Here is a 47,810-nt window from a genome sequence, read left to right as displayed (position 1 = left end):
GAGGGGTGGAGTTGACCGGTACTAATAGGCCGAGGGCTTGTCCTCAGTTGCTCGCGTCCACTGTGTTGTTCTGAAACAACGACCCCAACCGATGATGGTTGGTGCGGTTGACAGTTTCATAGTGTTTCGGTGGTCATAGCGTGAGGGAAACGCCCGGTTACATTCCGAACCCGGAAGCTAAGCCTCACAGCGCCGATGGTACTGCAGGGGGGACCCTGTGGGAGAGTAGGACGCCGCCGAACAATTATTCCAGAAAGACCCCCTCCCATTCGGGAGGGGGTCTTTCTGCGTTTTCAGGGCTTGAGTTTGAATCCGAGGTGCGAAGCCTCGAAGCCGAGCCGTTCGTAGAAGCGATGCGCGTCCGTGCGCGTGGCGTCGGAGGTGAGCTGGACGAGGTCGGCGCCGAGTTCGCGGGAGCGTTCGACGGCCCACCGGATCAGTTCGCTCCCGAGTCCGCTGCCGCGTTCGTCGGCGTGGATGCGGACGGCCTCGATGATCGCGCGGGTGGCGCCCTTGCGGGAGAGGCCCGGGACGATCGTGAGCTGGAGGGTGCCGACGGTGCGGCCGGCGCGGTCGGCGACGACCAGGTGCTGGTGGGGGTCGCCGTCGATGCGGGCGAAGGCGGTGCGGTACGGGCCGAGGTCGTCGGGGCTCTCGCGGGTGGCGCCCAGCGGATCGTCGGCGAGCATGGCCACGATCGCCGGCAGGTCGTCCTCGGTGGCTCGTCGAATCGCCAGAACAGCCGTTTCAGTCATGATCGGAGGATAGGCCCTCGCCTCTGTTGCACCACGTCCTATCTACGCCCGTAGCACCCCTTCACGGCCCTTCTGAAGGGCCGTAGGACCCATGCGGCGTCACTCCCCGGGCCCGGCGCTGGTGATGACGGCGAAGACGGCGCCGTGCGGGTCGACCAGCTGGGCGAGCCGACCGACGCCGTGCACGTCCATCGCCGGGATCCGGACCGTCGCGGCGAGCTTGTCGGCGATGGCGAGGGCGGCGTCCACGTTGGGGACCTCGAAGTAGGGGAGCCAGTGCGAGGAGGTGCCGCGCGCGGTGTGTTCGGGGCTGAGCTGCATGATGCCGCCGTGGGCGTCGTCGCTGCCGCCGCCGGCCGGGGTGAGGACGGTGTAGAGGACCTCGCCGAGCGGGACGTCCTGTTCCTGCCAGCCGAAGACGGTGCGGTAGAAGGCCTTGGCGCGTTCGGCGTCGACGCTGTAGCACTCGGTCCAGCAGAGGCTGCCCTCGTCGTTGACGAGGTCGAGACCGCGGGTGTCGTGCGGCTGCCAGACCGCGAAGTCGGCGCCGGTCGGGTCGGTGTAGCCCGCCATCCGGCCCGCGGTGAAGACGTCGAAGGGGGTGAACCGGACACGGCCGCCGGCCTGTTCGACCAGTTCGGTGGTGCGGTCGGCGTCGGTGGTGGTGAAGTACAGGGTCCAGCCGGGCAGGGCGCCCTCCTCGGCGAGCGGGCCGAGGGCGGCGACGGTGCGGCCTTCGAGCTGGAAGAAGCCGTAGCCGCCGGCTTCGGGGCCGGCCGAGTCGAAGGTCCAGCCGAACAGCGCGGTGTAGAAGTCGACGGAGGCCCGGGTGTCGGGGCTGCTCAGGTCGAGCCAGTTCGGAGTGCCGGGGCGGAAGTCGGTGTTGAGCATGGCGGCACTGCTCCTCGGACGGGGCCCGTGCGTGTGCGGGCGCGGTCGGCGACCCCCTCGGCCTTCCAGGGTGGCACCTCGGTGGGGACGGTGCACGGCGGGGTTCCCGGGTTGTCGGGGCCGGGCGGTACGGTGCGTGACGGAAGGATCCACCCGTACCGGTCGAAGGGGGCTCCGGTGGCCAGGCAGGCGCAGTCGGGGCAGCAGGCACCGCGCCAGCTCGCAGAGGTCGAGGGCGTGCTGGAGCGGATCACCTATGCCAACGAGGAGACCGGTTACACCGTGGCCCGGGTCGACACCGGGCGGGGCGGGAACGACCTGCTGACCGTGGTGGGCGCGCTGCTCGGGGCGCAGGTCGGCGAGTCGCTGCGGCTGCACGGGCGGTGGGGTTCGCACCCGCAGTACGGGCGGCAGTTCACGGTGGAGAACTACACCACGGTGCTGCCGGCCACCGTCCAGGGCATCCAGCGCTACCTGGGCTCCGGGCTGATCAAGGGGATCGGGCCGCGGTTCGCCGAGCGGATCGTGGAGCGCTTCGGGGTGGACACCCTGGAGGTGATCGAGAACGAGCCGGGCCGGCTGATCGAGGTGCCGGGGCTGGGGCCGAAGCGGACGAAGAAGATCGCGGCGGCCTGGGAGGAGCAGAAGGCCATCAAGGAGGTGATGGTCTTCCTGCAGGGGGTCGGGGTGTCGACCTCCCTGGCTGTGCGGATCTACAAGCAGTACGGCGACGCCTCGATCGGCGTGGTGAAGAACGAGCCGTACAAGCTGGCGGCGGACGTCTGGGGCATCGGTTTCCTGACGGCGGACCGGATCGCCCAGGCGGTGGGGATCCCGCACGACAGTCCGGAGCGGGTGAAGGCGGGGTTGCAGTACGCGCTGTCGCAGAGCAGCGACCAGGGGCACTGCTACCTGCCGGAGGAGCGGCTGATCGCGGACGGCGTGAAGCTGTTGCAGGTGGACGTGGGGCTGGTGATCGACTGCCTGGCCGAGCTGGTCGCGGCCGAGGGGGTGGTGCGCGAGACGGTGCCGGGGGAGGCGGGGGAGCCGATCACCGCGGTCTACCTGGTGCCGTTCCACCGGGCGGAGATCTCGCTCGCCAACCAGCTGCTGCGGCTGCTGCGTTCGGACTCCGACCGGATGCCGTGGTTCGGTTCCGTGGACTGGCCGGTGGCGCTGGAGTGGCTGGCGAAGCGGACCGGGACGGAGCTGGCGCCGGAGCAGGAGCAGTCGGTGCGGCTGGCGCTGACCGAGAAGGTGGCGGTGCTGACGGGCGGGCCGGGCTGCGGCAAGTCGTTCACGGTGAAGTCGATCGTGACGCTGGCGCTGGCGAAGCGGGCGAAGGTGGTGCTCGCGGCGCCGACCGGCCGGGCGGCGAAGCGGCTGTCGGAGCTGACCGGGGTGGAGGCCTCGACGGTGCACCGGCTGCTGGAGCTGAAGCCGGGCGGGGACGCCGCGTACGACCGGGACCGGCCGCTGGACGCGGACCTGGTGGTGGTGGACGAGGCCTCGATGCTGGACCTGATCCTGGCGAACAAGCTGGTCAAGGCGGTGCCGCCGGGTGCCCACCTGCTGTTCGTGGGGGACGTGGACCAGCTGCCGTCGGTGGGCGCCGGCGAGGTGCTGCGGGACCTGCTGGCCGAGGGCGGGCCGATCCCGTCGGTGCGGCTGACCAGGATCTTCCGGCAGGCGCAGCAGTCGGGCGTGGTGACCAACGCGCACCGGATCAACGAGGGCAAGCCGCCGTTGACGGACGGTCTGGCGGACTTCTTCCTGTTCGTGGAGGACGACGCGGAGCGGGCGGCCGGGTTGACGGTGGACGTGGTGGCGCGCCGGATCCCGCAGAAGTTCGGCTTCGACCCGCGCCGGGACGTGCAGGTGCTGGCGCCGATGCACCGGGGCCCGGCGGGGGCGGGGAACCTGAACACGCTGTTGCAGGGGGCGGTGACGCCGGCCCGGGAGGGCCTGGCGGAGCGGCGCTTCGGCGGGCGGACCTTCCGGGTGGGGGACAAGGTCACCCAGGTCCGCAACAACTACGACAAGGGGCGGAACGGCGTCTTCAACGGCACAGTGGGAGTGGTGACGGCCCTCAGCGTGGACGACCAGCGGCTGACGGTGCTCACCGACGAGGACGAGGAGGTGGAGTACGACTTCGACGAACTGGACGAGCTCGCCCACGCGTACGCGGTGACGATCCACCGCTCGCAGGGCAGCGAGTACCCGGTGGTGGTGATTCCGGTCACCATGTCCGCTTGGACGATGCTCCAGCGGAACCTGCTCTACACCGCCGTGACGAGGGCCAGGAAACTCGTGGTGCTGGTCGGGTCACGGAAGGCGATCGCACAGGCCGTGCGGGCCGTCAGCGCAGGGCGGCGGCATGCGGCGCTCGATCATCGGCTAGCAGCTGGATGATTATCCAACAGGATGGTTGCCTCTAATGTTCTCTTGACGTGAAGAGATTTACGGCAGAGCCTAGGGTGGTGCCGATCTTGTCCGGTTCGTACCGGCTGCGGCGGCAGGTTTTGTAGGGGCGGGCCCTTCCGGGCCACCCCGGGTGCGCGACTGTCCTCCGGATGGGGGATGGTAGAGACAGTCAGGGCACCTTGGAAGAGGATTCATTTCGTCGGTGAGGAAGACGTGAGCGACAACTCGGTAGTACTGCGGTACCAGGACGGCGAGTACGAATACCCCGTCGTCGAGAGCACTGCGGGCAACTCCGGCTTCGACATCTCGAAGCTGCTGCCGCAGACCGGCCTGGTCACCCTGGACAACGGCTTCGGTAACACCGCCGCGTACAAGTCCGCGATCACCTTCGTGGACGGTGACAACGGCATCCTGCGGTACCGCGGCTACCCGATCGAGCAGCTCGCATCGCAGGGCGGCTTCATCGAGACCGCGTACCTCCTGATCAACGGCGAGCTGCCCAACGCGGACCAGCTGGCGGAGTTCAACCGCGAGATCACCCAGCACACCCTGCTGCACGAGGACGTCAAGCGCTTCTTCCAGGGCTTCCCGCGGGACGCCCACCCGATGGCCATGCTGTCCTCGGTGGTCGGCGCGCTCTCCACGTTCTACCCGGAGAGCCACAACCCCTTCGACGCGGCCCAGCGCCACCTGTCGACCGTCCGCCTGCTGGCCAAGCTGCCGACGATCGCGGCCTACGCGTACAAGAAGGCGGTGGGCCAGCCCTTCGTCTACCCGCGCAACGACCTGAGCTACGTCGAGAACTTCCTGCGGATGACCTTCGCGGTCCCCGCCGAGGACTACGAGCTCAACCCGGTCGTCGTCAACGCGCTGGACAAGCTGCTCATCCTGCACGCGGACCACGAGCAGAACTGCTCCACCTCCACCGTGCGCCTGGTCGGCTCCAGCCACGCCAACCTGTTCGCCTCCATCTCGGCCGGCATCTCGGCCCTGTGGGGCCCGCTGCACGGCGGCGCCAACCAGGCCGTGCTGGAGATGCTGGAGAGCATCAAGAACGACGGCGGCGACGTCGACGCGTTCATCACGAAGGTGAAGAACAAGGAAGCCGGCGTCAAGCTGATGGGCTTCGGGCACCGCGTCTACAAGGCCTTCGACCCGCGCGCCGCGCAGGTCAAGCTCCTCGCGCACGAGGTCCTCGGCCAGCTCGGCAAGAACGACGAGCTGCTGGACATCGCGCTCAAGCTGGAGGAGCACGCCCTCAAGGACGACTTCTTCATCTCGCGCAAGCTGTACCCGAACGTGGACTTCTACACCGGCCTGATCTACCGCGCCATGGGCTTCCCGACCAGCATGTTCACCGTGCTGTTCGCCCTCGGCCGGCTGCCGGGCTGGATCGCCCACTGGCACGAGATGATCAACGACCCGACCAGCCGGATCGGCCGTCCGCGCCAGATCTACACCGGCACCGCGATCCGCGACTACGTCCCGCTCGACGGGCGCTGACGCGCACCCCGCGGAGAGTCGACGCACGACCCCGCGGAAAGGGGCCCGGCCGCTGTTGAGCGGCCGGGCCCCTTCGCGTCCCCGTGCCACGGGCCTCGAAGGGCCCGCGGGCGGACGCAACCGTACGGCGCACGACTCCGGGGCCGGCCGCAACCGGGGACGGCCGCTCAAAGCGTCCCTGGCCCGCTGCAACCCCGGCGTCGTGCGCGAAGGCCGTCGAGAGTGACGACCGTTCCCGGGGCCCGCCGGAGCCCCGTCGGCGGCAGCCGATGGAAGCGCGGGGACGCTTTGCCGTTTGATCGCGTCCCAGCCCATCGGAAAAACTGCCGCACTACCAACCTAAGACGTATCAGGGTGTGAGAAGTTACGCCCGGGGGGTGTGAGCTGCCTCTCGCCACGCTCCGTAGGCGCTTCGTTCCGCGCCCATATCACACCTTCCAGCGCGCGCGACGTCACCCTCCCCGCAGTCACGGCAACCGAGCGTGATAGGAATCGTGGCATTCCGGTACGGACCGCCGCGCACCCTTGCAGCACGGCGGCGGAACTGGGGAGGGAGTGCGCAGATGGCCAGGAACGTCGTTGTCACCGGCGGTGGCACGGGAATCGGGTACGAAGTCGCGCGGCGGTTCGCCGAAGCGGGCGAGAACGTGGTGATCGTGGGCCGCCGCCGGGAGGTCCTGGAGAAGGCCGCGGCCGACCTCGGGCCGAACGTCACCCCGCTGGTGTGCGACCTCGCCGACCCGGACGCCGTGGAGACCGCGCTCCAGGAACTGCCCCAGCGCATCGACGTGCTGGTGAACAACGCCGGCAGCCGGGAGACCGTCATCGGCGGCGGGCCGCACGCCCTGCTGGCGCGCTGGCGCGGCGACTTCGAGCGCAACGTGCTGACCGTCGTGCTGCTCACCGAGTCGATCCGGGACCGGCTCACCCCCGGCTCCGGCCGGGTGGTCACCATCAGCTCCATCGCCGCCCTGCGCGGGGCCGGCAGCTACGGCGCGGCGAAGGCCTCGCTGCACGCCTGGAACCACTTCCTGGCCGCGCAGTTGGGGACCTCGGGCATCACCGCCAACATCGTCGCGCCGGGGACGGTCGCCGGCACCGAGTTCTTCGGGCCGCGGCTGGACGACGCCGAGGTGGCCCGCCGGGCGGCGCGCACGCTGCTCGGTCGGATCGGCGAGACCGGTGAGGTCGCGGCGGCGGTGCACTTCCTCGCCTCGCCCGAGGCCGGGTTCATCACCGGCGAGATCCTGCACTGCAACGGCGGCGAGCTGCTGGGGCGTTGAGGCATGGCGAAGGCCCCGGACCGACCGCGGTCCGGGGCCTTCGTGCTGTCGTGCTGCCGGGCTCTCGTGCTCTCGTGCTCTCGGGCTGGAGGTGCCTCAGGCGGGCCGGAAGCGGCGCAGCCGGAGGCTGTTGCTGACCACGAAGACCGAGGAGAAGGCCATCGCGGCCCCGGCGATCATCGGGTTGAGCAGTCCGGCGGCGGCCAGCGGGATCGCCGCCACGTTGTAGCCGAAGGCCCAGAAGAGGTTGCCCTTGATGGTGCCGAGGGTGCGGCGGGAGAGCCGGATGGCGTCGGCCGCCGAGCGCAGGTCGCCGCGGACCAGGGTGAGGTCGCTCGCCTCGATCGCGGCGTCGGTGCCGGTGCCCATCGCCAGGCCCAGGTCGGCCTGGGCGAGCGCGGCCGCGTCGTTGACGCCGTCGCCGACCATCGCGACCGAACGGCCTTCGGTCTGGAGGCGCTTGACGGCTTCGACCTTGTCCTCGGGCAGCACCTCGGCGACCACGTCCTGCGGGTCGATGCCGACCTCGGCCGCGACCGCCTCGGCCACCGCCCGGTTGTCGCCGGTCAGCAGCACCGGGCGCAGGCCCAGGGCGCGCAGTTCGGCGACGGCCTCGGCGCTGGTCGGCTTGACCCCGTCGGCGACCTCCAGCACGGCCCGCGCCTCGCCGTCCCAGCCGACCGCGATCGCGGTGCGGCCCGCCGCCTCGGCGGCGGCCTTGGCGCGGGCCAGGACGGGCGGCAGGTGCTGCGCGCGGTCGGCCAGCAGGACCTCGCGCCCGGCCAGTACCGTACGGCCGTCCACGACGCCCTCCACGCCCCGCCCGGGCACGTTGCGGAAGTCCTCGACCGGGGGCAGCGGGCCGGTCCGGTCGGCGGCGGCCTCGGCGATCGCCCGGGCGATCGGGTGCTCGGAGGCGTGCTCCACGGCGCCGGCCAGGCGCAGCGCCTCGGCCTCGGTGACACCCTCGGCGGTGTGCACGGCGAGCAGGGTCATCCGGCCGGTGGTGACGGTGCCGGTCTTGTCCAGCACGACGGTGTCGACCGCGCGGGTCGTCTCCAGCACCTCCGGGCCCTTGATCAGGATGCCGAGCTGGGCGCCGCGGCCGGTGCCGACCATGAGCGCGGTCGGGGTGGCCAGACCGAGGGCGCAGGGGCAGGCGATGATCAGGACGGCCACGGCGGCGGTGAACGCCTGGGTGGGGCTGTCGGTGGCGAGCAGCCAGCCGACCAGGGTGGCGAGCGCGATCAGGATGACGGCCGGGACGAAGACGGCGGAGATCCGGTCGGCCAGGCGCTGGGCGGCGGCCTTGCCGTTCTGGGCCTCCTCGACGAGCCTGGCCATCCGGGCGAGCCGGGTGTCCGCGCCGACCCGGGTGGCCTCGACGACCAGTCGGCCGTCGACGTTGACGGTGGCGCCGGTGACGGTGTCCCCGACCATGACCTCGATCGGGACGGATTCGCCGGTGAGCATCGAGGCGTCCACCACGGAGCCGCCCTCGACCACCGTGCCGTCGGTGGCGATCGTCTCGCCGGGGCGCACCACGAAGCGGGTGCCGACGGTCAGCCGGTCCACGGGCAGCCGGACCTCGTGGCCGTCCTGGAGCACCGCGACGTCCTTGGCGCCGAGGTCGAGCAGGGCGTGCAGGGCGGCGCCGGCCCGGCGCTTGGAGCGGGCCTCCAGGTAGCGGCCGAGCAGGATCAGCACGGTGACGGCGGCGGCGGTCTCCAGGTAGAGCGTGGAGGAGGCGTCGGTGTCGCCGATCGAGAACGAGAAGTCGTGGCGCATCCCGGGCATGCCGGCGTGGCCCCAGAACAGGGCCCAGAAGGACCAGCCGAAGGCGGCCAGGGTGCCGAGCGAGACCAGGGTGTCCATGGTCGCGGCGCCGTGCCGGAGGTTGGTCCAGGCGGCGCGGTGGAAGGGCAGGCCGCCGTGGACGACGACCGGGCCGGTGAGTGCGAAGGCCAGCCACTGCCAGTTGGTGAACTGGAGGGCCGGGACCATCGACAGCAGGACCACCGGGACGCTGAGCACGGTGCTGATCAGCAGCCGGTCGAGGAGCGGGTCGGCGGCGGGCCGCCCGGGCGCGGCGGCGGTGCCGGCCGGTTCGGGGGCGGCGGGGGCCGGGGGCGGCGGGGGCTCGGCGGTGTAGCCGGTGCGCTCGACGGTGGCGATCAGGTCCTCGACCGTGACGCCGGGGCCGTAGTCGACCCGGGCCTTCTCGGTGGCGAAGTTGACGGTGGCCTCGACGCCGTCCATCCGGTTGAGCTTCTTCTCGATCCGGGCGGCGCAGGAGGCGCAGGTCATCCCGCCGATCGACAGCTCGATCCGGTCCGGGGCCCCGACGTCCGGGGCGGAGGTGCTCATGCGGATCAGCTCCTTGCTGGGGGCGTGCGGCGGGGGCCGCTGCCGGGCCCCCGCCGTACCGTGGTGGATCAGGCGCTGGGGCCGACCAGTTCGTAGCCGGCCTCGTCGACGGCGGCGCGGACCTGCTCCTCGTCCAACGGGGCGGCGGAGGAGACCGTCACGGTGCCGGCCTTGGCGTCGGCGGCGACCTCGGTGACCCCGGCCAGGGCGGAGAGCTCCTCGCTGATCGCCTTCTCGCAGTGGCCGCAGCTCATGCCGGACACGGTGTAGGTGATGGTGCTGGACATCTGGGGCCTCCGGGACGGTCGGTGCAATTGCGGTGCGGATTCCTACTCTCATAACACCATACCCCTATGGGGTATTTCCGAGGAGGGGTGGGTGAACCGGAGCGCATCGCGGGCGTCCGGTCGGCCGGGGGTCGGGGGAGCGTGACGGGGTGGGGGGGCTGGTTCGGCGTCGTGATCGTCCCTTATGTTCGGTATGTGTTTCGGATCCGCCGCGCCCAGTCACCCTCGGCCCCCACCGCCGCCGGGCTGCCACCGGACCGGCAGCGCGGCGCACTGCTGGCCGCCGACCTCCAGGACGTGCCGTTCTGGTGGCGCGCCACCCCGGCGCTGCTCGCCGTCCTGCTGGTCGCGCTCGCGGACTTCCTCTCCGGCAAGGACCGCTACCTCGCCCCGCTGATGACCGTGGTCCCGACCGTCGCCGCGCTCACCCTCAGGCCCGGCGAACTGCTCGCGGTCTGCGCGACCGGGCTGCTCGCGGTCTTCGGGCTCAGCCACCACGACGAGGTCGACAACATCGACGACGCGCGCTTCCTCTACGGCGCGATGGTCAGCTACGTGGTGCTGACGCTGTTCTCGGCCTGGGTGGCCAAGATCCGGATGCGGCGGGCGGCGGCCTTCGCGGCGGTCAGCTCCGTCGCCGAGGCCGCCCAGCGGGCCCTGCTGCAACTGCCGGGACCGGCCGTCGGGCCGCTGCGGCTGGCCGTGCGGTACGTGTCGGCGGCGGACGCCTCGCGGATCGGCGGGGACCTGTACTCGGTGCTGGAGACGCCGCACGGGACGCGGGTCGCGGTCGGGGACGTCCGGGGCAAGGGGCTGGCGGCGGTCCAGACCGCGGCGGTGGTGCTGGGCGCGTTCCGCGAGGCCGCGTACGACGAGGCCGGGCTGCGGGGCGTCGCGGCCCGGATCGAGGCCAGCGTCGAGCGGCACGCCCCGGACGGGGAGTTCACCACGGCGCTGTTCGCGGAGTTCCGCACGCCCGGGGTGATGGAACTGCTCCAGTACGGGCACGTGTCGCCGATCCGGGTGGACGGCGAAGGGCGGGTGCACGTGCTGGACGCGCCGGACCCGTGGGTGCCGCTCGGCCTCGGCCGGCTGGCGGCGGGGGAGCCGACCAGCTGGGGGCAGCCGTTCGGGGCGGAGGACGTGCTGGTGCTCTGCACGGACGGCGTGATCGAGGCGCGGCACCACGGGAGCGGGGAGTTCTACCCGCTGGCGGAGCGGGTCGGGCCGCTGGTGCACGGGGCGGCGCGCTCGGCGGGGGAGCTGGAGGCGGCGGTGGGGCGGGTGTACGCGGACCTGCTGGCGCACACGGGCGGGGAGCTGCGGGACGACGCGCTGCTGCTGCTGATCACCCGGACGGACTGACGGGGCGGCCCGGGGGCGCTTCACCGCGAGGCTCCCGGCGCCTGACCCGGGAGCCTCGCGGTGAGAGGTCTAGGCGGCCGTGACCTCGGCGAGGGTGCGGAAGACGAGGGCGGTGGAGGTCGCGCCCGGGTCCTGGTGGCCGATGCTGCGTTCGCCGAGGTAGGAGGCGCGGCCCTTGCGGGCCTGGAGCGGGACGGTGTCGAGGGCGCCCTGCTCGGCGGCCTCGGCGGCGGCCGCGGCGGCCTCGGGGAGGCCGGCGCCGTCGGCGGCCGCGGTGCGGAAGGCGGCGACGGCCGGGGTCCAGGCGTCCACGATGGTCTTGTCCCCGGGCTCGGCCTTGCCGAGGGCGCGGACGGCGTCCAGCCCGGCGGCCAGGGCCTCGGCGAGGGCGGCCGGACCGGCGGGCTCGGGCAGGGCGGCGCCGATCGCGCGGAAGGCCTTGCCGTAGAGCGGGCCGGAGGCGCCGCCGACCTTGGAGATCAGCGTGGTGCCGGCCTTGGTGAGGACGGCGCCGGGGCCGGTCGGCTGGAGGCCGTCCAGGGCGGTCAGGGTGGCGGCGAAGCCGCGCTGGAGGTTGCTGCCGTGGTCGCCGTCGCCGATCGCGGAGTCCAGCTCGGTGAGCCGGGACTGCTCCTTCTCGACGGCCGCGGCGATCGCGCGGATCCAGGCCTCGGCCAGCGGGGTGTCGAAGTCCATCGGGATCCTCCTCAGGCCCGCTTGAGGGCGGGGGTGTCGACCGGGGCGTCCCACAGTTCCAGCAACTGGGTGTCGGCCTTGGTGAGGGTGAGCGAGAAGCCCGCCATGTCGAGGCTGGTGACGTAGTTGCCGACCAGGCTGCGGGCCACCGTGATGCCGCGCTCGGCGAGCCGGGCGGCGACCTCGCCGTAGACGACGTACAGCTCCAGCAGCGGGGTGGCGCCGAGGCCGTTGAGCAGGGCGATCACCTCGTCGCCCGGGGTGAGGTGGTGGTCGGTGAGGATGGTGTCGACCACCTCGGCGGCCAGGTCTCGGGCCGGGCGGAGCTTCTCGCGGCGGCGGCCGGGCTCGCCGTGGATGCCGACGCCGACCTCGATCTCGTCCTCGGGCAGGTCGAAGCCGGGCTTGCCAGCGGCCGGGACGGTGGCCGCGGTGAGCGCGATCGCGAAGGAGCGGGAGGCGGCGTTGACCCGCTCGCCCAGGGCGGCCACCTCGTCCAGCGGGGCGCCGCGCTCGGCCAGCGCGCCGGCCGTCTTCTCGACCAGGACGGTCGCGCCGGTGCCCCGGCGCCCGGCCGTCCAGGTGGAGTCCTCGACCGCGACGTCGTCGTTGACCAGGACGGTGCGGACCTCCAGGCCCTCCTCGGCGGCGAGTTCGGCGGCGAGCTCGAAGTTCATCACGTCGCCGGTGTAGTTCTTCACGATGAAGACCACCCCGGCGCCGCTCTCCACGGCCTTGGCGGCGGCCAGCATCTGGTCCGGGACGGGCGAGGTGAACACCTCGCCGGGGCAGGCGGCGTCGAGCATGCCGGGGCCGACGAAGCCGCCGTGCAGCGGTTCGTGCCCGGAGCCGCCGCCGGAGATCAGCGCGACCTTGGGGCCGGCCGGGCGGTCGGCCCGGGTGATCACCCGGTTGGGGATGTCGACCGCCAGCTCGGGATGGGCGGCGGCGACTCCGGCCAGGGCGTCCTCCAGGACGCTCTCCGGGGTGTTGATCAGCTTCTTCAACGCTCTTCGCTCCCTTGGTGACCTCGGTGGGGACGCAACAGCCTGGCTCCGACGCTACGCCAGACGGGGGTGGCGGGCACGGGGTGCGACACGCGGGTTTCCGGTCACACTCCCGGAGCAGCGGGATCGGGTCGTAGGGTCGGCCGCATGAGTGAGAGTGTGGGGATCGTCTTGGTTTCGCACAGCGCCACCCTGGCCGCCGGGCTGCGCGAGCTGCTCGCCGAACTCGCCTCGGGCGCCGTGCGGGTGGTGGTCGCGGCCGGTACGGAGGACGGCGGGCTCGGCACCAGCTACGACCTGATCGCCGGGGCGATCACGGAGGCGGACGCCGGGGCGGGCGTGGTCGTGCTGCCGGACCTCGGCAGTTCGGTGCTCACCGCCGTGACGGTGCTGGAGGACGAGCCGCGCCCGGGCGTGAAGCTGGTGGACGCGCCGTTCGTGGAGGGCGCGGTCGCGGCCGCCGTCACCGCCTCGACCGGGGCGGGGCTGGCCGAGGTGGTCGCGGCGGCCGAGGACGCGCGCTCCTTCCGCAAGCTGCAGTAGCCGCACGAGCCGGTGGGCTGCTTGCCGGTGGGCTACTTGGCGTCGGCGTAGCAGTCCACCACCGCCGTGCTGAGCGGGAAGCGCACCGGGGTGTCGCCGAACACCAGCCGCCGGGCCTCGTCGGCGGCCTCGGTGACGGCGGCGGCCACGTCGTCGGCCAGGTTGGCCGGGGTGTGCACGATCACCTCGTCGTGCTGGAAGAACACCAGGTGCGGGCGGTCCGCCGGGTCCGCGACCGGAAGGCCGCCCAGCCGTCGGCGCAGCGCGGCGATCAGGGCGAGCGCCCAGTCGGCGGCGCTGGCCTGGATGACGAAGTTGCGGGTGAACCGGCCGCGGGCGCGGGCGGTGCGGCCGCCGGCCTCGCCGGAGGTGTCGGCCTCGGTGAGGTCGAGGAAGTCCGCGGTGGCGGGCGGGCAGACCCGGCCGAGCCGGGAGGCGACCACGCCGCCGTCCTCGCCGGTGCGGGCGGCGGCCTCGACGTAGCCCATCGCGGCCGGGTAGCGGCGGCGCAGGGTGTTCAGCAGCGGGCCGATGTCGCCGCTGGTCTGCCCGTACATGGCGCCGAGCAGGCCGAGCTTGGCCTTGTCCCGGTCGCCCTGGAAGGCGTTGGCGGCGAGCGCCTCGTACAGGTCGCCGCCGGCCGCGGTGCGGGCCAGCCCGGCGTCCTGGGAGAGCGCGGCGAGCACCCGGGGCTCCAGCTGGGCGGCGTCGGCGACCACCAGCAGCCAGCCCGGGTCGGCGACCACGGCGCGGCGCAGGATGCGCGGGATCTGCAGGGCGCCGCCGCCGCGGCTGGCCCAGCGGCCGGAGACCACGCCGCCGACCACGTACTCGGGCCGGAACCGGCCGCCGCGGGCCCAGGCGTCCTGCCAGGCCCAGCCGTGCGCGACGTGGATCCGGGACAGCTCCTTGTACCGGACCAGCAGCCGGGCGGCCGGGTGGTCGACGGCCTTGAGCTCCCAGGAGCGGGTGGAGCCGAGCTGGATGCCGGCCTCGGCGAAGGCGCGCAGCACCTGGGTGTGCGAGTCGGGGTTGAACGGCTTGGTGCCGAGGGCGTGTTGGAGCTCGACGGCGAGGTCGGCGAGCAGCCGGGGCTGGGTGCCGGGGACGGTCGGGCGGGGGCCGAGCAGTTCGGTCAGCAGACGGTCGTGGACGTCGGCGCGCCAGGGCAGGCCGTCGTGGGCCATCTCGGCGGCGGCCAGCGCGCCGGCCGACTCCGCGGCGACCAGCAGCCGGAACCGTTGCCGGGCGGCCGGGTCGGTGATGGCGGCGATGCGGCGCTGCTGTTCGGCGTGGACGGCGACGACGGCGGCCAGCGGGTCGGCGCCGGGCGGCAGTTGCAGCCGGTCGGGGGCGAACAGGGTGTCCTGGCCGTCGTCCGCGTCGGCCAGGCCGGGCTCGGGCAGGTCGTCGGGGACGGGCAGGCCGCGCAGCCGGGACCAGGCGGCGCCGAGCGAGCGGGGTGCGCCGAAGCGGCCCTCGTGGCCCAGCAGCAGGGCCTCGACCAGGCGCAGGTCGTGGCAGCGGGAGAGCCGGTCGGGCAGCCGGGGCAGCAGCGGGGCGTACCCGGAGTCGGCGGCGGCCCAGACCCAGCGGGTGTGCCCGGCGGCCTCCCGGGCGGCGACGGCGGCGGCGAGGTCGGCGGCGGCCTCGGGCGGGCCGAGCGGGGCGCCCGCGTCGTCCAGCGGCTGGAGGCGGCCGCCGGGGCCGTGCGGGTCGGGTGCGAGGGCTGTCCTGGGTGCCACGGGGGCGTCTCCTCTCCGGCGGGCGGTCGGGTGTTCGGTTGGCGGGTGCGGGCGTGCGACCTGCGGTTGTCCGCCGTCGACGTTAACCGGTGGGTACGACAATTGGGCCCGGGGCCGCGTAGGCACGGGGGATGACACGGCGTATGGTCGGCGAGGTGACCGAGAACCCGTTCTTCACGCCCAGCCCCCTCGTCTACGAACTGCCGCCCTACGCGGAGATCCGCGAGGAGCACTACCTGCCCGCCTACGAGCGGGGGATGGCCGAGCAGCTGGCCGAGATCGGGGCGATCACCGGCTCCGGTTCCGCGCCGACCTTCGAGAACACCCTGGTGGCCCTGGAGCGCTCGGGCGAGCTGCTGGGCCGGGTGGACGCGGTGTTCCGCAACCAGTCCGCCTCCGACACCACCGACCTGCTGGACGAGGTGGAGGCGAAGGTGAGCCCGCTGCTCGCCGCCCACCACGACGCGATCCACCTGGACCGCGAGCTGTTCGCCCGGATCGAGGCGCTGTACGAGGCCCGGGCCGGTCTCGGGCTGGACCCGGAGTCGCTGCGGCTGCTGGAGCGCCGCTACACCGCGTTCGTGCGCTCCGGCGCCCGGCTGGGCGGGGCCGAGCAGGCCCGGCTGCGCGAGCTGAACTCCGAACTGGCCGCGCTGTCCACCACGTTCCAGCAGAACGTGAACGCCGCCACCCGCTCCGCCGCGCTGGTCCTGGACTCCGCCGAGGAGCTGGCCGGGCTGTCCGAGGACGCGGTCGCCGCGGCCGCGGAGAACGCCCGGGTGCTCGGCCACGAGGGCAAGTACGTGCTGAGCCTCAAGAACACCTCGCTCCAGTCGGAGCTGGCCCAGCTCGTCGACCGCTCGGTGCGCGAGCGGCTGCTGGCCGCCTCGCTCTCCCGGGGCGGCGAGGAGAACGGCCCGCTGGCGATCCGGACGGCCGGGCTGCGCGCCGAGCGGGCCGCGCTGCTGGGCCACCCGAGCCACGCCGCGTACGTGGTGGCGGACGAGACGGCCGGCACGGTGGAGGCGGTGTCCGGGCTGCTGGCCCGGCTGGTGGAGCCGGCCGTGGCCAACGCCCGCCGGGAGGCCGCCGAGCTGGCCGAGGTGGCGGCCGCGGACGGCATCGAGGAGATCGCCGCGCACGACTGGGCGTACTACTCGGAGAAGGTCCGGCAGAGCTCCTACCAGGTGGACACGGCGGTGCTGCGCCCGTACTTCGAGCTGGAGCGGGTGCTGCGGGACGGCGTGTTCTTCGCGGCGGGGCTCGCGTACGGGCTGAGCTTCACGGAGCGGCCGGAGCTGACGGCGCACCACCCGGACGCGCGGGTCTTCGAGGTGTTCGAGGAGGACGGCTCCTCCCTGGGCCTGTTCATCGGCGACTTCCACGCCCGGGCGTCCAAGCGCGGCGGGGCCTGGATGGACGAGCTGGTGAGCCAGTCCGGGCTGACCGGGCGGCGGCCGGTGGTGCTGAACAACCTCAACGTCCCGCGCCCGGCGCCCGGCGAGCCGGCGCTGCTGGGCTGGGACGAGGTGCGCACGCTCTTCCACGAGTTCGGGCACGCGCTGCACGGGCTGTTCTCGGACGTGGAGTACCCGCTGTTCGCGGGCACCTCGGTGCCCCGGGACTTCGTGGAGTTCCCCTCGCAGGTCAACGAGATGTGGATGGTCCGGCCGGAGGTGCTGGCCAACTACGCCCGCCACCACGCGACCGGGGAGCCGCTGCCGGCCGAGCTGGTCGAGCGGATGACGGCGGCCGAGGGCTTCGGGCAGGGCTTCCGGACGGTGGAGTACCTGGCGGCGACGCTGCTGGACTGGGCCTGGCACACCGTGCCGCAGGGCCGGGAGATCGCGGACGCCGAGGAGTTCGAGGAGCGGGCGCTGGCGGAGGCCGGGCTCCTCGTCCCGGCCATTCCGCCGCGCTACCGCACGGCGTACTTCCAGCACGTCTTCGCCAGCGGCTACAGCGCCGGGTACTACGCGTACATCTGGTCGGAGGTGCTGGACGCGGACACCGTGCAGTGGTTCGAGGGCAACGGGCGGTCGGTGCGGGAGAGCGGCGAGCTGTTCCGGCGCGAGCTGCTGGCGCGGGGCTTCAGCCGGGATCCGCTGGAGTCGTTCCGCGCGGTGGTCGGGCGGGCGCCGGAGACCGGGCCGCTGCTGGCCCGCCGGGGGCTGGCCTGATCACCTCGCGGTGAGCGTGACCGCCACCGGGGTGCCGGGGCGGGCGTGCGGGAGCCGGATCCGTACGGTTCCCGCGCGTCCGTCCGCGGGCTGCTCGACCTCGACCCGGGCGTCCGCGGGGGAGACGGCGATTCGGGCTCCGCGCGGGAACGCGGCGGGCGGCAGGAGGAGTTCGCTGTCGTGGCCGGTGCCGTCGGCACTCCAGCGGACGGTGGCGGGGGCGGGGCCGGTGGGGGCTTCCGGGCGGACTTCCGTGTGGACGTCGGTGCCGGCGACGGCCACCGGGTACGGGCCGAAGGCGGGTTCGTCGCCGGGGGCGGGGCGCCCGGCCGGGTCGAGCGCGCAGTAGCCGCCGGTGCCACGGCACCAGTACCACATGGTCCAGCCCTCGGCGAAGCCGTCCATCGCGGCGACCTGCCGGCGGACCAGTCGGGTGTTGCCCGGGGTGCGGGAGTTCGGCGGGCCCCACTCGCCGACCAGGACCGGCAGCCGGTGGGCGGCGGGGTAGCCGGTGATCGCGGCGGTGTACTGCTCCACGAAGCCGCCGGACGGGTCCCAGTCGGCGCCGTTCTCCACGGCGGTGTCGTAGAAGTGCGGGGCGTAGCCGAGCCGGGGTGCGCCGGGGCGCGGATCGGCGAGGCCGGGCAGCCGGGTGGGCACGCCCTGGCCGACCAGGACGGTCGGTTCGACGAACAGCCAGGCACGGGAGTCGACTTGGCGTACGGCGGCGATCAGGCGGCGGTACATGTCGGCGAGCCGGCCCTGCTCCAGGGCGGCGGAGGCAGCGGCGAGCACGGCCGGGTCGCTCGGGTCGCCGTCCACCGGGCCGAACGGCTCGTTGAACAGGTCGTAGCCCAACAGTGAGCGGTGGCCGCGCAGTTCGCGGGCGAGCCGGGTGTAGAAGTCGGCCTGCCAGGCGCGCAGGTCGGGGTCGTCGTAGAGGTGGCGGAAGGCGGCCTGGACGGCGGGCTGGAAGTAGCCGGCGAACCAGTCGGCAGGGTCGGGGGTGAAGGGCAGGCCGTCGTCCCGGGTGGCCCAGCCGGGGATGCCGTTCGTTCCGCCGGTGAACTTCGGCCCGTAGACGTCCTGGTGGAAGTCGACCAGCACGAGGAGGCCCAAGTGGTCGGCCCAGCCGAGCAGTTGCTGTAGCCGGTGCAGTTCGGCCGGGTCGAGGCGGCCGCGCTCGGGCTCCAGCCTGGTCCAGGAGATCGGCAGCCGGATGAGGGTGAAGCCCTGGGCGGCGAGGGACTTGAGGTCGGCCTCGGTGGCCTCGGCGTACTTGTCGAGGTTGAAGCCGCGCAGTTGGAGGTGGCGGCCCCGGGCGTCGGTGAGGGCGGTGCGGCCGTCCGGGGCGGTGGCCGTGCCGGTGGGGAAGTGCGCCCGGCCGTCCTGCCGCCCGCCGTGGGCCGCGGCCGGGGTGGTGGTGAGCGTGGCGGTGGCGGCGAGCAGCAGGGCGGCGGCGGTGCGGCGCAGGCGCATCGGGACCTCGCACGGCGGGGGGTGGGGGCCCCGATGATGCCTGCGGCGCCGGGCGCGGCACAAGGGTCGTGCGCGCAAGAGCTGTGCGCGCAAGGGTCGTGCGCGCAAGGTCGTGCGTACAGGGGGAGTTCGGGGTGGGAGCCGGGCAGGGCCCGGTCCGCCTCCGGGGTCAGTCCGCCTCCGGGCCCGACGGCTCGGCGGTGGTGGCCGGGGCGGTCGGCAGGACGGCGGTGGGCAGGTCCGCGGCGGCGGCCAGACGCCCCCAGAGCAGGTCGGCCAGCGCCTGCACCATGCGGGTGCGGGAGCAGGGTCTGGTCTCCAGCCACCAGTCCCCGGCGGCCAGCACCATGCCGGTGATGCCCCGGCCCCAGGCCTCGGCGAGCAGGTCGCGGTCGGCGCCGAGGTCGACCTGGCTCTGGACGGCCCGGGTGATCTCCTCGGCGATCTGCCGCAGTGCCGGGGCGAGGGCCCTGCCGGCGCCGCTCGGGTCGCCCGGGTCGGGGTGGGTGAGCAGCCGGTAGACCTGCGGGCGGGCCTCGATCCCGGCGAGGTAGGTGTCCAGCACGTGCTCGACCCGGTCGCGGCGCTCCAGCGGTTCGGCCAGGGCGGCCCGGATGGCGGCCAGCAGGCCGCTGGTGTGGCGCTCGGTGAGGGCGCCGATCAGGCCGTTCCGGTCGCCGAAGTGCCGGTAGAGGATCGGCTTGGTGATGCCGGCCTCGGCGGCGATGGCGTTCATGCTGGCGCCCGGCCCGTCGCGCTGGATGACCCGGTCGGCGGCGTTGAGCAGTTGCTCGCGGCGGGGCTCTCGGGACATGCGCTGCTCCTCGGGTGCTGGGGTGGCGTGGGCGTTGACACCGGTTACCAATCAGTAGCAGACTCCGGGCATGTTACCGGAGGTAACACCCTGGTCGGCCGCACACCTTCTTCGGAGGCAAGCACCATGAGCAGCACGTTCTCGCTGGACCCGGGCGCGGACCAGCTCGCCGTACGCGACTGGCTGCACGGCTTCGCCGCCGACGTGATCCGCCCCGCCGCGGCCGAGTGGGACGAGCGCGAGGAGACCCCCTGGCCGATCATCCAGGAGGCCGCCAAGCTGGGCGTCTACTCGCTGGACTTCTACGCCCAGCAGTACTTCGACCCCTCCGGCGTCGGGATCCCGATCGCCATGGAGGAGCTGTTCTGGGGCGACGCGGGCATCGGGCTGTCCATCGTCGGCACCACGCTGGCCGCCGTCGCGGTGCTCGCCAACGGCACCGACGAGCAGATCGGCACCTGGACCCCGCAGATGTTCGGCACCCCGGACGACGTCAAGGTGGCCGCCTTCTGCTCCTCCGAGCCGGACGCCGGCTCCGACGTCTCGGCGCTGCGCACCCGGGCGGTGTACGACGAGGCCAAGGACGAGTGGGTGCTGAACGGCACCAAGACCTGGGCCACCAACGGTGGGATCGCCGCCGTCCACGTCGTGGTCGCCACCGTCGACCCGGAGCTCGGCGCCAAGGGCCAGGCCTCCTTCGTCGTCCCGCCGGGCACCCCGGGGCTGAGCCAGGGCCAGAAGTTCAAGAAGCACGGCATCCGCGCCTCGCACACCGCCGAGGTGGTGCTGGACGGCGTCCGGGTGCCGGGCAGCTGCCTGCTCGGCGGCAGGGAGAAGCTGGACGAGCGGCTGGCCCGGGCCCGCGAGGGCGTCAAGCGCCCGGGCGGCAGGGGCAACGCGGCGATGGCCACCTTCGAGGCCTCCCGCCCGGCCGTCGGCGCGCAGGCGATCGGCATCGCCCGGGCCGCGTACGAGGTGGCGCTGGACTACGCGAGGACCCGCGAGCAGTTCGGCCGTCCGATCATCGACAACCAGGGCGTGGCGTTCCAGCTCGCCGACATGAAGACCCGGATCGACGCGGCCCGGCTGCTGGTGTGGCGGGCGTCCTGGATGGCGGTCAACAACCAGCCGTTCACCGCCGCCGAGGGCTCGATGTCCAAGCTGTACGCGGGCGAGACGGCCAAGTTCGTCACCGCGCAGGCGATGCAGATCCTCGGTGGCAACGGCTTCACCCGGGAGTACCCGGTGGAGCGGATGCACCGGGACAGTGCGATCTACTCGATCTTCGAGGGGACCAGCGAGATCCAGCGGTTGGTCATCGCCCGGGCGATCTCGGGGATGCCGATCCGCTAACCGCCCACCGCTCGGCGGTCACCGGGCCGCCCAGAAGGTGAGCCCGGCGGTGAGCGCGCCCACCACCGCGCCGACGACGGTCTGCGCGGTGGTGTGGTCCCGCAGCACCACCCGGGACCAGCCGATCAGCACGACCAGCGGGTAGAGCAGCAGCCACAGCGGGCCGAGCGCGATGCCCAGGCACACCGCCGCGCCGCTGGCGACGGCGGTGTGCACCGAGACCTTCCACCAGACGGTGATCACCAGGATCGGGATCAGCGAGGCGAACATCGCGGCCACCATGGCGGTCAGGTCGCCGGGGGCGCCCAGCCAGAGCATCACGGCGAAGCTGATCAGCACCGAGCCCATGATGAACGGGATGACGGTCAGCCGGCGCTGCCGGTGGCCGACGTGGCGGTCCTCCAGGGTGCCCCTGCGGATGCCGCGCTGGATGAACAGGGTCGGGATGACGGCCGCGAACAGCGCGGCGAAGGCGGCCCAGCCGAGGCCGGTCCAGCCGTAGCGGACGGTGCCCATCAGCAGGCAGACCGCGATGATGACGTTCTTCGGCTCCACGCCGTCGGTGACCCGGCGTGCCCAGATCGTCCGGCTGGTGGGGGCGGCCGTGGCCTCGGTGGTCATGGGGGAGTGCTCCTGGCGGGGTCCGGATGATGATTGACGGACGATCGTATTTCCAGAAGTGATCATATTTTCCGGGACGGGTCGCTCAGAACCTCGGCGGGCGGCCCTCCAGGAAGGCGGCCAGGCCCTCGTGCACGTCCGACGCCTCCCGCGAGCGGCGCTCCCAGGGTTCCAACGCCTCGGCCGCGTGCTCCGGCGGGGCGGCCAGCGCGGCCTTCACCGCACCGATGGTCTGGGTCGAGCGGGTGGTCAGCAGCCGGGCGAACTCCAGCGCGGCGGCGTCCAGTTCGGCATCCGGCAGGACCCGCTCCGCGAGGCCCAGCGGCAGCGCGTCCCGGCCTGCCACCAACTCCCCGGAGAACAGCAGGTACTTGGCCCGCGCCGGGCCGACCAGCCGGGCCAGCCGCAGGGTCGGCACCGCCGGGTACACCACGCCGAGCTTGGCCGGGGTGATCCCCAGCCGGGCGTCCTCGGCGACGAAGCGCAGGTCGCAGGCGACGGCCAGTTGGCAGCCCCCGCCCACGCAGGCGCCGTGCACCACGGCGATCGTCGGGTGCGGGAAGGCCGCCAGTGCCTCCTCGGCGGCCACGTTGATCGCGTGGTAGGCGTCCGCACGCTGCGGATCGCCGTACACCTCGGCGAGTTCGGCGATGTCCGCGCCCGCGCTGAAGGTGTTCCCCGCTCCGGTCAGCAGCAGGGCGCGCACGCCCTCCTGCTCGGCGAGCTGCCGCAGGACCTTGGGCAGCGCCTGCCAGACGGCCAGGGTCACCGCGTTGCGCCGGTGCGGGCGGTCGAACTCCAGCACCGCCACGCCGTCCGTACCGACGTGGGCGTTCAGGCCGTCGGCCTGGGCGGGCAGGGCGGAGCGGTCCCGCGTGAGCAGCGGCTGGTCCATGCGCACCTCCGGTCGGTCGTGGTGCGCCCACTCTCTCAGGCGGTGCCGGCGGGGCGTGCGGGGGCCCGGGTGCGGCCTGGGGCGGCCCGTACGACCCGGGCGGCCTGCGCGGCGGAGGTGCGGGAGCGGGGCACGGCGGACGACGGGGGTGCCACCGGGCCCCGCGGCTTGCCGAGGCCTTCCGCGGGCCTTCCGTGGGTCTTCCGCGGGCCACCTGCGGTGCCTTCCGATCAGGCCCGGTCGGGCCTGATCGGAACCGTGTCAGGCGCGATCAGGTCCGCGTCAGGCCCGGTCGGCCTTGGCGGCGGCCCACTCCGGGGCGAGGATCGCCCAGATCTCCTTGTCGTGGCGGACCCCGTTGTACAGGAACCACTCGCGCAGGGTGCCGTCCAGCGTCATGCCGACCCGCTTGGCCACCGCCCGGCTGCGGTCGTTGACGGAGGAGCACCACCACTCGGCGCGGTGCAGGCCGCGGGTGACGAAGGCGTAGTCGAGCAGCTGCCGGACGGCGGTGGTGATCAGCCCGCCGCCCTCACCGGCCGGCTCCGTCCAGGCGCCGATCTCGCAGTTGCCGGTCTTGGTGCTGAAGTGCACGAACATGACGCCGCCGACCAGCGTGCCGTCCCGCCAGATGCCGTAGATCCGGCGCTCGTCGGCGGCCTGGCCCTCGGCGTAGCGCTGCAGGGTGGCGCGGGCCGAGTCCAGGTCGGTGGAGAAGGTGGCCCACGGGATCCACGGGTCGGTGTGGGCGCGGGCGCGGTCGAGGTGCGCCAGGAACTCGGGGGCCTGCCACGGCTCCAGCGGGCGCAGGTCGGCGTTCTCGGTGAGGGGTACGGAAAACACGGGCGGGCCTTTCGGGGTGGTGCACGGGTTGGTCGAAACCATTCATAACAAACGTTTGGTATGTACGATAGCCCCCATGACGCCAGCCCGTGGAGACCATGACGCCCGCCGCTCGGAGGTCTCCGAGGGGGTGTGGCGAGTGCTCTCCACCCGGGGCTTCGAAGGGCTGACCCTGCGGGCGGTGGCGGCCGAACTGGGCGCCTCCACCGGACTGTTGACGCACTACTTCCCGAACAAGCGGGCGCTGCTGAGCCATGCGCTGGAGGAGCTCGACCGGCGCTCGACCGACCGGCCCCGGCGGCTCGCCCCCGCCGACGGCACCCCGCCGCCGCCCGCCGGGCTGGCCCGGCTGCGGGCCTCGCTGCTCGACGTGCTGCCGCTGGACGAGGCGACCGCGGACGGCAACCGGATCTGGGTCGGCTCCTGGGACGTCGCCCTGGCCGACCCGGAGCTGGCGGCCGCGCACGCGGGGCGCTACGCCCGCTCGCGGGTGCGGCTCACGGAGCACGTCGCGGACGCCCAGCGGCTCGGGGAGCTCCCGGCGGGGGCCGACCCGGCCGAGCTCGCGGCGGGCGCGCAGGCCTTCGTGCTGGGGCTGGTGGTGCAGTCGCTGTTCGCCCCCGGGGAGTTCCCGCCCGCGCGGCAGATCGCGCTGATCGACGCCTATCTGGCCGGCCTGGCCGGTTAGGCGGCCGTTTCGGGTGGTCCTGGCGGGTCGGGGCCCCGTTTCGGGCGGCCCGGCGGGTCCGGGCGGCTTCCGGTCCGTTCGGGCGGGGGATTTCGCCGGGAATTCCGGTTGTTCCGATTTGGCCCCGGTTTTTCGCGATGGGCACGACACGCATTGTCACGGGTTATGTGCGGCGAGTGTGTATTACCGGGAGGTCCGGAACGGACACGGAAAGTGTTCGCCGGTGCGACGGCCTGCGGAATTGCAGGGTGGCGCCCCCAGCAGGATTCGAACCTGCGACCTACCGCTTAGAAGGCGGGTGCTCTATCCGCTGAGCTATGGGGGCGGGACGGGCTGCGCCCGGATGGGCGCGACCGTGGCCGGGATCGGGCGACGTGCGCCGGGGCGCGCGCTGTCCGGCCCCGTGCCTGAGGGGGAGGGTGGGGGTTGGTGGACCCTCGCCCTGTCGGGGACAGGATAAGGGTGTCCAGTTCCTTGGCCGGGTGTGACGACACCGTCGTTGGTGTGTCGGTTCGGTGGAGCGGTCCGATAATCGCAGGTGAAGGCCGTGAGTGCAGCGGTCTGGCAGTGTTCCGCGCCGGACGTTGTGCAGTCGTTACGGGGCTGCCTCCTCACCCGTTATGGATTCGGCACGGAGAAAGTGCCGCCACCGACGCGGGTGGGGGGTCGTATTCGGCTTGTCGCGGTCGGATGACGTGGGTGGACGGCTCCCGGCGGACGTTCCTCGGCAGGCTCGGAGGGGTCGTCTAGCGGCCGGTTTGTTGTCATGGCCGCGAAGAACTGGCGGCTTGGCGGTGTATGAAGGCTGAAATTCACCCCTGCGGGTGACGGCGGTTTTCCACAGGGCCGAGTTGTCCAGGAGTTATCCACAGGATTTCGGAACGCGATGGCCGGGATTTCCTTCAGGGCGCACTCTCAACTCGCACCGGTCGATTCCGTACGGTGCATCGGCGAGAACGGAGAGTGGGCTGTGAACGAGACGCATGTCACGGTGCTCGGCAATGTCGCGACGGAGGTGAGCTACGGGGAAACCTCCGGCGGGGTGCCGATGGCGAACTTCCGGCTCGGCTGCACCGAGCGCCGGTACGACCGGCAGCGCGAGTGCTGGGTGGACGGCGAGACGCAGTGGCTGACGGTGACGGCCTGGCGGGCGCTCGCGGTGAACCTGATCGGCTCGCTGGCCAAGGGGGACCCGGTGCTGGTGAGCGGCCGGCTGAAGGTGCGGGAGTGGACGGAGGGCGAGGCGAAGCGCAGCCGGGCCGAGATCGACGCCCGGTCGGTCGGGCACGATCTCACCCGCGGCACCTCGGCGTTCCGTTGGGCGACGGGGGTGCGCGGGCAACCGCCGGGCGGTGCGGGGCCCGTCGGGGCGGAGACCGGGAGCGAGCCGGTGCCCGACTGGATCGTGAACGCGCTGGAGGCGCGCAAGGCCGCGGCGGTGGCCGGTGCGCCCCGGCTGCCGGAGCTTCCGCCGGGCGGGCGGCCGCTGCCGGGGGAGTGGGGCGGGGTGTCCGAGCGGGAGATCGGGGGTGAAGAGCAGGCGATGCCGGAGTGACGGGTCGGTGACCTTACCTGTCGACAAATATGTTGGTCGAGAAGGCTGTTGCGCCCGCACGCGCAATCTCGACCGGATTACGGAAAGCGGCGGAGGGATTCTGGTTGATCGTCAACATGTGTGGGACCTGAGGGGATTGATAACGATCCAGATACGGAATCGTCCTGATTTCGCATGGGGGGTTCCGGGCCTCTGAGGCTCAATAGGATTCGTCTGGTTCATACCCCGCAGCGGTGCCACAGGGGGCACGCGCGGCACGGCAAGTCGGCGGGCTGCCCATCGTGTGGCCTGACCCGGAGGGATCCCAGATGTTCCAGAGGCAGGGGCGGAGTCTGTCCCGCATAACCACTGTCATGCTCACGACCAGCTTGGCGCTGGGCGGAGGCCTGTTCGCGGCCGGTGCGGCGGCCGCGGCGGACACCCCGGCTTCGGGTGTGGCCGCAGTGGTCCAGCCGACGATGCTCGGCGAGAAGGTCGATGTCGAGGGCAAGGGGGCCGTCGACGCCGGTCTGTTCACCCTCACGACCGCCGGCGGCCAGTTGCAGACCTACTGCATCGACTTCGGCTTCCCGGTGGACATCACGAAGGCGATCGAGTACCAGGAGTCCGACTGGTCCTCCAGCTCCCTCGGCAAGCCGGAGCGCGCGTCGGCCGCCTCCAAGATCCGCTGGATCCTGGAGAACTCCTACCCGCAGGTCAAGAAGGCCGCGCTGGCCAAGGCCATCGGGGTCGACGCCGACAGCCTCAGCGATGAGGACGCCGCCGCGGGCACCCAGTCCGCGATCTGGAAGTTCTCGGACAACAAGAACGCCACCCCGCGCAGCCAGAACGCCAAGAAGCTGCGGGACTACCTGGTCGGCGAGGCCAACAAGGGTGTCGCCGCCGAGCCCAAGCCCTCGCTGAGCTTCACCCCGGACTCCGTATCCGGCAAGTCCGGCGGCAAGCTCGGCCCGTTCACCCTCAACTCCAGCGCCGCCGAGGTGAAGCTGGCCGTCTCGGGCCCCGCCGCCGACAAGGCCAAGCTGGTGGACAAGGACGGCAAGCCGGTCGGTGCCACCCTGGCCGGTCCGATCGCCAAGGACACCCAGCTGTTCCTGGACGTCCCGGCCGGGACCCCGGACGGCTCCGTCGTCCTCAACGCCAACGTCGAGACCGCCGTGCCCAGCGGCCGCGTCTTCCTCAGCAAGGGCTACACCGCGGCCAAGCACAGCCAGACCATGATCCTGGCCGGCTCCAGCAAGGTCAGCGTCGCCGCCACGGCCAAGGCCACCTGGCAGCAGGGCAAGGGCGCGCTGATCGACAGCACCGCCAAGGTCGAGTGCGTGAACAACGGCGTGCGGGTCTCCGTCACCAACGGCGGTGACGAGGCCGGCGCCGTCACGGTCGGCAAGCAGCAGCTGACCGTCCAGCCGGGCAAGACCGAGAGTGTGCTCGTCCAGGTCGCGGAGAAGACCGCTTACGACATCACCGTCACCGGCCCGAACGGCTACAGCCGCCAGTTCCAGGGCGTGCTCGACTGCAAGACCGTGACCAGCACGACCCCGAGCTCGGGCCCGTCCACCCCGGCGTCGACCGGCACCCCGTCGGCCGGCACCCCGTCGGCCGGAACGCCGTCGGGCACCCCGTCGGGCACCCCGAGCAGCGCCGCCGGCCAGCCGGCCCCGTCGACCACCAGCGCCGCTCCGGGCACCGGTGGCCTGGCCCAGACCGGTGCCAATGACTCGACCCCGATCGTCGCCGCCGTCGCCGGTGGCCTGGTCGTGGCCGGTGGCGCCGCGGTCTTCGTCCTGCGCCGTCGCGGCCGCCACGGCCGCGCCACCGCCTGAGTCGCCCGAGGCACCCGAGTCGCCCGAGGCGTCCGAGACACCTGAGGCGCCCGAGGTGCCTGAGGTTCACCGAGCGCCCCGAGCGTGCCCGAGCCGCCTGAGCGGTCCGGGAGGCACCGACCTCCCGAGGCCCTGAGCGCGGCACCCGGCCCGGCTCCCCGCACCCGCTGCGGGGAGCCGGGCCTTCGCCGTCTCCGGGCCGGAGGGGCTGCGGGTGAAGGGGGAGCGCCCCCGGGGCAACGGGCGGCCGACGCCCGGGCGGTGCGTGACCGGCGGTCGGCGGCGCGGTGCCGTTCCGGATACCCCCGCAGGGTCACCTGCGCGATTCGGGCCTCCGGGCCCGGTGCGGCACAATGGAAGGCTGCAAGCCGAATTACTCCCGACGACGCCGGAGCGATCTCACGTGGCGGAATACATCTACACGATGCGCAAGGTGCGCAAGGCTCACGGAGACAAGGTCATCCTTGACGACGTGACGCTCAGCTTCCTCCCCGGAGCGAAGATCGGCGTCGTGGGCCCCAACGGTGCGGGTAAGTCCACCGTGCTGAAGATGATGGCCGGCCTGGAGCAGCCCTCCAACGGCGACGCCTTCCTCTCGCCCGGCTTCACCGTCGGCATGCTGCTCCAGGAGCCGCCGCTGGACGAGTCCAAGACGGTCCTGGAGAACGTCCAGGACGGCGTCAAGGAGATCAAGGGGAAGCTCGACCGCTTCAACGAGATCGCCGAGCTGATGGCGACCGACTACTCGGACGCGCTGCTCGACGAGATGGGCAAGCTCCAGGAGGAGCTGGACCACGCCGAGGCCTGGGACCTGGACGCCCAGCTGGAGCAGGCCATGGACGCCCTGGGCTGCCCGCCCGGCGACTGGGCGGTCACCAAGCTCTCCGGTGGCGAGAAGCGCCGCGTCGCGCTCTGCAAGCTGCTGCTGGAGGCCCCCGACCTGCTGCTGCTCGACGAGCCCACCAACCACCTGGACGCCGAGTCGGTGAACTGGCTGGAGCAGCACCTGGCCAAGTACAAGGGCACCGTCGTGGCCGTCACCCACGACCGGTACTTCCTGGACAACGTGGCCGGCTGGATCCTGGAGCTCGACCGCGGCCGCGCCATCGGCTACGAGGGCAACTACTCCACCTACCTGGAGACCAAGCAGTCCCGTCTCAAGGTCGAGGGGCAGAAGGACGCCAAGCGCGCCAAGCGTCTCAAGGAAGAGCTGGAGTGGGTCCGCTCCAACGCCAAGGGCCGCCAGGCCAAGTCCAAGGCCCGCCTCGCCCGCTACGAGGAGATGGCGGCCGAGGCCGACAAGATGCGGAAGCTGGACTTCGAGGAGATCCAGATTCCGCCGGGCCCGCGCCTGGGCAACATCGTCATCGAGGTCGAGAACCTCAACAAGGCCTTCGGTGAGAAGGTCCTGATCGACGACCTGAGCTTCACCCTGCCGCGCAACGGCATCGTCGGCATCATCGGCCCGAACGGCGCCGGCAAGACCACCCTGTTCAAGATGCTCCAGGACCTGGAGACCCCGGACAGCGGCACGGTCAAGGTCGGCGACACCGTCAAGATCAGCTACGTCGACCAGACCCGCGCCAACATCGACCCGAAGAAGACCCTCTGGGAGGTCGTCTCCGACGGTCTGGACTGGATCAACGTCGGCCAGGTCGAGATGCCGTCCCGCGCCTACGTGTCGGCCTTCGGCTTCAAGGGCCCGGACCAGCAGAAGCCGGCCGGCGTGCTCTCCGGTGGTGAGCGCAACCGTCTGAACCTGGCGCTCACCCTCAAGCAGGGCGGCAACCTGCTGCTCCTCGACGAGCCCACCAACGACCTCGACGTCGAGACGCTCTCCTCGCTGGAGAACGCCCTGCTGGAGTTCCCCGGCTGCGCCGTGGTCATCTCCCACGACCGCTGGTTCCTGGACCGAGTGGCCACCCACATCCTCGCCTACGAGGGCGAGAGCAAGTGGTTCTGGTTCGAGGGCAACTTCGAGTCGTACGAGAAGAACAAGATCGAGCGGCTCGGCGCCGACGCCGCCCGTCCGCACCGGGCCACGTACAAGAAGCTGACCCGGGGCTGACACCCAGCCGTCACGACGGCCCGGCAGACTGCTCCACGGGGCGGCCTGCCGGGCCGCGGCCCGCCGCCACCGCCGGCCGCCGCCGGGAACGGCGACGGCGGGCGACCGGACACCGAGGAGAACTCCCGTGGCTCGCCACATCTACGCCTGCCCGCTGCGCTGGTCCGACATGGACGCCTTCGGGCACGTCAACAACGTGGTCTTCCTGCGCTACCTGGAGGAGGCCCGGATCGACTTCATGTTCACCCAGGCCGCCGAGGCCGGTGCCGGGGAGTTCGCGGGCGGCTCGGTGGTGGCCCGCCACGAGATCGACTACAAGCGCCCGCTGGTGCACCGGCCGGAGCCGGTGACCATCGAGACCCGGGTGACCCACATCGGCGGCGCCTCGCTGACCGTCTCCTACGACATCAAGGACGTCCACGAGGACGGCAGCGAGACGGTGTACGTCCGGGCCTCCACCGTGGTCGTGCCCTACGACCTGGCCGAGGGCCGTCCGCGCCGGATCTCGCCGATCGAGCGGGAGTTCCTGTCCCGCTTCATGGACGAGCCCGCCTCCGCCGTGGAGAAGCCGGCCGCGGAAAGGCCGGCCGTGGAAGAGCCGGCGGCCGTCGCGGCAGTCTGAACGTCCACGTCCGAGGATCCGCGAACCGATTCGAGCTGACCTGCGTTGACCACCACCGCCCGCCTCGCCCTGACCGATGCCGGGGAGGCCGCCGACCTCTCCGCCTTCCTGCTGCGCCTGCTGCGCTTCGACAAGGCGGCGGCCGTGCGACTGCGGGCGGTGGCGCCGGCGGGGGAGGACGGCGTGCTGGCGGTCTTCGGCCGGCTGCCGCTGGGCGGTTCGGGCGCGCTGGTGATCCGTACCGCCCGGCTGGACGACCTGGACGAGCCGGTCGACCTGACGGTCTCCGCGGGCCAGCTGCTGGACGGCGTGGACGCCGAGGCGGGTACCGTCGCGCTGCCCACGCCGGTGACCGGCCCGTCCTGGGCCGGGCTGCTGCCGCCGCGGGCCGGCTGGCGGCCGGTCGGGGCCCCGCCGGTGGCCGAGGTGTACCCGGAACTGATGGCCGGAGTGCGGGAGTTCCGCGAGCGCAGCGAGGCCGTCCCGGAGCACCACCGCAGCCGCGCGGTGCTGGACGCCCTGGCGGACGAGATCTGGTCCCGCCCGGTCGGCGTGCTGCCGGAGCTGCCACTGCGGGCGGTGCACGCCGCGTACGTGATCGGCTTCCTGAGGCCGGGCGCCCCGCTCACCGTGCACCGGGCGGGCGGCTGGCTGCGGTTGAGCGCCCCGGCGGGCTCGGTGGTGGTGCGGACCGCTGCCGCGCCGGGGGCGGGGCTCGGGCTCAGCCCGATCCGCTAGGGCCTGTCTTCGAACTCGCGTCTGCGGGGCGGCGTTGGGGCACGCACCTCGCCGCGTTGTCGTCGGTCGCCAATGGCCCCCAGCCTTCGGCCGGGAGGTGCCCCCACCGCAGTGGCTCCCTCCTCCGCCTTGCGATGCACGCACCCCAACGCCGCCCCGCCCGCCCTCCGGGCGGACGACGGGAGTTCGAAGACAGGCCCAGGCCCTGTCCGGCGAGCGGCGTCTCAGCCCGGGGTGTTGATCATCGAGGCGGCGGCGTAGGTCAGGTAGTCCAGCAGCTGCCGCTCGTGGTCGGCCGGGAGCTCCAGACTCCGTACGGCGGCTCCCATGTGGGTCAGCCAGGCGTCGTGCGCGGCCTTGTCGACCTTGAACGGTGCGTGCCGCATCCGCAGCCGAGGGTGGCCGCGACGCTCGCTGTAGGTGCGCGGGCCGCCCCAGTACTGCATCAGGAACAGCGCCATCCGCTCCTCGGCCGGGCCGAGGTCCTCCTCGGGGTACATCGGCCGCAGCAACTCGTCCTCGGCGATGCCTTCGTAGAACCGCCGGGCCAGTCGGCGGAAGGTCGGTTCGCCGCCGACCTGGTCGAAGAAGGTCTCCTCGCTGAACGTGCCTCGCCGGATCTCTGTCACCCGACCATGGTCGCAGACGCCGACGGGGTCGTACACCGGGACCAAAGGCGTACGACCCCGTCGGGCCTGTCCGATCCAGGGCCCGGGGCTCAGGTGCTCAGGGCTCGGGAATCAGCGGAGGACGGTCAGGCGTCCTCCCACTTGAACAGCTTCCAGGCGAGCCCGGTGAGCACGGCCGCGAAGAGCAGCAGTCCGCCCATGGTGGGCAGGGCGTCCATGACGCCGCCGCCGCGGGTCAGCACCGACTGTGCGGTCTCGACCAGGTAGTGCAGCGGCATGACCTTGGAGACGGCCTGCAGCCAGCTCGGAGCGCCGTCCATCGGGAAGAACGAGCCGGACAGGAAGGACATCGGCAGCACGATGACCTGGGAGATGCCGTTCGCCGCCTCCTCGGTCTTGGCGACCGACCCGGCCAGCAGGCCGATCGACATGAAGGCGAGCGTCGCGCAGGCCACCAGCGGGAGCACCAGCCACCAGTTGCCGGTGAGCTTGAGCCCGAAGAAGCTGGTCGCGACCACCAGGAAGACGGCGGTCTGGAGGAACGCGGTCAGCAGCGAGACCAGGATCCGGGAGCTGACCACGGTGCCGGCGCTGATCGGGGCCAGCCGCAGTCGGCGCAGCAGCTTGGTCTTGCGCCAGTTGACCAGGGTCAGCGCGGCGCCGAACACCGCGCCGGTGGCGACGGCCCAGCCGAGCAGGCCGGGGGTGAGGAACTGGATCGGCTTGAGCGACTTGTCCTCGACCTGCTGGGCGTCCAGCACGTAGGCCGGCTTCTGGCCGGTGGCCGCCTGGTTGGCGTTCTGGACCACCGAGTCGACGATGCCCTGGAGCGCGCCCGCGCGGACGGTGTCGGCGGCGGTGAAGCGCAGCTCGACCTTGCCGTCCGGGCCCTGCTTGATCAGCGCGTCGTAGTCGCCCTTGCGGACCTTCTCCAGCGTGGCGGCCTCGTCGTCGGTCCTGGTGATGGTGAGGACCTTGTCCAGCCCGACCCGCTCCTCGCCCTGGATCGAGTCGAACAGCTTCACCGCGCCGACCTGCGCCACCTTGGCGTGCGGGCTGCCCGAGCCCTTGGTCATGCTGCCGAAGAACACCAGGAACACCAGCGGGAACAGCAGGATGAAGAAGGTCGCGGTGCGGTCGCGCTTCATGCCGAGCAGCATCGCGCGGGACAGGCTCCAGAACGCGCTGACCCGGTCCCGCCCTCCGGCGTCGCCGGTCGGACCGCCGCCCCGGGCGGAGGCCTTCGGCTCGGTGCTCGTACTCATGCGCCCGCCTCGCTTCGCTCGGCAGGGGCATTCGCCCATGCGCACCTCTTGATGATTCGCCTGCTTCGCTCGCTCATGCGCGGAACTCCCGTCCGGTCAGCTGGAGGAAGACGTCCTCCAGGGTGGCGCCGCGCACTTCGAGGCCGCGCAGCGCGTTCTGCTCGGCCAGGACGCTGAGCACCGGGGCCGGGAGGCGGGTGGAGACGGAGAGCGAGACGGTGTCGTCCTCCAGGGTGGCGATGTCGGCGCCGGCCGCGGTGAGCAGCTCGCGGGCCCGCTCGACCGGCAGTTGGCCGGAGGCGACGCTGATCCGGACGGTGTCGTCGATCTCGCGGATCAGGGCCGCCGGGGCGCCGGTGTGCAGGATCCGGCCGTGGTCCATGATCGAGACCCGGTCGCAGAGCACCTCGGCCTCGTCCAGGTAATGGGTGGTCAGGACGACCGTACGGCCTTCGGCGTTGATGTCCCGCAGCAGGTCCCACAGGTTGCGGCGGGCCTGCGGGTCGAGGCCGGTGGTGGGCTCGTCCAGGAAGACGAGCTCCGGGTCGTGGGCCAGCGCGCAGGCGATCGACAGGCGCTGGGCCTGTCCGCCGGACATCTTCTCGGTGAGGGCCTCGGCCTTGTCGGCGAGGCCGACCCGCTCCAGCATCGCATCGGCCCGCTTGGGGCCGACCCCGTAGAACGACGCGAAGGTGCGGATCGTCTCCCGGGCCGTCAGTTTCCGGAAGAAAGCGGAGGCCTGGAACTGCACGCCGATGCGCGGCAGCAGTTTCGGATTGCGGGGCCAGGGGGCCATCCCCAGCAGCTCGACCCGGCCCTCGTCGGGTTTGCGGACCCCTTCCAGGATCTCCATGGTGGTGGTCTTCCCGGCGCCGTTGGGGCCCAGGATCCCGTAGAACTCGCCGGCCTCAACGGTGAGGGACACCCCGTCGACGGCCTGCACATCCCCGTACCGCTGACGGACGCCGTCAGCGGATATAGCAGCAGTCATGAGCCCTGAGAATAGGGCCACTAGTGGACTTTGTGCACACCTGCGGCAGGGAATCCGGGGATTTCCTGAGGAAAGGGGGGAAGAAAAGCGGGCCGGGCGGATGTCGAATTCCGCCCGGCCCGGCCGGAGTTGTCACTGATGCGTCATCACCGACGCAATCGGCGAAGTGGTGTTCAGGCGCGGTGCACGGTGATCGTCGTCCAGGCGCCGATGTGGATCCGGTCGCCGTCGTTCAGCGGCACGGCGGTGTGCGGGGCGATCGGCTCCGCGCCGCCGTTGACGGTGGTGCCGTTGGTGGAGTCCTGGTCGACCAGCACCCAGCTGCCGTCCGCCTGTTCGGCGAGCAGCGCGTGCTGGTGCGAGGCGCCCGGGTCCTCCGGCGGCACGGACAGGTCGATCTCCGGGACGGTGCCCCGGTGCTGGCTGCGCCGGCCGATCCGCAGCTGGCCGCGGCCGGTCAGCGGGATGCGGCGCTCGGGGCAGTACGGCGGGAAGAACAGGCCGGCCGCCTCGGGGCCGCTGCGGGCCATCATCTCGGTGAAGTAGTCGCGGTCGGCCGAGACCACCGCGATCCAGTTGGGCCGGACCGGCTCCACCGGCACGGCCTCGGGCTGGGACTGCTGCTGCGGCGGGGCGAGGTGGAAGGAGGTGCCGAAGTCGCCGCCCCGGGTGTTCGGGCCGGGGCCGGTCGGCTGGGCGTACACCGGGCCGGAGTCCTCGCGCACCAGGGACTCGGGGAAGGCGCCCTCCGGCGGAGGGTAGCCGTAGGTGTGCGGCTGCGCGGGCTGCTGCGGCTGCTGCGGTTGTTGGGGCTGCTGCGGGATCGGCGGGGCCTGCGGCGGCGCGGCGGGGCCGCCGTAGGACGCCGGGATGTTCAGCGGCGGCGGGGGCTGGGCCGGCCCGGGCCCGGGCACGCCGACGGCCGGGGCCTGCCGGCGCGAGGGCGTGGACAGCTCGTAGTCGTAGCCGCACTCCTCGCAGAAACGGCCGGTCTGCGGGCTGCGGCAGATCGGGCAGAGGGACAGGCCCTCGGTGAGGCCGGGCGGCGCCGCGGGCGACGGCACGGCCCCGGGCGGCAGGTAGGCGCCCGGGGGCGGGTACGCGCCGGGCGGCGGCGGGACGGCTCCCGGCGGTGCGGGCGGAGGCGGCGGCGCACCGAAGGACGCCCCGCCGTGCTGCGGGTGCCCGGTGGGTGCGCCGGGCACGTGTCCGGAGCCGGGCGCACCCGGGTAGCCCCCGTGGGCACCCGGGGCCGGGGCCGGTGGAGTCATCGGGAAGCCGCAGAAGTCGCACCAGTCCTCGGCCTGCGACTCGTGGCCCCTCGGGCAGATCGGCATCAGGTCCCCCTCGTTTCGGGCCGGTGTGGTGCGGTGTCGCGCCGGGCGGCCGGCCCGATCACGTCTTCAGCGGTCACTTCTTCACACGTACCGTCTTGGTCGACCGGGTCTCAAGGGTCATCGAGTCGGCCTCGCTCACGTCCTTACGGAACCGAACCGTACCCTCCTTCGGGTCCACCACGTCCACCACCTTCTGCAGCAGCTTGTAGGTGCCCTCGTTCCCGGTCGCGTGCGCGATCCGGACGGCGGCGCCCAGCTTGGAGGTGGCGGTGTCGACGTCCCCGGCGCGGTGGGCCTCCAGGCCCTCCTGGATCGAGGAGGCGAGCTCGGCCTGCCCGGTGTAGTGGGCGACCTGGGGGCTGATCCGGGTGGAGGAGGCCAGGTCGTCCGTCCAGACCGCCTTGACCAGGCCCTGGCTGAGCACCTCGGGGGTGCCGCCGCCGACCTGCGGGGGCAGCACCAGACTGATCCGGGCGGCGAGCATCTCGTTGCCGACCGAGGCGGCCGGGACCTCGACGCAGACGTGGTAGTCGCGGCTCTCGTCGCCCCAGGAGCCGGTCGGGTAGTCGCCGGCCCGGGGGCCGGCCTCGGTGCGGCGGCCGGTCAGGTCCTCGACCGAGGGGGCGACCTGCTTCACGAACTTGACGGTGGCGTTGGCCGGGGTCCAGATCCGCAGCGCGACGTCGGCGACCTGCTTGCCCATCGCGCCGGTCATCATCGAGCGGAAGTCCTCGGCCAGGCCGGAGGGTTCGGCGACGATGTCGGTGGTGCCGAGCAGCGCCGAGGAGATCTTGCGCAGCTCGTCGATCCGCCAGTCGGTGCCGACGCCGCGGCAGTCGGCGGTGAAGTGGCCGGTGACCCGCTCGATGTTGCGCGCGAGGTCCTCCGCCGACTCGTGCTCGTTGTTGCCGTCGGTGAGCAGGATGGCGTGCCGGATGGCGATGTCGCGGCGGGTGAGGAACAGCTTGTCGGCCTTGGCCAGCCAGGTGCCCATCGCGGTGCCGCCGGCCGCGGTGAGCCGGCGCAGCGCCTCCTTGGCCTGCCCGCGGGTGCTCGCCGAGGCGGTGGCGAGGGTGCCGTCGCCGGGGTAGATGTCGCGGGCCTCGTGGGTGCCGGCCACCACCGCGAAGGCGGTGCCGTCGCGCAGCGCGTCGATGGCGGCGGCGGTGGCCTCGCGGGCACCGTTGATCTTGGTCTTGGGGTAGTCCATCGAGCCCGAGCAGTCGACCAGGATCACCACGGCCGCGGTGGCGTCGCCGCCCTGGGCGCCGGCGTCGGTGATCCCGAGCGGGCGGCCGCCGGAGGTGCCGCCGCCGGTGGCGGTGACGGTGACGATGGCGTTGACCTCGCGGGCGCCGTCGGCCAGGTACTCGTTCTGGAAGATCTCCACGTCGAACCGGGGCAGGTTCGGCTTCGCCAGTGTTGCCATGGGGCGGTTGGCTCCCGTCGGTGAGGGGCGGATGTGGTCGGGGCGGTGGGGGGGGGGAGGTCCAGCGGGCCGGGGTGCCGGGCGGGCGGTCCGTCAGGTCCCGTCCGGTCTCGTCAGGTCTCAGCAGGTCCGCCAGAGCCGTCGGAGCCCTCGGGTCCGTCGGAGCCGTCAGGCCGTCGGCGGGTGCGGCGGCTGAGGCGGGACGGCCGGGGACGTCGGGGGCGCGGGCGGGGCCGGGGGCAGCGGGGCGGCGGGGGAGCCGATCACCGGGAGGTCCGGCAGGGTCGGCTCGTACTCCTCCTCCTCGACGTCCCGGCCGCCGTGCTCCGCGCTCGGCCGGGCGGGGACCACCCGCAGGTCCAGGGCGGTGGGCGTCTGCTCGGCCTCCTCGACGGCAGCCGCGGGCGGGTCGATCGGCAGCACCGCGACGGTGATGTTGTCGTGGCCGCCGGCCGCGACCGCGAACTTCACCAGGGTCTGCGCCGCCGCGAGCGGTTCGGTGCGGGCGTCCGGCCGGACGAAGTAGGCCAGGTCGGTGGCCGCCTCGGCGTAGTTCCACAGCCCGTCGGTGCAGATCAGCAGCACTCCGGGAACGTGCGGGGTGAAGTCCAGGGTGTGCGGCACGACCTCCTCGGCGTCGGCGCCGAGCCAGCCGGTGATCGCGTGGGCGCGCGGGTCGGCGTAGGCCTCGGCCTCGGCCATCAGTCCGGCCTCGACCATCCGGGCCGCCCAGGAGTCGTCCTGGGTGAGCCGGAAGGGCTCGGCGGCGGCGCGGTCGTCCGGGATCCAGTACGCCCGGGTGTCGCCCACCCAGCCGATGGTGACCCGGCCGCCCGCCGCTATCGCGCTGACGTAGGTGCAGGCGGGCGCGTTGAGGTCGGGGCGGGTGGGCCCGGCGCCGTCGATGGCGAGGTCGGCGACGGCCTTGGCGGCGTCGGCGATCGCCTGGCGCATCGCCTCGGTCGCGTCCCGGCCCGCCTCCAGCGAGCTGAGCAGGGACTCGGAGGCGGCGTCGACGGCGGTCTCCGAGGCCTCGTCCGGGCGGTCGGAGGAGGAGACGCCGTCGCACACCACGGCGACCACGACCGGCTCGCCGCCGGGCAGCGAGGTGGCGGCGACGGTGAAGGAGTCCTCGTTGCGGTGGTGGCGCACGCCGCGGTCGCTGACCCCGGCGACGCCCGCGAGCGCCTTCTCCATGTGGTCGCGGGGGCGCGGCTGGGCGCCGCCGCAGCCCTCGCAGTAGCCGTCCTCGGCGACCTGTGCCTGCCCGCAGTGCACGCAGACCGGCCCGCGCTGCGGCGGTACGGCCTCACCGCGGGCGGCGGCCCAGCTCACGGGCATCGCGCCCGGGGCCGCCCGGCCGTCCCGGCCGGTCCCGCAACGGCCGCAGAAGGCGTCCTCCGGGTCCATCGGCTCGGAACAGCTCTGGCACTCGGTCTGCTGCGGCATCGGCTACACCCACGTCCTGGGGCGGGCCCGGTTGGCCCGTTCCACCATCTCGATCCTCGTCTCCGCCCGGTCGGCCAACCGGGCGAGTACCCGGTAGGACTGTTCCAGGGCGAAGCGCAGTTCCCGCTCGACGGCGGGACGTCCCAGCACCACGGTGGCGCCGGCGTGCTCGGCGCCGGTCGAGCCGGCGGTGACCCACTCCAGGGCGGCGCCGAGCACCTCGACCGACAGCTCCTCGCGGCGGCGGTCGTCCAGCCGCAGCGCGGTGAGCTGCTCGGAGCCGGCGGTGAGGTCGGGGGCGAGCCGGTCGGTGGCGGGCCGGTCGCGCAGCCGGGCGCGGACGGCGGCGATCCGGGCGGCGGTGTACTGGTTGGACGTGGCCGGGACGGACTCCAGGACGCGCACCGCGCCGGGCCGGTCGCCCTCGGCCAGCCGGACCCGGGCGAGGCCGAAGGCGGCGCTCAGGTAGGCGTGGTCGGTGGTCCACACCAGCCGGTAGAACTCGGCGGCGTCGCCGCCGTCGCCGAGCAGCTCGGCGCAGATGGCCAGGGCCAGCTTGGGCGCGGCCTCGCCGGGGAAGGCGTCGTAGACCGCGTCGAAGGCCTCGGCGGCGGCGCGGAGGGAGGCTTCACCGCTCTGGTCAGCCCCGACCAGGGCGACCAGGCCGCGGTACCAGACCACCCGCCAGTCGTCCGGGTGCTCCTTCTCCAGCTCGGCCAGTTCGTTCACGGCCGTGCCGTGGCGGCCGAGTTCGAGCAGGGCGCGCAGTTCGCGCAGCCGGCTCTCGATCGAGACGACGGGGGCGCCGGCCAGGGTGGCGAGCGCCTCCTCCGGGTCGACGGCGAGCACGGTGGCGAGGAAGCCGGCGTTCGGGTCGCTCGGGTCCACCCGGGGTATGGGCAGCGCGAGTGCGGCGGCGGCCGGGTCCAGGGCGGCCACCCGCAGCTGCCCGGGCTGGGTCGTGGGCAGGACCAACTCGGTGTCGACGACGCGCAGTTCGGGGCCGAACAGGGTGGACAGCGCGGGCCGGGGCCGGTCGTCCTGGAGCGCCAGAACCTCCCGCAGCACGCCGGTGAGCTGGTCGGCCATCTCCTCGGCGGAGGCGAAGCGGCGGGCCGGGTCCGGGTCGGTGGCGCGGACCAGGAAGCGGTAGTACGACTCGTACCGGGCGAAGGCCTCGACCTCCTCGGGGCCGGGCAGCGAGTCGCGGTAGGTGCTGCTGTAGCCCTGGAAGTCGAAGGTGAGCACCGCGAGGGTGCGGGCCACGGTGTAGAGGTCGGAGGCGGGGGAGGGGCCGTCGGTGGCGATCTCCGGGGCCTGGTAGCCGATGGTGCCGTAGATCGGGCCGTCGTCGTCGAGGCGGCGGACCGCGCCCATGTCGATGATCTTGAGCGTGTCCCCGCTCTGGATCGCGTTGTCGATCTTGAAGTCGCAGTACACCAGGCCCCGGCCGTGCAGGTAGCCCAGCGCCGGGAGCGCCTCCAGCGCGTAGGCGATCGCCTGCTCGACGGGCAGCGGCTCGCGCCGTCCGTCCGGGGTGCGGCGGTCGTTGGCGATGTCCTTGAGCGACTTGCCGCCGACGTACTCCATCACGATGTAGCCGTCGGTGGAGCCGGTGCGCAGGTCCGGGTGCTCGGCGAAGTTGATGATCCGGACGATGTTCGGGTGGTCGACCTCGGCCAGGAAGCGGCGCTCGGCGACGGCCGCGGCCAGCGCGTCCTCGTCCCCGGTGTCCAGCAGGCCCTTGAGCACGACCCACTTGTCGTTGACCCGGCGGTCCACCGCCAGGTATATCCAGCCGAGCCCGCCGTGCGCCAGGCAGCCGACCACCTCGTACTGGCCGCCGACCAGGTCGCCGCGGCGCAGCTTGGGCGTGAAGGAGTACGGCGTGCCGCACTTGGTGCAGAAGCCGTCCGGGCGGCCCGGGTGGCCGTTCTTCTCCCGGCCCACCGGGGCCTCGCACTTGGAGCAGTACCGCTTGCGCTCGGGCACCTCGGGGTTGGCCAGCACCGCCTGCGCCGGGTCGGCGGTCTCCACGGTCGGCACGTTGACCAGGCCGGCGCCCAGCCGGTTGCGGGTGCCCGCGCTGACGCTGCCGCGGGTGGAGCGCACCGAGACCGAGCGGCCGCTGCCGGTGCGGGTGGAGCGGTGCGAGCGGGAGCGGCCGGACATCGAGCGGGCGGAGCCAGTGCGGGCCGACAGCGAGCGGACCGAGCCGCTGCGGCCGGAGTCCGGGGCGACCCGGGCGGAGGGGACGTACGGCTGGGTGACGCCGGTGTCGTCGCCGGGCGGGGTCAGGCCGCACTCGTCGCAGTAGCCGTCCGGGTCGATGGTGCCGGAGCAGTCGCGGGGGCACGGCGAGCCGGGGCCGGCGGTGGTCGGCGGGGGCGCGGCCGGGGTGGCCGTGGAGGCCCCCGCCGGGGCCAGCCCGCACTCGTCGCAGTAGCCGTCGGCGTCGATCCTGCCGCTGCCGGAGCAATCCGGCCGTACGCACGCCTCGCCCATCAACCTCAGCCCCCCTGTACCTGTCCGTCGACCGGCGTCTGGCCGGCCGCCTCCTGAGCCTGCCCGCCGTCGGCTTCCGCCTGGGCCGGGCGCAGCGACTGCTGGAAGCGGGCCACCGCGGCGGCCGCCGCCCGCAGGTCGCAGGGCGCGCTCCACAGCAGCCAGCGCGCCTTCTCGTACCGTTCGATCACTTCCGGGTCCTCGGAGACCCGCATCCGGGCCGCCATCGCCTTGTAGGCGTCCAGCCGGCCGCGCAGCTCGGCCCGGACGGCCAGCGGCTGGGTCACCTCGGTGAGCGACTGCCGGGCCCGGGTCAGCTCCTTGGCGGCGGCGTCCTCCAGGGCGTCCAGCAGCGGCGCCAGCCGGCCCCACTGCCCGCCCTGGCGCAGCTCCAGCGCGGTGACGATCCGTTCGCGCAGCGCCGAGGCCGGGCCGGGCACCACGGGGACGTCGCTGGACGCTATCTTCGCCAGCACCTCGCCGCGCGCCCGGCGGGCCTCGGCCAGGGTGGCGTCGGCCCGCTGGAGCAGGTCGCCGACGCCCTGCAGGCGCTCCTCGGCGTCGTCGCGCAGCCGCAGCAGGTTCTCCAGCTCCAGCCGGACGCCGTCCAGGGCCCGGCCGGCCCGGTCGAAGCGTTCGGTGTCGACCACCCCGGCGGGGCCGGCGAAGGCCGAGCCCTCGGGCACGGTGCCGCGCTGGGCGGGCACCCGGGCCGGGCGCCACAGTGCCAGCGGGTCCTCGCGCACCTCGGTGCGCAGGCCGGTGAGGTCGGCGGCCAGCCCGGTCAGGTCGTCGGCCAGCGGGTGGGCGCCGGCCCGCACGCCGAGTGAGACGGCCAGGGTCTGCACCCGCTGGAGTTCGGCGAGCAGCAGGTCGATCCGGGCGGGCAGCGCCGACCAGACCGCGTCGGCGGCGCTGACCACCTCCAGCACGGTGGCGTACCAGGAGTTCATCCGGGCCATCAGCGCGTCCAGGCTGATCCGCTCGACCAGCCTGGCGGGCGCGCCGAGTAGTTGCGGGCCGTCCGGCAGCGCGCCGCCCGGGACGGTCACCGCCTCGCCGGTCAACAGCTCGCTGAGCTCGGCGAGTTCGGGCGTTCCGGGCTTGGCCTTGCGGGCCCGTACGGCGCGGGCCGAGGCGAGTGCCTCGGAGTAGCGGTCGAACAGGGCCCACAGCAGCGGCAGGCCCTTGCCCGCGACGGACCAGCGCTCCAGGGTCCGCCCGGACAGCTCGGCACCGTCCAGCAGCCGCAGGCCCGGGTGGTCCTGGAGCGCGAGCAGCGCCGATTCGACCGCGTCCCGTTCGGCGCCGAGGCGCGCGAGGGCGCGGTCCACCTCCTCCCGGCTCAGTACCCGGCCAGCCGATGCCGCCACCGCGGTGTCCTTCCTTCCTCGCGTGCGATCCCGACGTGCGTGACGCGCGATCCCACGACATCCCCCGTGTCCACCACCGGTCTCCCCGTGGTGATCGTCCCGAACCATAGCCGGTGGCCGTGAGGGCGGGGTGGGCGCGGGGCGTCAAGACCGTGTCAACGGGCCGCCGGCTGGTGCGCCAGTTGACCGGTCAGTTGACGGGCCAGTACAGCGACGGGTCCTTGGAGCCGTCCGGCAGGTAGGGCTGGACCCACTTCTCGAAGGAGTTCTCCCAGCCGCGGTCCCGGTAGAAGTCGGAGATCACCTGGTTGACCCGGGCGGTGAGGTCGGTGCGGTCCTGCCGCATCGCCACGCCGATGGTCTCCGGCTGCTCGAAGCCGTCCACCAGCCGCACCGTCTGGTCCTGGGCGCTCTGACCGGCCGCCAGCTCGTCGTCGGTCATGGTGGCGTCGACCTGGCCGAGCTGCATGCGCACCAGGCAGTCCAGCTGGTTGTCCACCTGGACGATCCGCTTGGCGGTCCGCTTGGCGTCCAGCACCTTCCAGGCCACCGAGCCGCTCGCGGCGCACACCGTCTTGCCGGTGATCGCGTCGTCGACGTTGGCGGCCTTGGAGGAGTGCGGCACCAGGACCCGCTGCTTGATGTTGAAGTACGGCTGGGAGAAGGCGACCTTGTCCAGGTTGTCGCAGTTGATCGTCATGGTGCGGACGATCAGGTCGACCCCGCTGCCGTCGGTGGAGGTGAGGGCCGGGATCCGGTCGGCGGTCGCCACCGGCTTGAGCACCACCTTCTTCTCGTCGCCCATGACGTCCCGGCCGATCCGCTTGGCGAGGTCGATGTCGAAGCCTTCGAGGTTGCCGGTGTTGGGGTTGCGGGCGCCCCAGTGGTAGCTGTTCTGGTCCACGCCGATGACCAGGACGCCCTTGCTCTTGATGGCCTTCACGGACGGGCCGTCGGTGGCGCTCGGCGGTACGGGGACGGGCTTGCAGCCGTCCTTCTGCTCCTGGAGCGCCTGCTGCGCCTGCTGCGCGGTTCGGGTGGTGCCCGGCGCGGCGCCGGAGGGCGCGCCGGCGCCGAGCACGGCGGCCGCGGCCGTCAGCAGCGCCAGTGCCGCGGCCGGCCTGGTGCGTACGGTTCTGCTGCGCATCTGTCCGTTCCCCCTCATCGGTACTCGGCCAGTCGCCGGCCCAGGCCGAGCAGTGCCGCGGCCGCGGCCGCCACACCGAGCAGGGCGGCCGCGACGGCGGCGTTCCGGAGGTCGTTGTGGGTGCCGCCGGCGGCGTCCTCGAAACGCCGCTGCTCGATCCCGGCGGCCTGTTCGAGTGCCTTGTCGGTGGCCTTGAAGGCGGTGTCGGAGGTCTGCTGTTCGCCGTTGGCCGTCACGGTCGCGTTCAGGGCGGCCTGGTAGTCGGACTTCTTGAGCTCCAGGTCCCGTGCGGCGTCGTGCAGCCCGTGCCAGACGTCGTACTGCTTGGCGGCCTCCCGGAGCGCGGGCGCGGCGGCCCCCGGGGCGAGGTCCAGGGCCTGGGGCAGCGAGCCCGTCCGCCGCTCCATCGGAGCCTGCTGGTCGCCCTGCCCGACCAGGCTCGCGGTGGCGGCGTCCCACTGCTTGAGGTACTTGCCGGTGGAGCCACGGGCCACGTAGTGCAGGTTCTCGGCCAGCCGGGCCTGCAGCACGTCCACCCGGGCGGTGTCGAGGGCCCGCAGCGGGGCCGCGCCCTCGCGGTCGCTGCGGCGGAGCGCGTCGCCGGAGGTCAGGCCGGCGACGCCGAGCCAGAGCCCGCCGGCCAGGACGGCGGCGGTGGCGCCGAGCAGGCCGATGTTGAACACCCGGTTGGTGCGGCGGTACAGCGTCACCTGCACCCAGACCAGCGCGGCGAGGGTGACCGCCGCCAGGCCGTAGGCGGCCCAGGGGAAGGACTCGGCGTCGGCGTAGTCCCTGGTGAGCGCCTCGTTCTCGATCCGGGTCAGTTCGAGGGCGGCCGGCAGCAGGTCGGTCTGCATCTTCTCGGAGGCGTACCGCAGGTAGGCGCCGCCGAGCGGGATGCCCAGCCGGTCGTTGGCCCGTGCCGTCTCCACCAGGCCGGAGTACACCGGGAGTTGCTGGTTGAGCTCGGTGAGCTTCTGCTGGGCGGGGGAGGTCGCGGTGGTCCGGGCGGCGGCCTGCGAGATCAGCTCGGCGGCCGTCGCGAGGTCCTGCTCGTACTGGTCCCGGACCGCCTTCGGCTCGTCCCCGGCGAGCAGGAAGCCGGTGGTCGCGGTGGTGGCGGCGTCGGCCAGCCGGCGGTGGATGTCGGCCGCGTTCTGGCTCAGCGGCTGGCTGTACGAGACCACCCGGTCGGCGGCCTGGGCCCGGGCCTCCAACTGCCAGGCGGTGAGCCCGCCGAAGGCCACCGTGAGCACCGCGAGCGCCGCCCCGGCCAGCCGCAGCCGGCCCGGGGGCGTACGGGTGGCCTGCGCCAGCCGGGCGCGCACACCACGCTCCGGTACGCCCGCCCGCGGGCGCTTCGCGGGCGCGCCGCCGGGTCTGGGCGCGAGCGCGCCGCCCGTCCCCTGCGCCGCTCCCCGCGCCGCGGTCGTCGCCACGGCCGGCGCCGCGCCGGGGGCCGGGCCCGCCACGGCCGGCGGACTGCCCGGCCGTGCCGGGATCGCGGCGCCCGGTGCGCCGTTGCCTACTGGTGTTGCCACCTGCCTCATCCTCCCCTGGGACCGGACCCGCTCACCCGGGGTCCGACCGATGGCAGCAGTATGGCCGTGACTCCCAATGGCCACACCTGACTTGCGCCGCTCTTGAGCATGTCGTGCACGGTTTGCGCACGCTCTCGTACGACTCGGTACGTTTGTCCGGCCTGGCACGGTCCGTACGACTTGTGCGACTTGTACGGCCATGGTTTCGGCCTCGGTGTGGACCTGGTGAAACGCGTACCGCGCCAGTACGGAGAGGTGGCGATCGGAGCGACGCGGGCGGCGCCCCGTACGGTTCCGTGGCGTCGCCTCCCCGGGTGAGGCAGCGCCGTGCTCCGTACCATGGCCCCATGCGCTTGATTGGAACGATCTCGCCCGACCGCCCGCTGCTCGTCGTCGCCGTCCGCGAGGAGGCCGCCCACCTGGACGACCGGCTGCCTGTGCTGCTCACCGGGATCGGGAAGGTCAACGCCGCCGCGGCCCTGGCCACCGTGCTCGCCCAGGGCGAGAAGCCCTCCGAGGTGATCAACCTCGGCACGGCCGGTGCGCTGCGCTCCGGCTGGGAGGGCGTCCATCACGTCGTCCAGGTGATCCAGCACGACCTCGACACGGACGTGCTGCACACCCTCACCGGCCGCAGCTACGGCGCCCCGCTGGTGGTCGGCAAGGGGGACGGCCCGGTGCTGGCCACCGGCGACCTGTTCGTCTCGGAGCCGGCCGCCCGCGAGCGGCTGGCCGAGCACGCCGACCTGGTCGACATGGAGGGCTACGCCGTCGCGACCGTCGCCCACCGGGCCGGGGTGCCGGTGCGGCTGGTCAAGTACGTCAGCGACGAGGCCGGGGACGGCGCGGAGCACACCTGGCGGGAGTCGGTGGACGACTGCGCCCGGCACCTCGCGAACTGGGTGACCTCGCAGGGCTGGTGACGGCCGGCCCGGGGCGCCCTACGGTGGTGCGGTGATCGATGACACCACGCAGCAGCCGGCCGACGTCCGCCCGCCGTCCCTGAACGCCGACGAGCGGACCACCCTGCTGTCCTTCCTCGACTACCTGCGCCAGGCCGTGATCGGCAAGGTGGCGGGGGTCTCCGACGAGGACGCCCGCCGCCCCGGCGTCGCCTCCGGCACCAGCCTGCTGTGGCTGGTGCGGCACCTGACCGTGGTCGAGCTCAACTGGTTCGAGTGGGCCTACCGCGGGCTCGGCGCCGAGCCGTTGGAAACCGACGAAGTCCCGCTGGACGGCGCCACCCTGGCCGGGGAGATCGCCGCCTACCGGGCGGCGATCGCCCGGTCCAACGCGGTGGCCGCGGACGCCCCGGACCTCGACCGGCCGGGCGCGCGCTCGCTGCGGCCGGACGACACCGAGGGGCCCTCGCTGCGCTGGGTGCTGGTGCACATGATCGAGGAGACCGGGCGGCACGCCGGGCACGCGGACATCCTGCGGGAGCAGCTGGACGGCGCCGTCGGGCGCTGAGCCCGTCGACGGCCGCGGCGGGCGGGGGCCGCCCCCGCCCCCGCCCGCCGCCCCCCGCGCTGCCCGACGCCGTACCGGCCGCTGCCCCTCAGCGCTTGGCGGCTTCGAGCACCGTCTCCGTCGTGACCACCTTGGCGAAGCGCATCGCGTGCAGGGTCGTCGCGGTGGCGCGGGCGAGTTCGGCGGCGGGGACGGTCGTGCCGTCGGGGCCGGTCATGTCGAAGGAGTGCATGGCGTCGGTGGGGAAGATCGCGTCGTAGCCGAGGTTTCCGGCCATGCGAGCCGTGGTTTCACAGCACACGTTGGTGATGATCCCGGTGACCACCACCTGCCGGGCGCCGCGCTCCTGGAGCCAGGCGTGCAGGTCGGGGGTGCCGTAGAAGGCGCTGTTCACGGTCTTGGTGATGTGCAGGTCGGGAGTGATCCCGGCGACGAAGCCCTTGAGCCCGTGGCCGGGCGTGCCCTCGGCGAGCGGTCCGGCCGGGGAGGTGTGCTGCACGGTGACGACCGGGCGGCCGGTGGCCTGCCAGGCGGCGATCAGGTCGGCCATCCGCTGGTCGGCCTGGGGGTTGTCGCGCGGGCCGAAGAAGTCCTGGTCGTCGAAGCCCTGCTGGACGTCGATGAGGAGCAGGACGGCGTCGGGGTCGAGGGTGAGCGGGGCGTCGAAGGCGTCGGTGTTCGTCATGCCGTTCATGCTGCGGGGCGCCGCCAGTTTGGTGTGATGGGCGGGAATGCCGACCATCGATAGATTCCCGCCATGCTTCCTGCCGTGCCTCCCGTCACTCCTCCCGTCACGCTTCCCGCCGGGCTTCCTGCGATGCTTCCCGCATGCGAACGGTGGGTTGTCTGGTCTTCGACGGCGTCCGGGCCTTCGACTACGCGGTGATCGGCGAGGTGTGGGCCAACGGGGCCACCCGGCTCGGCACGCCCGCCTTCGACCTGCGGATCTGCGGGCCGGCCGGGGCCCGGGTACGGCTGGGCGGCGGGCTGGAACGCGTCCCCGACCACGGGCTCGACGCCCTCGCCGGGTGCGACCTGGTCGTGGTCCCCGGCGTCGAGGATCCGGACGCGGCGCGCGATCCCGCCGTCCTCGCCGCACTGCGGGCCGCCGCCGGGCGCGGCACCCCCGTCGCCTCCCTCTGCGCGGGCGCCTTCGTCCTCGCCGAGGCCGGCCTGCTCGACGGCCGCGAGGCCACCACCCACTGGGCGCTCGCCCCCGAACTCGCCCGCCGCTTCCCGGCGGTGACCGTCCGACCTGAGGTGCTCTTCACCGGCGGCGACGGCCTGTGGACCTCGGCGGGCGTCGCGGCGGGCATCGACCTCTGCCTGCACCTCGTCCGTACCGCCCACGGTCAGCGGGCCGCCGCCGCCATCGCCCGCGCCATGGTCACCGCCCCCTTCCGGGCCGGCGGTCAGGCCCAGTTCATCCCCACCCCGGTCCCTCCGCCGTCCGGGGACGACCCCCTCGCCCGCGTCCGCGCCGAGATACTCGCCTCCCTCGACACCCCCTGGACCGTCCGTGGCATGGCCGCCGCGGCCCACATGTCCGAACGCAGCTTCGCCCGCCACTTCACCGCCACCACCGGCACCACCCCGCTCCGCTGGCTCCTCGACCAGCGCATCCTCGCCGCCCAGCGCCTCCTGGAGGAGACCGACCTCCCCGTCGACGCCGTCGCCACCCACTGCGGCTTCACCTCGGCGGTCTCCCTCCGCCCCGTCTTCACCTCCCGGGTCGGCGTCGCACCCCGGGAGTACCGCCGGGCCTTCCGCGGCCGCGACGAGGGCTAGTCGTTCTGTCCCGTGAGGTTGGGGGCGCGGCTGGCGGGACTATCAGGATTCCGGCTCTTACAAGATTTTCGTAATCGTTGATCGCTTCAACTCGCCTGTGGTGTCGGCTTGTTGGCGGTGGCAAGCTGGCTGTGTGTGTTGTCGTGGTGGGGGACCTGCTGCCGCAGCTGGCCGCGGTGCAGGTCGAGCGAGTGGAGGCCAGCGGGGACCTGCTGCGGATCACGGCCCGGACCAGGGATGACGCTCCGGCGGTGTGTCCGGCGTGCGGGCAGGCGTCGGACTGGGTGCATTCGCGGTATGTGCGGCATGTCGCCGACGAGGCGGTGGGCGGCCGTGCG

At 73.1% G+C, this 47,810-nt stretch carries 39 protein-coding genes, 1 tRNA gene, 1 rRNA gene and 1 pseudogene; 18 read left to right on the top strand and 24 right to left on the bottom strand.

The window, feature by feature from the left end:
- The first annotated feature begins 125 nt into the window (after positions 1 to 125).
- Positions 126 to 242: ribosomal RNA gene (gene rrf / locus RZ50_RS01805) — 5S ribosomal RNA — on the top strand.
- Positions 243 to 293: 51 nt separating this feature from the next.
- Here rrf and RZ50_RS01800 read toward each other — a convergent pair.
- Together RZ50_RS01800 and RZ50_RS01795 are read right to left on the bottom strand one after the other, a co-directional pair.
- Positions 294 to 755, bottom strand: coding sequence for a GNAT family N-acetyltransferase (locus tag RZ50_RS01800; RefSeq protein WP_196947137.1), 462 nt, complete (start codon positions 753 to 755; stop codon positions 294 to 296).
- A 99-nt stretch (positions 756 to 854) separates the two neighbouring features.
- Entirely contained in the window at positions 855 to 1,646 is a 792-nt protein-coding gene (locus tag RZ50_RS01795; RefSeq protein ID WP_196947136.1) for a VOC family protein, read from the bottom strand.
- A gap of 177 nt (positions 1,647 to 1,823) precedes the next feature.
- Between RZ50_RS01795 and RZ50_RS01790 the strand changes: the two genes are divergently transcribed.
- The 3 genes from RZ50_RS01790 to RZ50_RS01780 all read left to right on the top strand — a co-directional run bounded on the left by RZ50_RS01790 (position 1,824) and on the right by RZ50_RS01780 (position 6,856).
- The gene (locus RZ50_RS01790) at positions 1,824 to 4,058 is read left to right on the top strand and encodes an ATP-dependent RecD-like DNA helicase (protein ID WP_196947135.1); all 2,235 of its coding nucleotides are present in this window, start codon (positions 1,824 to 1,826) and stop codon (positions 4,056 to 4,058) included.
- Positions 4,059 to 4,283: 225 nt separating this feature from the next.
- Positions 4,284 to 5,573, top strand: a complete 1,290-nt coding sequence (locus tag RZ50_RS01785) for a citrate synthase (RefSeq protein WP_196947134.1) — start codon at positions 4,284 to 4,286, stop codon at positions 5,571 to 5,573.
- 563 nt (positions 5,574 to 6,136) lie between these two features.
- Positions 6,137 to 6,856: an SDR family NAD(P)-dependent oxidoreductase gene (locus tag RZ50_RS01780; RefSeq protein ID WP_196947133.1), complete on the top strand. Its 720-nt coding sequence runs from the start codon at positions 6,137 to 6,139 to the stop codon at positions 6,854 to 6,856.
- Positions 6,857 to 6,952: 96 nt separating this feature from the next.
- Here RZ50_RS01780 and RZ50_RS01775 read toward each other — a convergent pair whose 3' ends face one another.
- Together RZ50_RS01775 and RZ50_RS01770 are read right to left on the bottom strand one after the other, a co-directional pair.
- On the bottom strand, positions 6,953 to 9,223 hold the full coding sequence (locus tag RZ50_RS01775; protein ID WP_217680191.1) for a cation-translocating P-type ATPase: 2,271 nt from the start codon (positions 9,221 to 9,223) through the stop codon (positions 6,953 to 6,955).
- Positions 9,224 to 9,291: 68 nt separating this feature from the next.
- A complete protein-coding gene (locus tag RZ50_RS01770; RefSeq protein WP_196947131.1) occupies positions 9,292 to 9,510 on the bottom strand; it encodes a heavy-metal-associated domain-containing protein in 219 nt (72 codons plus the stop codon).
- A 195-nt stretch (positions 9,511 to 9,705) separates the two neighbouring features.
- Between RZ50_RS01770 and RZ50_RS01765 the strand changes: the two genes are divergently transcribed.
- The gene (locus tag RZ50_RS01765) at positions 9,706 to 10,875 is read left to right on the top strand and encodes a PP2C family protein-serine/threonine phosphatase (protein ID WP_308271181.1); all 1,170 of its coding nucleotides are present in this window, start codon (positions 9,706 to 9,708) and stop codon (positions 10,873 to 10,875) included.
- Positions 10,876 to 10,944: 69 nt separating this feature from the next.
- Here RZ50_RS01765 and dhaL read toward each other — a convergent pair whose 3' ends face one another.
- A complete protein-coding gene (gene dhaL, locus RZ50_RS01760) occupies positions 10,945 to 11,571 on the bottom strand; it encodes a dihydroxyacetone kinase subunit DhaL (protein WP_196947129.1) in 627 nt (208 codons plus the stop codon).
- Positions 11,572 to 11,582: 11 nt separating this feature from the next.
- Positions 11,583 to 12,578, bottom strand: a complete 996-nt coding sequence (gene dhaK, locus RZ50_RS01755; RefSeq protein WP_196947128.1) for a dihydroxyacetone kinase subunit DhaK — start codon at positions 12,576 to 12,578, stop codon at positions 11,583 to 11,585.
- Between the two features lie 147 nt (positions 12,579 to 12,725).
- Here dhaK and dhaM point away from each other — a divergent pair, with 147 nt between their 5' ends.
- Complete coding sequence (gene dhaM, locus RZ50_RS01750; protein ID WP_196947127.1) at positions 12,726 to 13,121, top strand: dihydroxyacetone kinase phosphoryl donor subunit DhaM; 396 nt, start codon at positions 12,726 to 12,728, stop codon at positions 13,119 to 13,121.
- Between the two features lie 32 nt (positions 13,122 to 13,153).
- Here the strand turns inward: dhaM and RZ50_RS01745 are convergent, their stop codons facing one another.
- Positions 13,154 to 14,866 carry a bifunctional 3'-5' exonuclease/DNA polymerase gene (locus tag RZ50_RS01745; protein ID WP_196947126.1) on the bottom strand — a complete coding sequence of 571 codons (1,713 nt, stop codon included), beginning with the start codon at positions 14,864 to 14,866 and terminating at the stop codon, positions 13,154 to 13,156.
- Between the two features lie 155 nt (positions 14,867 to 15,021).
- Here RZ50_RS01745 and RZ50_RS01740 point away from each other — a divergent pair, with 155 nt between their 5' ends.
- Positions 15,022 to 17,046 carry a M3 family metallopeptidase gene (locus RZ50_RS01740; protein WP_308271178.1) on the top strand — a complete coding sequence of 675 codons (2,025 nt, stop codon included), beginning with the start codon at positions 15,022 to 15,024 and terminating at the stop codon, positions 17,044 to 17,046.
- Here the strand turns inward: RZ50_RS01740 and RZ50_RS01735 are convergent, their stop codons facing one another.
- Both RZ50_RS01735 and RZ50_RS01730 read right to left on the bottom strand, forming a co-directional pair.
- Positions 17,047 to 18,525 (bottom strand): cellulase family glycosylhydrolase, encoded by a 1,479-nt coding sequence (locus tag RZ50_RS01735; protein ID WP_196947125.1) that lies wholly within the window; start codon positions 18,523 to 18,525, stop codon positions 17,047 to 17,049.
- Positions 18,526 to 18,694: 169 nt separating this feature from the next.
- Complete coding sequence (locus tag RZ50_RS01730) at positions 18,695 to 19,339, bottom strand: TetR family transcriptional regulator (protein WP_196947124.1); 645 nt, start codon at positions 19,337 to 19,339, stop codon at positions 18,695 to 18,697.
- A 126-nt stretch (positions 19,340 to 19,465) separates the two neighbouring features.
- Here RZ50_RS01730 and RZ50_RS01725 point away from each other — a divergent pair, with 126 nt between their 5' ends.
- Positions 19,466 to 20,692 (top strand): acyl-CoA dehydrogenase family protein, encoded by a 1,227-nt coding sequence (locus RZ50_RS01725; RefSeq protein ID WP_196947123.1) that lies wholly within the window; start codon positions 19,466 to 19,468, stop codon positions 20,690 to 20,692.
- Between the two features lie 18 nt (positions 20,693 to 20,710).
- Here the strand turns inward: RZ50_RS01725 and RZ50_RS01720 are convergent, their stop codons facing one another.
- The 3 genes from RZ50_RS01720 to RZ50_RS01710 all read right to left on the bottom strand — a co-directional run bounded on the left by RZ50_RS01720 (position 20,711) and on the right by RZ50_RS01710 (position 23,051).
- Positions 20,711 to 21,313 carry a hypothetical protein gene (locus tag RZ50_RS01720; RefSeq protein WP_254801951.1) on the bottom strand — a complete coding sequence of 201 codons (603 nt, stop codon included), beginning with the start codon at positions 21,311 to 21,313 and terminating at the stop codon, positions 20,711 to 20,713.
- Positions 21,314 to 21,398: 85 nt separating this feature from the next.
- Positions 21,399 to 22,208: an enoyl-CoA hydratase/isomerase family protein gene (locus tag RZ50_RS01715; protein ID WP_196947122.1), complete on the bottom strand. Its 810-nt coding sequence runs from the start codon at positions 22,206 to 22,208 to the stop codon at positions 21,399 to 21,401.
- 282 nt (positions 22,209 to 22,490) lie between these two features.
- On the bottom strand, positions 22,491 to 23,051 hold the full coding sequence (locus RZ50_RS01710) for a GNAT family N-acetyltransferase (RefSeq protein WP_196947121.1): 561 nt from the start codon (positions 23,049 to 23,051) through the stop codon (positions 22,491 to 22,493).
- A gap of 76 nt (positions 23,052 to 23,127) precedes the next feature.
- Here RZ50_RS01710 and RZ50_RS01705 point away from each other — a divergent pair, with 76 nt between their 5' ends.
- Positions 23,128 to 23,739 (top strand): TetR/AcrR family transcriptional regulator, encoded by a 612-nt coding sequence (locus tag RZ50_RS01705; protein WP_196947120.1) that lies wholly within the window; start codon positions 23,128 to 23,130, stop codon positions 23,737 to 23,739.
- A gap of 249 nt (positions 23,740 to 23,988) precedes the next feature.
- Here the strand turns inward: RZ50_RS01705 and RZ50_RS01700 are convergent.
- A tRNA-Arg gene (locus RZ50_RS01700) sits at positions 23,989 to 24,064 on the bottom strand.
- A 645-nt stretch (positions 24,065 to 24,709) separates the two neighbouring features.
- On the opposite strand from RZ50_RS01700, the gene RZ50_RS01695 reads away from it, so the two are divergent.
- The 5 genes from RZ50_RS01695 to RZ50_RS01675 all read left to right on the top strand — a co-directional run bounded on the left by RZ50_RS01695 (position 24,710) and on the right by RZ50_RS01675 (position 30,548).
- Positions 24,710 to 25,294, top strand: a complete 585-nt coding sequence (locus RZ50_RS01695) for a single-stranded DNA-binding protein (protein ID WP_308271172.1) — start codon at positions 24,710 to 24,712, stop codon at positions 25,292 to 25,294.
- Positions 25,295 to 25,647: 353 nt separating this feature from the next.
- A complete protein-coding gene (locus tag RZ50_RS01690; RefSeq protein WP_196947118.1) occupies positions 25,648 to 27,120 on the top strand; it encodes a Cys-Gln thioester bond-forming surface protein in 1,473 nt (490 codons plus the stop codon).
- Between the two features lie 403 nt (positions 27,121 to 27,523).
- Positions 27,524 to 29,188, top strand: a complete 1,665-nt coding sequence (gene ettA / locus RZ50_RS01685; protein WP_196947117.1) for an energy-dependent translational throttle protein EttA — start codon at positions 27,524 to 27,526, stop codon at positions 29,186 to 29,188.
- Between the two features lie 127 nt (positions 29,189 to 29,315).
- On the top strand, positions 29,316 to 29,810 hold the full coding sequence (locus tag RZ50_RS01680; RefSeq protein WP_196947116.1) for a thioesterase family protein: 495 nt from the start codon (positions 29,316 to 29,318) through the stop codon (positions 29,808 to 29,810).
- A gap of 45 nt (positions 29,811 to 29,855) precedes the next feature.
- Positions 29,856 to 30,548, top strand: coding sequence for a hypothetical protein (locus RZ50_RS01675; RefSeq protein WP_196947115.1), 693 nt, complete (start codon positions 29,856 to 29,858; stop codon positions 30,546 to 30,548).
- Between the two features lie 224 nt (positions 30,549 to 30,772).
- Here RZ50_RS01675 and RZ50_RS01670 read toward each other — a convergent pair whose 3' ends face one another.
- The 10 genes from RZ50_RS01670 to RZ50_RS01625 all read right to left on the bottom strand — a co-directional run bounded on the left by RZ50_RS01670 (position 30,773) and on the right by RZ50_RS01625 (position 44,214).
- A complete protein-coding gene (locus RZ50_RS01670) occupies positions 30,773 to 31,177 on the bottom strand; it encodes a globin (protein ID WP_196950434.1) in 405 nt (134 codons plus the stop codon).
- 125 nt (positions 31,178 to 31,302) lie between these two features.
- Entirely contained in the window at positions 31,303 to 32,442 is a 1,140-nt protein-coding gene (locus RZ50_RS01665; protein WP_254801949.1) for an ABC transporter permease, read from the bottom strand.
- Between the two features lie 73 nt (positions 32,443 to 32,515).
- Positions 32,516 to 33,433: an ABC transporter ATP-binding protein gene (locus tag RZ50_RS01660; RefSeq protein WP_196950433.1), complete on the bottom strand. Its 918-nt coding sequence runs from the start codon at positions 33,431 to 33,433 to the stop codon at positions 32,516 to 32,518.
- 173 nt (positions 33,434 to 33,606) lie between these two features.
- Positions 33,607 to 34,770, bottom strand: a complete 1,164-nt coding sequence (locus tag RZ50_RS01655) for an FHA domain-containing protein (RefSeq protein ID WP_217680189.1) — start codon at positions 34,768 to 34,770, stop codon at positions 33,607 to 33,609.
- Positions 34,771 to 34,843: 73 nt separating this feature from the next.
- Positions 34,844 to 36,199 (bottom strand): VWA domain-containing protein, encoded by a 1,356-nt coding sequence (locus RZ50_RS01650; RefSeq protein ID WP_196949155.1) that lies wholly within the window; start codon positions 36,197 to 36,199, stop codon positions 34,844 to 34,846.
- 168 nt (positions 36,200 to 36,367) lie between these two features.
- Positions 36,368 to 37,648 carry a PP2C family serine/threonine-protein phosphatase gene (locus RZ50_RS01645; protein WP_196949156.1) on the bottom strand — a complete coding sequence of 427 codons (1,281 nt, stop codon included), beginning with the start codon at positions 37,646 to 37,648 and terminating at the stop codon, positions 36,368 to 36,370.
- A gap of 3 nt (positions 37,649 to 37,651) precedes the next feature.
- Positions 37,652 to 40,153: a serine/threonine-protein kinase gene (locus RZ50_RS01640; RefSeq protein ID WP_196949157.1), complete on the bottom strand. Its 2,502-nt coding sequence runs from the start codon at positions 40,151 to 40,153 to the stop codon at positions 37,652 to 37,654.
- A gap of 5 nt (positions 40,154 to 40,158) precedes the next feature.
- On the bottom strand, positions 40,159 to 41,526 hold the full coding sequence (locus RZ50_RS01635) for a hypothetical protein (protein ID WP_308271164.1): 1,368 nt from the start codon (positions 41,524 to 41,526) through the stop codon (positions 40,159 to 40,161).
- A 190-nt stretch (positions 41,527 to 41,716) separates the two neighbouring features.
- A complete protein-coding gene (locus RZ50_RS01630) occupies positions 41,717 to 42,673 on the bottom strand; it encodes a transporter substrate-binding domain-containing protein (protein WP_196949158.1) in 957 nt (318 codons plus the stop codon).
- 14 nt (positions 42,674 to 42,687) lie between these two features.
- Positions 42,688 to 44,214 carry a hypothetical protein gene (locus RZ50_RS01625; protein WP_217680187.1) on the bottom strand — a complete coding sequence of 509 codons (1,527 nt, stop codon included), beginning with the start codon at positions 44,212 to 44,214 and terminating at the stop codon, positions 42,688 to 42,690.
- A gap of 347 nt (positions 44,215 to 44,561) precedes the next feature.
- Here RZ50_RS01625 and RZ50_RS01620 point away from each other — a divergent pair, with 347 nt between their 5' ends.
- Together RZ50_RS01620 and RZ50_RS01615 are read left to right on the top strand one after the other, a co-directional pair.
- Positions 44,562 to 45,137, top strand: a complete 576-nt coding sequence (locus RZ50_RS01620) for a nucleosidase (protein ID WP_196950505.1) — start codon at positions 44,562 to 44,564, stop codon at positions 45,135 to 45,137.
- A 31-nt stretch (positions 45,138 to 45,168) separates the two neighbouring features.
- A complete protein-coding gene (locus RZ50_RS01615) occupies positions 45,169 to 45,684 on the top strand; it encodes a DinB family protein (protein WP_308271159.1) in 516 nt (171 codons plus the stop codon).
- A gap of 88 nt (positions 45,685 to 45,772) precedes the next feature.
- On the opposite strand, the gene RZ50_RS01610 is transcribed toward RZ50_RS01615, so the two are convergent.
- The gene (locus RZ50_RS01610) at positions 45,773 to 46,369 is read right to left on the bottom strand and encodes a cysteine hydrolase family protein (protein ID WP_196950504.1); all 597 of its coding nucleotides are present in this window, start codon (positions 46,367 to 46,369) and stop codon (positions 45,773 to 45,775) included.
- 143 nt (positions 46,370 to 46,512) lie between these two features.
- On the opposite strand from RZ50_RS01610, the gene RZ50_RS01605 reads away from it, so the two are divergent.
- Both RZ50_RS01605 and RZ50_RS01600 read left to right on the top strand, forming a co-directional pair.
- Entirely contained in the window at positions 46,513 to 47,472 is a 960-nt protein-coding gene (locus RZ50_RS01605) for a GlxA family transcriptional regulator (RefSeq protein WP_196950503.1), read from the top strand.
- A gap of 146 nt (positions 47,473 to 47,618) precedes the next feature.
- Positions 47,619 to 47,810, top strand: a pseudogene (locus tag RZ50_RS01600) (ISL3 family transposase); the annotation flags it as partial.

It is taken from the genome of Kitasatospora sp. SUK 42, from assembly GCF_015776785.2.
In the GTDB taxonomy this organism is placed as follows: Bacteria; Actinomycetota; Actinomycetes; order Streptomycetales; family Streptomycetaceae; genus Kitasatospora.
Note: the sequence above shows the minus strand (reverse complement) of the source record. Positions and strands in the feature narration are given on the sequence as shown.

Coding starts and splice junctions, on each gene's coding strand:
- RZ50_RS01800 (WP_196947137.1), bottom strand. CDS start 755: ATGACTGAAACGGCTGTTCTGGCGATTCGACGAGCCACCGAGGACGAC.
- RZ50_RS01795 (WP_196947136.1), bottom strand. CDS start 1,646: ATGCTCAACACCGACTTCCGCCCCGGCACTCCGAACTGGCTCGACCTG.
- RZ50_RS01780 (WP_196947133.1), top strand. CDS start 6,137: ATGGCCAGGAACGTCGTTGTCACCGGCGGTGGCACGGGAATCGGGTAC.
- RZ50_RS01775 (WP_217680191.1), bottom strand. CDS start 9,223: ATGAGCACCTCCGCCCCGGACGTCGGGGCCCCGGACCGGATCGAGCTG.
- RZ50_RS01770 (WP_196947131.1), bottom strand. CDS start 9,510: ATGTCCAGCACCATCACCTACACCGTGTCCGGCATGAGCTGCGGCCAC.
- dhaL (WP_196947129.1), bottom strand. CDS start 11,571: ATGGACTTCGACACCCCGCTGGCCGAGGCCTGGATCCGCGCGATCGCC.
- dhaM (WP_196947127.1), top strand. CDS start 12,726: ATGAGTGAGAGTGTGGGGATCGTCTTGGTTTCGCACAGCGCCACCCTG.
- RZ50_RS01735 (WP_196947125.1), bottom strand. CDS start 18,525: ATGCGCCTGCGCCGCACCGCCGCCGCCCTGCTGCTCGCCGCCACCGCC.
- RZ50_RS01730 (WP_196947124.1), bottom strand. CDS start 19,339: ATGTCCCGAGAGCCCCGCCGCGAGCAACTGCTCAACGCCGCCGACCGG.
- RZ50_RS01725 (WP_196947123.1), top strand. CDS start 19,466: ATGAGCAGCACGTTCTCGCTGGACCCGGGCGCGGACCAGCTCGCCGTA.
- RZ50_RS01720 (WP_254801951.1), bottom strand. CDS start 21,313: ATGACCACCGAGGCCACGGCCGCCCCCACCAGCCGGACGATCTGGGCA.
- RZ50_RS01715 (WP_196947122.1), bottom strand. CDS start 22,208: ATGGACCAGCCGCTGCTCACGCGGGACCGCTCCGCCCTGCCCGCCCAG.
- RZ50_RS01705 (WP_196947120.1), top strand. CDS start 23,128: ATGACGCCAGCCCGTGGAGACCATGACGCCCGCCGCTCGGAGGTCTCC.
- RZ50_RS01690 (WP_196947118.1), top strand. CDS start 25,648: ATGCTCACGACCAGCTTGGCGCTGGGCGGAGGCCTGTTCGCGGCCGGT.
- RZ50_RS01665 (WP_254801949.1), bottom strand. CDS start 32,442: ATGAGTACGAGCACCGAGCCGAAGGCCTCCGCCCGGGGCGGCGGTCCG.
- RZ50_RS01660 (WP_196950433.1), bottom strand. CDS start 33,433: ATGACTGCTGCTATATCCGCTGACGGCGTCCGTCAGCGGTACGGGGAT.
- RZ50_RS01655 (WP_217680189.1), bottom strand. CDS start 34,770: ATGCCGATCTGCCCGAGGGGCCACGAGTCGCAGGCCGAGGACTGGTGC.
- RZ50_RS01650 (WP_196949155.1), bottom strand. CDS start 36,199: ATGGCAACACTGGCGAAGCCGAACCTGCCCCGGTTCGACGTGGAGATC.
- RZ50_RS01645 (WP_196949156.1), bottom strand. CDS start 37,648: ATGCCGCAGCAGACCGAGTGCCAGAGCTGTTCCGAGCCGATGGACCCG.
- RZ50_RS01640 (WP_196949157.1), bottom strand. CDS start 40,153: ATGGGCGAGGCGTGCGTACGGCCGGATTGCTCCGGCAGCGGCAGGATC.
- RZ50_RS01630 (WP_196949158.1), bottom strand. CDS start 42,673: ATGCGCAGCAGAACCGTACGCACCAGGCCGGCCGCGGCACTGGCGCTG.
- RZ50_RS01620 (WP_196950505.1), top strand. CDS start 44,562: ATGCGCTTGATTGGAACGATCTCGCCCGACCGCCCGCTGCTCGTCGTC.
- RZ50_RS01610 (WP_196950504.1), bottom strand. CDS start 46,369: ATGACGAACACCGACGCCTTCGACGCCCCGCTCACCCTCGACCCCGAC.
- RZ50_RS01605 (WP_196950503.1), top strand. CDS start 46,513: ATGCGAACGGTGGGTTGTCTGGTCTTCGACGGCGTCCGGGCCTTCGAC.